The sequence below is a fragment of the Acrocarpospora sp. B8E8 genome (assembly GCF_039871605.1).
GTDB classification, from domain to species: Bacteria; Actinomycetota; Actinomycetes; order Streptosporangiales; family Streptosporangiaceae; genus Acrocarpospora; species Acrocarpospora macrocephala.
This window is the reverse complement of record NZ_JBDPLV010000026.1, coordinates 1-57,671: the sequence shown is the minus strand read 5'-3', so window position 1 is coordinate 57,671 and position 57,671 is coordinate 1. Positions and strand designations below refer to the sequence as shown.

The following is a 57,671-nucleotide window of genomic DNA, read 5'->3' as shown; positions in this document are numbered from 1 at the left end:
CCGCCTCGACAGCCCCCGCAAAATCACCCACGCCCGCCTCGACATCTACCCCGACGGCGGCCTCTCCCGCCTCCGCCTCCTCGGCACCCTCACCGAAAAAGCCGAACGCGACCTAACCACCCGCTACACCACCCTGACCAGGAACCCCCCGCACGGCCAGGTTGACGGAGTTTCTCGGATGCTGAGACGCACAGGTGCTTGATCGCAAGCATTGAAGACGATCGGACTGGCACTCACCCATGTAGCCCCATAGCAACTCTTTAAGTACCTGGGACTCCATGTCGTTGGTCTTGCGGACCACCAGGGCCTGGCTGATTAGTCTCTGGTGCGGGAGGCGCGGTGGCCGAGTTCATGGGGATGGACCCAGCCGGGGTGCAAGCGTTGATCCGGCGGCTGGAATCGGGGAAGAGCGTTCTGGCGGGGGTGCGGCCGGGGTTGGAGGCCGCGATCGCCGAGGCGGGCGCGGATTGGGCCGGTGCGGGCGGGGTTACGGCGATGCACCGGGCGTGGGCGTTCTTTCATGACTCGCAGGCGGACTTGCGGTGGCGTCTTGAGGTTCTGCAGCAGGTGCTGCCCGAACGGCCGCTCGGGCTGACGACGGTGAGTTTGCCATTCGCGAGCCAGGAGCAGGCAGCTGCGGCGGGGAAGCGCGCGGGTACGGCATTGGCCGACGTGCTGGCCGCCCACCTGAATGAGGACACGCTGCGGTCTTGGGCGAAGGTGGATGCGGAACTGGCAGCCGCCGGTCTCGACGAGACGCGTGATCCCGCCTACGCGGCGGCGTTCCTACACGCGCTGGGCGGGGTCGAGACGGTGCACACGATCTTCGGGAAGTGGATGGATTTCCACGCCGCGGGCCCGCGCCGCGGTCTTCGCGCGGAGGTATGGGACACGGCACAGGAGTCCCTGGGGGCGTTGGCGATCGCCTTCACCACTGCGGAGGCATCCGGCCGTCTTCCGGCGGGCTGGCGGGAAAACGTGCTGGCGCACGCCGATCCAGCCACCTTGTCGGCCATGGTGGCGCTCGCCCGCCCCTCCGGGGCCTTCCTCAACGAGGTCGGCGTTCGCCAGTTCGGCTCGCGTGCCACAGGTTCGGCGCCCCTCATGATGGGCCCGGACTGGAACAGTGTCCTGGTTTTACGCGCCTATACCGTCAACTCCGGGGCTTTGCAGAAGCTCCTGGCCGAGCACGAGGAGATAGCCGGGCAGTTGCTGCGGCCGGAGTTGGTCCGGGGTAGTGGGACCAGCGAATTCTCTGCCCTGCTCGCCACGGCCTTGGATCGCGCGCTGGACCCCGGCATCGGCTCGGCGGCGACGCGGGAGAGGGCCTGGGTCAACCTGATCAATGGGGTCGGCTATGACGGCACGGAGGATCCTGCAGGTCATTTCGCCTCATTCAGGGACTCCTCGCTCAATAAGGTGCTGGCAGAGCGGCTGGCTCCCTATCTGGGCGAACTGGCCCGTGGTCAAGTTCAGGCGACGTCTCCTGAGCTGGGCATTGTCCCGCACGGTGTGTGGAAGGGCCTGCACGAGGACGTGGCGGCTCGTTTTGTTGGCGCGCTCATGCTGGACCCCGCCGCCGCCAAGCGATTGCAGGCCGACTTCCAGGCTTATGTCCAGCGTCTTGAAATCGGCAAGGTGCATCCTTTCAACCCTGACCCGGAGAAGCGTGCCAGATACACTCGCGTGAGCGCTGAGGCAGGTGGTCTCTCCAACCTGCTGCTGGGTGGTTCCACCTACGCGGAGTTCAGCGACGACGAGTTCCTCGACGCGTTCAGCGACGCCGCTCTGCTGCCGGTGACTTTCGGCGTCAACTGGGCCGCCAAGAAGGCCACACCGCTAGATAGCACCGCCATCGATCACGCTACGAGTGGCCCGAAAGGCGCGCTGGCTGATCTCGTCCAGGATTATCTGGGCTCACGAACCTCGGACACGGCTGACGTCGTCGCCGGGAGGATCATCGACCTGGAGATGCAGGAACTGCAGGACTCGCTGGCACGGCATGGACATGATCCACTCACGATTGAAGATTGGGAACTGCTCCGGCAGGCATTCCAAGGACGCCTCTACCCTGCGCTGGTAAAGGCTCTCCAAGCCCGGGGAGGATGAGATCGTGGCGGACAATCCACACCGGATTCTTCAGGAGGCCGCGGAGAAGGAGGCTCTGGCGACGATTTTCGAAAGCCGTGCCGGAGAGCTTGAGCTAGTTTTCAAGGGCATCCCCCTAGCATCAGGGAGCAGCGATGGCTACTGGCTCGGAGTCGCTGCGGACAGATTCGCCAACGTGGCACGTCCTCTCGACGCGGGGATTGCCGAGCTTATCGAGACTTGCCGGGCGACCGCGCGGAATCTTCGGCGGACGGCCGAACACCTTCGCGCGACCGCGATGCTGCCCACGCCCTGACAGCGACTGTCACTCCTCGGGCTTGATGCAATCGGTCTTACCGACGATCAGGATGTGCGGTTCGGTAATCCGTGCTGCGACCATGAATGTCACTGCGGATTCGGGCTTGTGGAAGACGGCCACGGACAGGTCGTTGTCCCAAAAATCAAGATCGTCAACTAGTTTGTCGTAGCTCATCACGCCAAGCTGGGCTTGTACGGCCCCCGCCGCGGCACCAGGATCTGGCCGTTCTGGGTTGAGGAAGTTCGCTTGCGCGCGAAAGAACCGTTGTTTCGACCCAGGGACACAGGCGGTGTCTGAATCCTTCTCGGCTTTTTCGGTTATCCGGAACTGCCCCACGCGTTGGATCAGGTAAGACGCGAGAAGTTCTTCCCCATCGGTCACCAAATTTTGGGTCGCCATCGCGAGTGTTGGCGGTTGCGCTTCGGAGCACCCCGTCAGCATGACCAAACAGACTCCAGCTGCGGCGATTCGGGAAGCCAGCTTCACCATCCGGACATTACCTGAATCGCCGCGTGCGCTGGAGGAGTTAGCCGAACGTGCGCGGCTCCGCGAAGGCAGGCGGGAGCCGTACCGATGAGCGAGAACCAGCCTCGATGACTCAAGCTTTGGTCGGCCTGGCTGAGCGGATTCCGGCCCGCGGGGATTTCTACCTGATCATCGTATTCATGTTTCACAGCGGCATGCTGTCCCTCCCGAAAGCGTTCGGGTGAGCGACGGATTCCGAAGTGGCCCGTCGGTGCCCTCGCTGGCCCCGTAGGTGATCCTGAGTTTCAGGTAGTTAGACTGAACGAGACGGTCATGAGGGTGCGGACGTGGCGGGCGGCGCTGTCCCGTGGTCGCCGCCACCGTACCGACGGCGCGGGCGTCAGCGCGGTGAGCACCTGTTGCCCGGGCGGGTATCCATCGGGGCTGAAACCTGTTTCATGGCAGCGAGAGCGTGGCCTCGGTGTCGTATCGTTGGCGCGCTATCGAAAGGGCCGCACGTGATTGCCTCTGAAGACGGATTCCACCGCAGTCTGTACCAGGTGAAGCATGAGTCCCTGTCTGGGCAGACGGCGCAGACCGAGGGCATGCGGCGACTGGAGGCGGTGTCCGGTCGGACCGTTGGCTCGGAGAACCTGTGGATGGGGCAGACCCACGTCGCACCGGCCACCGCGTCCGCCAACCACCACCACGGCCGCTCCGAGACCGGGATCTACGTGGTCAGCGGCCATCCGCAGTTCGTCTTCCTCGACGAGACCGACGACGGCGAGCCACGCGAGACCACGCTGCGCACCGGTCCCGGTGACTACATCTATGTTCCGCCGTGGGTGCCGCACCGCGAGGAGAACCCCGACTCCGAAGAGGAAGCTGTGGTCGTCATCGCGCGCACCACACAGGAGGCGATCGTCGTCAACCTGCCAGACCTGCGCTGGATCGGCCCTGTCGGGACGACCTCGCTCTGACGTCGGCCAATTATGATCGAGCTCATTCGTCGCATCACAGGCGAACCAAGGACGTCCAGCTACCGCCACGCGAGCCGCTTGTCTCACCTATTCGAGGCGTGATCGCCGCAGTTGTTGATCACCAGCATGGCCGATCTTCAGGCGGGTCTGGTTGCCCACGGAGGCCGTGGGCGGCGAAAGACTAGCGATCGCAAGAAAACCGGGGAGTCCTGGAGATACCGCCGCCGCCTTCCGCGCGGGCGAATGACTCTCGCAGGCGGGGCGGGGCGGGGGGATCGGCGCGGCGTCACCTCCGGCCCGCTTCTGCGCTACATGTGAGTGACCCTCGCAGGCGGGGCGGATCGGGGGCACGCGCCAAGCCATGGTCACTCGGCGGCGCGGCCTGCTATCGCGGCGCCGGGCTGCTGCCGACGGGGACGAATCCGGTGCCGGCCCGGTAGTTGGGGGACTGGTGGCGGAAGTAGGTGTTGTAGACCTGGCAGTAGCGGCCTCCGCTAGCCAGGAGGGTTGCGTGGTCGCCCTCCTCCACGATCTGGCCGTGGTCCAGCACGATGATGCGGTCGACGTGTTCGATCGTGGACAGCCGGTGCGCGATGACGATCGAGGTCCGGCCAGCCAGCACCAGGTCGAGCCCTTCTTGGATCTGAGCTTCGGTCAGTGGGTCGACGCTGGCCGTGGCCTCGTCCAGGACCACGATTGCCGGATCCTGGATGAGCAGGCGGGCCAGGGCGACGAGTTGGCGTTGGCCCATGGACAGGGCGCGGCCGTGCTCGCCGACGTCGGTGCGCAGGTCGTGGGGCAGGGCGTCGAGCCAGTCGCCGCCTCCGACGGCCGCGGCGGCGGTGAGCACCTCCTCGTCGTCGGCCTCGGGTCTCGGGTAGCGGATGTTGTCGGCGACCGTGCCGCTGAACAGGAACGGGACTTGCGGGACCGCGCCGATCTGCCTGCGGTAGCCGGCCAGGTCCAGGGTGCGGACGTCACGATCGTCGATCAGCAGGCGGCCTTCCTGGAACTCGTAGAAGCGGGTGATCAGCTTGCTGAGCGTCGACTTGCCCGCGCCGGTGTGGCCGACGAGCGCCACGGTCTCACCGGCTTCGATGATCAGGTTGAAATCCCGGAGCACGGGATTGGCCGGATCGTAGCCGAAGGTGACGTCCTGGAACTCGATGCGGCCCGCCAGCGTCCCGGCGGGCTCCGCGGCGGTCTGCACCACGCGGGGCGGGGCGTCGATCAACGCGAAGACCCGCTCTGAAGCGGACAGGCCCTGCTGGAACTGGGACCAGAAGGCGGCGATGGACGTCAGCGGGAACCAGAAGAGCGACACCCCTTGAAGGAAGAGATACCAGTCACCGGCGGACAGGCCGCCCGCGAGCACCGCTGTGCCGCCCAGGTGCACGAGCGCGACCGTCGCCAGCCCGGCCACCAGGAAGAGCACCGGGAAGATGGTGGAGAAGACGAATCCCTGCTTGAGCGTCACCTGGTAGCTCTGCCGGTTGATGGGCCGGAACTCGTCGTAGACCTGCTGCTCCTGGCGGAAGTTCTTGGCCACCGCGATGCCGCCCATGGTCTCCTGCAGGTTGGCGTTGACCCGGCTCAGCGAGCGCTGCGCCCTGCGGGTGCTGGCCCTGGCCAGGCGCCGGAAGAGCAGCGCCAGGCCCATCACGACCGGCACCACCAGCAGGGTCAGCAGGGCGAGCTCGACGCTGCGCAGGAACAGCAGGACCGTGACGAAACCCACCATCAGCACCTGGCTGATCAGGTCCATCGTCAGCGTGGACACCGTGGCGAAGTCGTCGGTGTCGGACGTCACCCGGCTGACGATCCGGCCTGACGGCGTCTCGTCGTAGAACGAGAGATCGCGCTCCAGCACCGCGTCGAACGCGTCTTCGCGCAGGCTGAGGACGACGTCGCCGGTGACTCTCGCGCTGTAGGCCTGCCGCACGAAGTTGAACAGCCAGCCGAGCGCGCCCGCGAGCAGGAGCGCCGCCGTGAGCTGCCAGCCCACCTCGGCGATCGTGCCGTCCTCGATCGCGTCCACACCCCAGCTGGCCACCAGCGGCATGGCCGCCTGGCTCGTCGAGGCCAGCACGATCATGACGGCCACCAGGAACATCGCACCAAGCTTCGGCCGGAAGTATGACGCGATCCGGCGGAGCAGGTCACGGTCGCGGTAGCTGCGGTCGTAATCTTCGGCGTCGAGGCCGTCCATGAGGAAGCCCATCAGCGCGCCCCTCCCTGCTCGCTCGCCAGGACCGGCGCCCCGGCCGTGTCCGTGACTTCGTCGTAGTGGGCGAAGATGCGCCGGTAAAGGCGGCTGCGCGTCAGCAGCTCGTCGTGCGTGCCGTAGTCGACCAGTTCGCCGCGCCTGAGCAGCAGCACCTTGTCCGCCCAGCGGATCTGGGAGAGCCGATGGGTGATCATGAGCGTGGTGCGGCCGTCGAGAACGCGGCCGATCGCCTGCTGGATCTTGTCTTCGGTGGCGGAGTCGATGGCGCTGGTCGAGTCGTCGAGCACGAGGATCGCCGGGTCGGTCAGCAGCGCCCGCGCGATGGCCAGGCGCTGGCGCTGGCCTCCCGAAAGAGTGACGCCGCGCTCGCCGATGACCGTGTCGTAGCCGTCGTCGAGTTCGGCGACGAACTCGGCGGCCTGGGCGTCCTCCGCCGCCCTGACCACGGACTCGCGATCGGCCCGCTGGCCTTGACTGAAGGCGATGTTCTCGGCCACCGACCGGGAGAAGAGCACGATGTCCTGCTCGATGGTGGAGATCTGGGAACGCAGCGAGTCGAGATCCCAGTCACGCACGTCGACGCCGTCCACGAGGATCCGGCCCGAGGTGACGTCGTAGATCCGGGGGACCAGCTTCGTCAGCGTGCTCTTGCCCGAACCGGTCTCGCCGACGATCGCCACCGTCTCACCCGGGCGCACGGTGAACGTCACCCCGCGCAGCACCGGTTCCCCCTCCTCGTGGCCGAACGTCACGTCCTCGAAGACGATCTCGCCGCTGATGGGCGCCGCGTGGCCGTCGGCCCGCTGCTCCAGCTCCGTCTCGGAGTTGACGATGCTCAGGATCCTGCGCGCAGACACGATCCCGATCTGCAGCAGCGAGAAAGTGAAGATCGACATCTGCGTAGGGAAGCCCAGCATGCCCATGAGCCCCATGAAGGCGACCACCTCACCGATAGTGATCGCCCCCGAGCCCTGAAGGGAGAGGGCGTGCCACAGTGCCCCTGCCATCGCGAAGGCGAACAGGAGAGTGGGCAGGTAGCGGGCCTGGACGAGACCGTTGCGGACGAAAGAGTCACGATAGAGGCGCGCTTGGGACCGGAACCGCCACCGCTCCTGCCCCTCCTGCGCGGTCACTTTGATGACCTCAATGCCGCGCACCGCCTGGCTCAGCTCCGCGTTCAGGTCGCCGAACTGCTCGCGCATGCGGGTCGCCACCGGGTTGAGCTGCCGCATGTAATGCCAGAGCGAGATGGCGAAGGCGACCGCGAAGACTCCGGGAACCAGCAGGAGGCGCGGGTCGATCAGGCCGATGAAGAAGAAGGGCACCAGGCCGTTGAGGCCGGAGTCGACGATCAGATCGGCGCCCGGCGTGACCATGATGGAGAGCTGCCGGATGTCATTGGCGGCCCGGGCCATGAGATCGCCGACCCGCTGCCGGTTGTGGAAGGTCTGGCTCTTGCCGAGCAGGCTCACATAAAGCTCGTCACGGGCGTCGCGCTCCAGCCGCTTGGCCAGAACCTCACTCGACAACCGCGCGATGAGGTCGAACAGGCCACGGACCGCCACGATCGCCAGGAGTGTGAGCGCGATCAGGCCCAACGCGGACGACGGCTCCCCCCGCTCGCCCAGCACGGCGTCGAAAGCCACCCCGGTGAGCTGCGGAACCGCGGCGTTGAGCACCACCATGACCAGCGACCCGCCAAGGAATCCGACCAGATGCATCGGATGGCGGCGCAGATGGGACCAGAGCCAGCGCACCGGCCCACGCCGGTCATACGCCGGACCCGAAACGGAGAACTCCGAACTGCTGGTCGTCACAGGCACGGCTCTCCCCAGCCCCCAGATCCGCGACAACGTAGGAACTGTTCCGACCTCCGACAGTTTCCGTTCACTGAGTTTCACTGTTTCTCAGCGATCCGTCCATTGCTGGGCGGAGGTCCCCGTCTGATCTGGGCGGTGCCCGGTGCGGGGTAGACGTTTCACGGCCACCGGCCCCGGCAGGCGGGGTCTTATGGTCGGCTCCACGTCCGTTTGGCGTCTCCGGGCCACTCCCGGCGACGGTCTGCTTCACCAGGGAAGCCAGATTGAGCGCGGCGTTGACGTCGCGATCAACGATCAGGCCGCAGCCGGTACAGGTGTAGGTGCGTTCCGACAGGGCGAGTTTGGCTTTCACCGCGCCACATCCGGAACACGTCTTGCTGGAGGCGAACCAGCGGCCGGCCACCACCAACCGGCCGCCGCCCCACGCCGTCTTGTAGGCGAGCTGGCGGCGGATCTCGGCGAACCCGGCGTCGGAGATCGCGCGGGCCAGCCGCCGGTTCTTCACCATCCCGGCGATGTGGAGGTCTTCGACCACCAGCGTGCCGTACTCGCCCGCCAGGCCGGTGGTGAGCTTGTGGATGGCATCGCGGCGCAGCGCGGCCACCCGATAGTGGACCCGGTTGCGGGCGGCATTGGTCTTTCGCCACCGGCCGGACGGTTTCTGTCCGGTACGCCGGTCCGGGCCCTGCTTGCGGGAGACCGCGCGGGACAGGCGGCGCAGTTTGCGTGAGGCGGCGGCAAGGTGCCGGGGGTTGGCGGCGGGTGGGCGGCCGTCGGAGTAGACGGCGAGGGTTCTGATCCCGAGGTCCACTCCGACCACGGCCTCCGGTCGCGCGGGGGTTGCCTCGGGGCGTTCGATCTGGACGGAGAAGGACACCAGCCAGCGCCCGGCTTCCAGCCGGACGGTGGCCGAGCGGATCTTCGCGGTGCCCGCCTCGATCCGGCGGGCCAGCTTACGGGTGGACTCGTGGGTTTTGATCCGCCCCAGCACCGGCAGCACCACATGGGTCCGGCCGTCCAAGCGGATCCCTCCGGTGGTGAACCGCACCGACATGGCCTTCTTACGTTTGGACCGGAACCGGGGAAAGCCCACCTTCGGACCCTTACGGGCGCCTTTCCTGGACTCACTCCAGTTCGTCAACGCGGTGGCCAGCCGGTCCAGGCCGCAGGCGTAAGCCTCTTTGGAGTTCACCGCCCACCACGGCGCGACCTCCTGCTTCGCACCGTTCCACGACTTACGCAGCGAATACATCGACCACAATAACGGCGGGGTCAGCTGAGCGTCAGGGATGCCATAGGAGCGTTCGGCCTCCCGCTGGGCCAGATTGGCCTTGACCCGCGCCAGACCCCAGTTGAAGGCCAGGCGGGCGGCACCGCAATGGGAGCGGAGCACACGTTCCTGGCGCGGCGTCGGGTCGAGCGCATACCGGTAGGCGTGGACGACCTGCATCAACCCTCCCCAGCCATGGCAAACCTATGCAAACCCATGGTGAACAAGTGACTACAGTTTACCAGCGTGATGGTGATTGACAGGCCATCTGAGCAGGGAAGAGAGACGCGTGCGCCCGTCTGGGGATCGCCTGGCGCATCATCAACAACCGGTCCAAACGATCCGAGGTTCCCGCAATCCGTCAGGATGAGCCTCGCCTTTCTCTGGCGCGCCGACCAACTCCACACCTGGCGAACCGGTCACCCCCGCCAGACCCAGGAAACCGAAAACGGATTGATAAACGCTGACGAACCCGCGCAGCTTCATTACCCCCGGCCCGCGCTCCACCAACTCTTGACCGAACACGTTCCGCAGGTGCCTAGGCTGCACGGAGTCTTGCGTGTGGCCGAGGCCGCGGCGATCCTCCGCGAGCTCGGCCATCAGATGCGGCGGGACCCGCTCTAAGTCGGCGCCGCCGTGGCATCCTCGGTCCGGCTCCCGAGCAGGCCGTGCCGCTACGACTGGGCGAGTTGGCCATCCCTCGCCCCCTCTGAGCTGATCGCGCCGGGTAGTCAGGCTGCCTTGATCGCGCCACCGTCGATCAGATAGTCAGCCCCGGCGATGCTGCCGGCGAGCGGCGAGGCCAGGTAGACAACCAGTGCGGCGACCTCGGCGGGCTCGACGAACCGGCCCGTCGTCATACCCGCCTGTCCCGGCAGTGCCCGGAGCAGCTCCTCATGCGGCACCCCCAGCCTCCTGGCCAGCTGCGCGCCGTATCCCTGTGCTCCTTCCCATATCGAGGTCAGCGACGGGCCGGGCGAGACCGTGTTGACTCGTACGCCCTGGGGCCCGAACTCCTCGTTCAGCGCCTTCCCGAACGCCGTCAGCGCCGCCTTCGCGGTCGTGTAGATGATCGGCCCAGCACTCGGCTGCCGGGCGCTGTTGGAGGAGACGTTCACGATCACGCCGCCCCGCTCGACCAGGCTGGGCAGCGCGGCCCGGGTGACACGTACCGCGCTGAGGACGTTCAGCTTGTACGTCTCCAGCCAGTACTCGTCGTCGAAGGAGAGGAACCCGCCGGTCTGCCCTTCCCCCTCGCCGCCGCCCACGTTGTTCACCAATATGTCGACGCCGCCCAGCTCGGCCATCGCCCGCTCGGCCAGCGTGGTGGCGCCGTCGGCGGTGGCCAGGTCGGCGGCCACGACGAGTGCTCCCGTCTCCTTCAGCTCGGCGGTGAGCGTACGCGCTCCGGCGACGACCCGTACTCCCTCGCTCGTCAACGCCCGAACGATCGTCAGGCCGATCCCTCTGCTGGCGCCGGTGACCACTGCGGTCTTGCCGTTCAGTCCCAGATCCATGACAGATCCCTTCCCTCCACTCGCAACATCTCCGATGCGCCGACGCTATAAGATGCAACATTGATGTTGCAAGTTTCTTCCAAACGAGGACGTTGATGTAGCCTGGCGAAGTGAGCAAGATGCGCTCGGACACTGAGCGGACCATGGGGACGATCCTGGAGGCGGCCGAACGCGTCCTCAGCCGGAACCCGGCGGCGAGCATGGAGCAGATCGCCGAGGCCGCCGGGGTCGCCCGCACGACCGTGCACCGCCGCTTCGCCTCACGCGACGCGCTCGTCGACGCGATGACCGCCTGGGCCACCCGGCGGTTCGCCGAGGCCGTCGAGTCGGCCTACACAACCACGGCTCCGGCCCTGGTCACGCTTCACCAGGTGACCGCGAACGTACTCCGCATCAAGATCGACTGGGGGTACGCGATGAGCCGGACCACCTCGGCCGATCCCGAGGTCGCACGTACGCACGCCGAGGTCCGAGACCGGTGCGACGAGATGTTCCGCAGGGCCCGCGACGCGGGCCTGTTCCGCGCTAACGCTGACCTCAACTGGGCGCGCCGCGTCTACTATGCCCTCATTCACGAGGCTGCGACGGCACCGGACGAAGGCCAGGACGCCGACGCCTTGGCCACCCGCCTCGTCGACACCTTGCTGCACGGCTTCGGCTAGAGAGCATGTCAAAAATATTGGAGCAGGTCCCGGCAGGAGCCCCGCAGCGGTTTGGCTTGGAACCCGGCGGCGGCCGAGATCGAGTCGTTGGCGGGCTTCGCCGTTCCCGGATCGTCCAGCAATCCCGCCACGACCAAGGCTGCCGGCGGCGTGACCGACCAGGGCGTGCCTTGATAGATCACCGCGCCCCACAGGTGATCGAGGGCTTCTTCCCTCGCCTCTTCGTCATCACCGGTCAACGCCCGCAAATGCGCCGGGGTGTCCGACGCCACGCCGTACGCATGGAACAGCCGCGACCACGTCGACCTCGGCTACAGCGGGTTGGGGAAGGACTCCACAGTTACCGCTCAGGAGTGCGGAGGCGGTGTCGCGCAGGCCGCACTACGCCAAACCCAGGTTGATACTCGCCTACGATGACATTCGAGCTATTGAGGGCAAGGCGGGAGATGGGCGACCAGCAGGGGCGGCCTGGGCATTGGATTCCTCCGGGGAGGCCCACTGATGTCCCGCTTGGGGTGCAGCCAGAGTCGGGCGGCAAGCTGCTGTGCCTGGAGTGTGGCCTGTGGTTTCGACAGTTGGGTCAGCATGTCGTGGCCAAGCACGATATGTCAGCCGATGACTACCGCCGTGTCTATGAGCTGCCGCGCGGGTTCGGGCTGCACTCCAGCGCCGTCAAACAGGTCCGGGCGGAGAGCCAACGTGAGCGGCTGGCCGCCGATCCGGAGTTCAAGGCCAGGCTGCGGCCCAAACGTTCCCGCGAGGAACTGGCACGACTGTCGAAGATCGCCTGGTACGAGTCGAAGGATCGTGCGGGCGTACGAGCCGCCCGACGCCAAGGCCCACCCGCGCACAACGTCGCCCAGTACGGGCACCTGGGTACCGCGGCGATGCGGGCCAACCGGGCAGCGGAGGTGGCCGAGCTGTGCCGGGCGGCCGGCTTCGCGAGCATCGAAGAGGTCTTCACCGAGAAGGCGGCGCTCAGCAACCGGGAGATCGCCGAGTTGATGGGCATGTCCAAGGGGCGCGTGGACAAGCTGCGCCGTCGCCTCGGCTTCGATGCGCCGGGGCGGTGGGCCAAGGACTACGTGGTCAAACATCCCTCGATGCTGCCGCCGATCCCGGCCAAGGAACTGGCCGCGGTGCCGTACGGCACGCAACCGGTCAAGGACGGCTATCCGCTGTGCCTGGAGTGCGGGCGCTGGTTCAAAAGGCTGGATCAGCACATCGCGGTGATGCACGGGCTGAATGTGGCCGACTACTACGCCCGGCACGGCATCGACCCGCACGAGGCCCGGGCTCGTGAGCTGGGTTACGCTTCCCTGGCCGATCTGCTGGCCGCCACCGCCGACTGGAACGGCACCGACCTGGGCAAGCTGCTGGGCGTCACCACCCGCAAGACACGCGAACTGCGCCACCGCCACGGCCTCACCCCTCCACGTGGCGCCCGCCCGGTCGGCTTCGTGCCCAAGACGCCGCGCCCGCACCCACCCTTGTCGGCGGCGGAGCTGGCGGCCGTGCCGTACGGCGAACAGCCCGACCGCGACGGCCAGCTGCTGTGCCTGGAATGCGGCGAATGGACGCGAGGTGCTGGCGCTCACGTGCGATGGAAGCACGGCATCGGTGCAGCGGAGTACCGCGCCCGCCACGGCCTGCCCGCCGACACCAAACTGCATCGCCGCCTGGGAGCCAGCTCGTGACCCTCATGCCGCTGGACGCGTCGGCCCTCCTGCCCTGCGAGTAGGGCACCACCGTACCCAGCCGGGTGATTTCACCCTGTGGTCACGGCCACCAGATCAGCCGCCAGCCGGCGATTCCGGACACGATCAGGGTCTTAACGGCGGACCTGCCTTATACCACGAGGCCCTCGGCTCCAGCCCACCGGCTCGTTCAAGGTACGCGGCGCGCCCACCGCCCTGAAGGCCATGCCCCAAGGCGTGGCGGCGGTGACCGCGAGCGCGGGCGACCACGGTCTCGCCATGGCCTGCGACGCCAGGCCCGATTCAGCTCCTTCTGTTCGCCAAACGAGTAGGGCTCCGGCATCGGCTTGCCGTCCCCCCCGCGCGTGGAGAAAGTCCGCATGCCTTCCGAGCGTGGGAGATCCGCGTCGTTGACAAGCGGCGACTCGGGGGCGAGCGGTGTACGCCGGGATCGCTTGCGGCGGTCCCGGCAGGAAATGAGGAGATCGAAGATTATAATGCCCTGCGGCTCCAGCGGCTCGTATCTATAGTGGAATACGAGGACTCTATGGTGGGCTCGCGGCCGAGGGGGCAGCGTTGATGCCGACGGGAACCGGGCCACTGTCACCCGATTTCAGCGGGATCGATCCTGATCTGATGGAAGATTTCATCACGGCTCTCGAGCAGGGCAGGGATGTGATCGGTGCGGAGTCCGAGAGGATCCGTCAGCTTCTTGTGTCGGCCGAGTTGCCGACGGCCGGGTTGCAGCCGATCAGGCAGATCGAGGGCTGGATCGGGGAGGAGTTGCCGCGGCTGCGGCGGCGTGTTGAGATCATCCGGGCGGGGGACGCGCTGGCGTGGTTGCCGGGGCAGGGGCTGGTCGCCTACGACGAGGGCAAGGTGCGGCTGCCAGCGGAGTCCAGGAAAGCGGGGACCGCGCTGGGCGCACGTGTCGCGGAACTGGGCCCGCCCGGTTATTGGACGAGCGTGGCGGACCGGGAGCTGGCCGCCGGGTTGATCGCGGAACTGGAGGCCGGTGAAGACGACCCCGACTTCACTGCCGCCTTCTTCGCCGCCCTGGGCGTGGAGAAGGTTCTCAGCCTTCCCTCCGTGCTGCGCCAGAACGAATTCTTGATCGATCCCCCGGCCGTGCTCAGCCCGCTGCGGTCTGATGAGCGGATGCTTCGTATCCTCAGCGTGGCGTTCGGCACGGCGGTGACCGGGGGTGCGAAGGTTCCCGGGTTCGCTGAGATCATGGACAGGGTGCGGCGGGCGGCGCCGCGGGAACGGCAGGGCGCGGGCCTGCTCATCGGCGCGGGAAAGTTTCCCGCCGAATGGCTGGCAGGGCTGGTGACGGCGTGGGGAGGCATGGTCCAGCCGAAGAGGGTGCACGACGGGGTCATTCAGGCGTTGGGCAACAATCCCGAGGCGGCTCGGCTTGCCGTCCGGGAGGCCGTCGGCCCATACACGGAAGATCAGTCGAACCTGACGGAGCTCATCACCGGGCTCAACGAGAGATCCCGGCAGGGGCCTTTCGATGACATCATGCCGGACGCGTTCGGCCGTATGCTCGCCGCTGTCGCGGGGGTGTACGGCCAGCGGGACAGCAGGGAATCGGCCGTGTTCGCCTACACCGTGATGACCACACTTTCGCATGTGCAAATCAGCGATGGAACCCGGGTGCACCTGTCGGAGTTGGCCGGCGCGTACGCCGTCGAGATCACCGAAGGCGCCACCATCAGCGACGCGAACATGACCCACGACAGTTCGCTGGAGCCCACCCGGTCGGCTCTGGGTCTGGGCTCGGCTTTCACCTTGAGCCCAGAGGACACGTACCACTTCCTCAAGACCTTCGCCGACTCGGCCGCGCATCTCGCGCCGTTTGAGGAGGGAATGGGACGGCTTTCCCAGCGTCTGCTTGCCGACGAGCTGGCTGCGGTGACGAAGACCAAGGACGCCAACGGTTTGGAAGGCACGCTCAAAGTCCTGGGCAATGTCAGCGGGTTTTGAACATGCCGCCGCTCATCAGGTCCAGGGTGACCTGGACATGTTCGATGAGCGGAACAAGAAACTGCAAGGATTTGTGTTCAACAGCGTGCTGAGTGCCGGCGGTCTGGTCGTGCCTGGGGCCGTGGCCGGTCAGGTCGTCTGGCTGGCGGTGACCACCGGATTCTCAGCCAAGGACGCCTTCGGGTCCGCCGAGGCGACCCGCGTGGGCAAGCTGAACGCGGACATCGGCAATGCGACACTCGGCCGCCAGCACACGTTCGCCCAGATGCTGATGAGCAATGGTGTCACCCCGAAGGTGACCCCCGCCGACTTTCAGGCCGCTGAGCCGCAGCTTGTCGGCGTCGCCAATGAGAACGGCGACCTGAAACCCTTTTCCGAACTTCTCAAACAGGGCAACCGTGGACTTGAAGCGTTCGAGAAATGGGCTACCGCCAACGGCATGGGCAATGCCGACAGGCTCTCGGTGGGCAACCTGTCCGAGGTCATGGCGGGCTGGTTCGAGGGCAGCCAGACCAGGGGTATGCTGCGGGCGGGTGCTTACGATAGGTGAGTTATCGGGCGGGTAGGCACTCGGTTTCCCCTCTCACCTTGTATTGCCCGTCCCCTGTTGACTCTAGAACGAGGGCTGTTCTGAATTCCTCGCTGGCGAGGCGGATGGGAGCGTTACCTCGATCCTCCACAATCCGATAAGGCGCGACGCGTGAAAGAACGGCCACCAGAACGGTGTTCAGCCCGTCCGCAGTCATGTGGGGCACGGAATCCGCGCCGGTCGCCGCGAAGGATTGTTTCGCCCTGCCCTCGCCACAGGGAAGATCACGTCCGCCTGGATCGGTGATCTGAACGTTCAGGGCATGGACTTCCTTCATCAGCTCGGTGATGTGGAGCTTGAGCGCCTGGCCCGCGTCGGTGGCGGTGGGCTCGGGTTCCGCACACCCGGCCCCCAGGAGAACCAGCGCGCAAATCGTGACGCCAAGCCGTATCAAAAACGCCATGAAGTCTCCCAGAGAGCCGGTCAGCTTACATAATGGCGAACTGAAAGACCTGGCGTGCCCCAATGAGCAGAGGGACGTATGAGTCAGCCCGTGGACCAACTGGTTCCCAATCCGCGGCGCCAGATTTTGGAGCGGACTCTAGCGGAGATGAGAACCCGGGTCGCCGTCCTCGAGACCGCACTCGACCTGCCGCACCGCCGGTTCACCCGCCGTGCCGTATGGGTCGGCCCTACCGCCCGGCGTTTCGCCGAGGATCTCAGCGCACGCCACCTCGGAAGCTGATTGAGGTAGCTGTATGTCAGGTGGGTTCCGGCCATCTTCTGCCGCGCTACAAAATCCAGCACGAACGAGCAGAGGTTCGCGCAGAGACTGATTACCGTCGCAGAATCCGTGAGCATCAGGGGCGACGTGTGCCCGATGGCGGCGCGTGGGAGCACAAAGCTGATCACGGTGCGGGTGTCGGAGCTGCGGCAGATGTCGCGCCAGCCAAGTAGCCAGCCACGGTCCCACTGGCGGACACGGCGGTTACCGCGTGACCCCTCGGCGGGGCGGAGCCGAGCCGACACCTCTTTCTCCGGAATCCAGTACTGCGGGAGAACAGCAAATTGGGGATTCGTCTTCTGCTTGCCTGACGTGCGTGGCAAGACGTAGTCCACTCGATCGTGCGCGCGGTCTCGATAGTCGGCGAATCGATGGTCGAAGTGCCAGAGCATTTTACCTTCGTATAGCGGGAGCAGTCGTTCACCGTCGCGGATGAGGACGTTGCCGTCGAACTCCCAGCCGTCGTCGAGCATGTCCTGCAGAGTTTCGCCGTCGGCTGCGCTGGGCCGAAAGAGTCCTGAGTCGTTGGCCATATGCAGCATAGCGAGGAACGACAGGTCCCAGAGGTTGCGCTCGGGGGACTCCCGCCAGAGGACGGGGACGCGGCGGTATATGCCGAGGGTAATGCGAGCGTCACGTGGGCTCTTGAAGGTGGGGCAGTTGCCGGTGTTGGGATTCACCAGGCTGATATCTGAGGGCGAGAGTGTGTAGACCACCGCGGGATCCTTGATCTCGTTTGGTAGACCGAGATCAAACGCGAACTCGGCTTCAGCCACGCCACCACGTGAGCCAGTGAAGCTGAATAGGCAAAGCGGACGTCTCCGTGCCCGACGCCCTTGAACAGGCCACGGTTGTTACGGAAACCGGAGTCGCGCAGGAGCAGGGTCTGGCCATCGGCCTGTCGCAGCTCACTCGCGAACTCCGCGAACAGGTCCCGGTCCGCTTCCTCCTCGCTGGTCGCCAGAGCCGCGATCGCACGCTTCCGTGCGGCGGCGTTCTTGGCTTTCGCGATGTCCTCGTCGCGGGAGGCGAAGAATTCCTTCTCCTGGATCTTCACCCTTTCCCACGGCGGGTTGCCGATAACGCAGCTGAAGCCGCCGTCCCAGCCGGTCTGCGGGTCTGCTTCGCCGTCCTCGGTCACCCGGAACAGGTGGGGGAACTCCACGTGCCAGTGAAAGAACCGATATTTCTGGGCCAGATCCGCCACACTGTCGGCGATCTTCTGCTTGTGGGTGTCGAAGCCCTCGCCACCGATCCAGTCCAGCGTCGCCTGTGTGATCGCGGACAGTCGCGTCTCAAGTGTGAGCTCCTGCACGAAGGCGGCGCACCAGGCGTCCGCGACCCGCTTGGCGGGCAGGCGCTCGGCATCGATTGAGCGGAGCCTGCGCCGCTGCACGGCCGCTCCGGTCAGATCGTCGGCCAGCGCGGTGACGATCTCCCGCGTGTGCGTGCCGAGACGGGCGTTCGACTGGCCCAGCGCCGTTTCGTCGAACAACGTCTCGGCGAACAGGCCGCTGGCTGAGCGATGCCTTTCGGCCTCGCTCTCCTTGGCGACCGCCGCGGCGACCTTCTTGTCGTCGCCCTCGATGGCCTTGAAGGCGTCCTTCGGAATGCCACGGTCGATCAGCGCCGGGGTCGTGCCCAGCAGGGCGTTGCCGACCCGGATGTTGGTATCGAGGAACGCCAAGGGCTTGCCAGGTTCGACCGACTCGATCCAGAGCGACACCTTGGCCAGCTCCGCGGCCATCTCGTTGAGGTCCACACCGTAGACGCACCGGGAGACGACCTCTCGCATGGCATGCCGTACCAGACGGGGAGAAGGCTCGTCCTCGCCGGAGCGGATCTGGGCGACGCGCCGGGCGATGCGCCTGGCCGCGGCGACGAGGAAGTGGCCGGAGCCGCAAGCCGGGTCGCAGACCGTGACGTTCAGCAGTGCCTCGACCTTGCCTTCGACGGTGTCCGCGCGTCGCGTGGCATCGTCCAACACCGGGTCGAGGGCGGTGTCGAGCAGCGCCTCGGTCAGAGACGACGGGGTGTAGTAGGAGCCGGTGGTCTTGCGGGAGCTGCCCGCCGCTTGGCGCAATGTGAACGTCCTGGCGGCGGTGTCGAGGTCAACGTGGAACTCCAGCAGCCACTCGTACACGCTGCCCAGTTCCTCGGAGCCGAGCTCGCGGAAGTTGACCGGGCGCCGCTGGAATTCGGAGTCGACGATCGCGAGGTGGCGGATGGCCGTCAGCAGGTGAGCGTTGTCGATCCGCATGCCCTCCAGCGGCGCGTCGAGCTCATCAGGACGGCTGGGCGTGACCGGGGTGCCGTCCGGCAGTTCGGTGACTCGCTCGAACAGGCCACCCAGTCCCGGGATGGCCAGCTCAGGGCGTCCCCCTCGCTCACCGAGTCCGCGCATGACCAGCTGCACGGCGTCCCAGAGGTCGTCATGATGGTCGGCGCCGCCACGGATCGCGCGATCCCGCAGACGTTGCGTGGAGAAGTAGCTCCCGTAGCGATCGCGAGCCGCGAGGATTTCCTTCCGCCGCGCCGGATCGTCGGGCAGCGGGATCAGCAGCACGTCACGGTCCTCGGCCACGAACCAGAACAGCAGCCGGTAGACCAGCCTGAGGATCGCCCGGTTGTAGTCCTCCTTGCTCAAACGGTGCCGCGTGCTCAAGGCGTTCGTGTCGGCAGGATTGTCGGAGAACAGGTCGCCGAGGGTACTGCGGCCTTCCAGGTGCTTGCGGAGCCGGTCGTTGGCCGGGTGCCGCAGGAAACCCGTCCCCAATGTGTTGATCGCTTGTTCGACGCCTTTGCGAAGCCGGTTCAGCGCGCGCTCACCGACCTGGGCGGCTTCTGCCCGCCACAGCTCAAGCCAGCAGTCTGCCGGTTTCGACCGGTCCGGAACAGCCAGCCGGGTCGCCTGGATCAGCCGGAACAGCAGCACGAAGTCGGAGAACAGATCCTCCTCGAAGATCAGCTCCAGATCGAACTCGATGAAGGCGGATCCAGCCAGCGACCGGGAGTCCCGCAACAGCCGGAGCTTGCCACCGTTGGACAGGATCGCCCACAGATGGTCGTCACTCCGGTTGAGCAGTTCCTGCACCATCGACTGCGGCGCCTGCGCGGTCACCCCAGGGGTACGGTGATCGAGGTCGACATTCCATCCCACGAAGTGGATCGGCACCTGTTCCCAGCGGTGGCTGACCCGGTAGATGGCGTCGCCGACCGTGATGCCGCCCGACGGCTGCAGGATGCCGTAGTCGAGCTGGCGCATGAGCGGGATCAGCCATCGATCTCGTGCGCGTGGGCTCCGCCCCTCCTGGATGGCTTTCTCCCGCTCCTTGGTGAATGCAGTCCAGGCGCCCTTGAGGTAGTCGAAGGCGCGGGCGGCGGCCTCCCGGACATTCTCATGCGGAAGCAGCCCGTAGGCTTCGGGCTCGCGGCCCGCCAGAGCGGTCTCGCCCGAGCGGGTTTCCAGGATGCGATTGAACAGGTCGGCGGTGAGCAGGCCACCGGCCGTACGAAGAGAAGGGAACGGCAGGCGACTCATCGTGCGGCTCCGGGGGCGGCCGGGAGGTAGACATAGACGCCGAGCAGGTCGGCGGGTTTGTTCGCCGCGACAGCGATCTTGCTGATCCCGCTCTGCCGTGCGGCTTCCCGGACCCGGGTGTGAGATTCGCGAAGCCGCTCGGCCATGGCGTCGGCCTCCGCGTCCAGTGCGGGGCGGAGCCGCGCCATCAACGCGGGCTCGCCGCCGTCATGGGTGGCGAGGAGGCGGGCGAGGTCGTCGCGGGCGAGGTCAGGGGCGAGGTTGCCGCTGGGCTCGGCATGGAGCAGCTCCTCGATCTCTTCGGGCGCGAGCCAGTCCGGGGCGTCTGGTTTGCCGCGGAACGCCAGCACGCGGGCCTCTTCGGCTACCAAGGGGCGTTTGCCGTCCCGCCCAGGGAGTTCCAGGTGCATCCGGAACCGGGCGAGCAGCAGAGTCGTGCGTCGCCGCACCGCGCCCGTCCGCATGACGCCGCATCGCCTTGCGGGACGTGGGCCCGGGGTCTTCGGATCGAGCGCGCTGTCGAGCACATAGCGGGCGATCGCCGCGACGCTCACGTCAGTCCGGTCGAGGTGGGCGTGCCGACGCGGCACCGGCAAATCGCGGTGGAAGGGCAGCGGTCGCGCCTGCCCGGGTGGCAGCGCGTCACGCAGTCCGCTGGGCAGCGTCGCGGTGACCGCGGTGAACCCGTGCTCCTGGTCGGTAAGCGACGAACCAAGGGCATCCAGTGCCTCGCGGACGAACTCCTCGATCTCGCCCGGCGAGCCGAGACTGGCCCGGATCTCCGCGAGTTCGCGTGCCACCTCGTCCGGCTTGATGCCGACCTGGGCGAACTTGGTGCGCGACTGGCGCTCCTTGGCCGCCGAGCTATCCCATTCGGCGTGGAGGTCGGTCGCGGCGAAGCCGTCCAGTGGGAGCTGCTGCCAGGTTTGGGTGCTGGATGTCATCAACTCCTCCATCAACGCTTCGACGAGCTGATTGGAGAAGTTCGGCACCGGGACACTGACACCCAGGCTCTTTCTGATCTCTTCGTGCTTCCGGATCAGCACGCGCATGACGATCTCGTCGATCACGTTGTCCGCGCCGATGACGGTCACCGCGCGCACGATGTCAGCGGGCTGACCGAATCGGTCCACACGTCCTTCACGTTGCTCATGGCGGGTGGGATTCCAGGCGAGGTCATAGTGGACCACGGCCTGGAACGCGTCCTGCAGGTTGACGCCCTCGGACAGGCAGTCGGTGGCGACCAGCACGTGACGGCCCTCGATCGCCCGCAGTTCGTCTATGCGAGCCTCGCGCTCGCTGGGCGGCAGCGTGCCGGTGACGCACCCGACCTCGGCGGCACCGCCGAGTCGTTTGCGCAGATGCTCGGCCACGTATTCGGCGGTGTCGATGAACCGGCAGAAGACGATCGGGTCGAAGCCGTCGGCCAGCAGCCCCTCCACGACGTCGCCGACCTTCTCCAGTTTGGCGTCACCCTCGCCCGTCAGGTCCTGCGCCGCTCTGGCGAACCGCAGCAGCCGAGCCCGTTCCCGCTGGTCGTCCTCGTCCAGGTCGTCGGCACCGGGGATCACGTCAACTGACTCGACGGCTTCGTCGTCGGCCAGGTCCAGCACGGTCGCCCGGCCGATCCGGTCGGCCTCCTCCGGGGTCTCGCTCCCCACCCCGTTGGCGCGTTTACGCAAGGTCGCCGCGGCGGCGGCCGGCGAGGATGCCAGACCTCGCAGCAGCGCCAGCACCGCCCAGTAGCGGACTCGCTGGCGATGTTCGCCCCTGGCGGCGTCACGGACGGTCTCCCGGGCGTAGGTGAGCACTTGGCGGAGCAGCTTGCGGTAGTCGTCGGTCAGGTAGTAACGCTCTTCGTGGGTCTCACGGTCGGACGGGAACTTGGTGTCCTCGTCCAGATACTTCCTGATGTCGCCACGGCGACGCTGAACCATGTGCTTGGCGAGCTGGTCACGGCCCTTGGCGTCATCGAGGTTCAGATCGCGCAGGGCGGGGTCGATTAGACCGATCAAGTTGCGGAAACCCTCGTCCTTGCCGCTGTGCGGGGTCGCGGTGACCAGCAGCAGATGCCGATCCCTCTTGGCCGCCAGTCCCCGGACCAAGTTGTACCTGAGCGTCCGGCCGCCACTGGCGGAACCGTCGGCCACACAGGTGTGCGCCTCATCCACGATCACCAGATCGCGGCAGGACGTGACGAACTCCTTCATGCGGGTCGGCGACTTGATGAAGTCGGTGGACACCACCGTGTACTTGAAGAAGTCGAAGATCGACTGGTCGTCGCCGATCAAGTTCTTCTGCAGGCTCTTGACCGTGCTCGGCAGCACCAGCTCGGCGTCGATCCGGAACTTGGCGGCCAGCTCCTCCTGCCACTGCTCGGCTAGCGCTGGGCTACACAGCACGGTCAGGCCGGTGGCGCTGCCCTGGGCGAGCAACTCCGCCGCGATCAGCCCCGCCTCGATGGTCTTGCCGACACCGACATCGTCGGCGATCAGCAGCCGTACGGTCTCCTGCCGCAGCGCCATCAGCAGCGGCACCAGCTGGTAGGGCCTCGGCTCGACCGCGAGTCCCGCCAGTGAGCGGAACGGCCCGGCGGTCGCGCGGAACCCCACCTGCAGCGCCGTACGCAACAGACCGGCGCTGACGGAGTTACCGGCATCGTCCGCTTGTGGCGGGGCGAAGGTTGCCTGGACGACGTGCTCGATCTCGGTCAGGATGCCCGCGATCTCGTCGTCGCCGCCCCCAAGCGGGCGAGCGATCAGGAACCTCTCGGTGGAGCCGGGGAGCACCACCCAGTCGCGGTTACGCGCGCTGACGAGCGATCCGGGACTGTAGACGGCGGTCAACGCGACTCCCTGCGGCTGATTCCGAAAACACTCGGGTATTTCTTCACAATTTTCGAGTAGTCCCCACCGTAGGGGACACGTACGACAATCCAGCCAAGATCGCGCAGTTCGTCCTCGGCATCCTCGTCTCGGCCGGGGGCGTCCGCGTTGTCGGGGCCGTCCACGAACACGATGACCTGCCCGTTCGGTGTGTTGTAGACCATCTCCGGCCTGGCCCCGCCGAGATCGGGGTTGAGGGCGTCGGGTGCGCGGTACTCCCATTCCTCTAGCCAGCAGACGAACGTGTGCAGGGGGTCTTCGCGTTCAGCCTCGACCCGGATCGGCTCCCAAGCGTGAGGCAGGCCCGCTGCGGGGGGTTCCGGAACCCGTGCATTGGCAAGCGCCATCAGCAGGTCGCGGGCGAGATGGCGGTCGATCTGTTCATGGTATTGCTGATTGCCGAACGACAGGAGGCAGTCGTAGCAGGCCCTGGCGCAACGTTCGCCGTTAATCGCACCCCCCATGTCCTGTCCTGTGCCGGGGTCGAAATGAGCAATCTCCAAAGCTCTTCTGGCCGCCTTGGCGAGGGCGTCGTCCTCCATCACCAGGCGCCGCAGCACACCGGCCCCTCCCTCGGAGCTTTCGATATAGAGCGCTCTGCCTCGGTGTGCCTCGTCGGGGAGCAGTTCGCTGGTGAGCTCGGTGTCCTCCAACTGGAACTCGGCTTCGATGCCGCGCTCCAGCGCGTACATGAAGCTGGTCGCCGCATCCTCGCTCAAGGACACCACCATCCGAGTCACCAAGATGTTGCGGCGGTCTTCGACGTACGGGATGACTTGTTGTTTCGCCGCCACGCGACTCGCGTCGTCGATTGGGTTGGGGTCAGGGGTCAGCGCGTCCTTCTCCGACAGCCACCGGCCGGTCTGCACGTTGATCCAGAAGCCGTCACCAGCGTGTCGTCTGCGCCCCATGTTGGTGACCCGTACCGTGGCGGTGTCGCCGTAGCGCAGCTCAAGGACTGGACCTTGATTGATGGCGGTGGCGTCGAGGCGGCCAGGCCGCACGCCGTGGTCGTTGAAGCGGTAGGAGGTGATCAGGTCGTAGCCGGCGCGACGGCGCTCCTCCTCGTCAGAAGAGATCCGGTCGCGACGAACCGTCTTCACCGTCTGCAGCCGCAACAGCCGGTGCATGCTCTTGCCGAGCCTCCCTTCGCATGACTCGCATACGTCGATGCCGACCACCGAGTCGTGCAGGTAGCCGCAACATTCGCAGCGCCTCGCCGATTTGGTGTCCAGCCCGCCGCCGCCTTGCTCGTTCGGCGCGAGCTGAACTTCCTTGACCTGGTATCGGGAGCCCTCGTGGTAGATGAGCGCGTCGGGGCCGAACTCGCGGATCGCGATGAATCGCGGCCGGTGGATGAACTCGACCTCCGTGTTCTTGCCTTTGCGAGCCGCGATATAGGCGCGCAGCGGAAGCCGAGGGAAGGAGTAGCCGGGCAGGAACCCTTCCGACGCGAGGTACCGGTAGGAGTAGAAGTCGGTCTGGAAGTCCTCGGAATCCTCGTTCCGCAGCAGCTTGAGCTGGTTCTCGGCCTCCCGGCGGCGGGCGGTCGCTATTTCTCGATCCCGCTTGCTCGTGGAGTGGTCGCCGATGATCCGATGCTGTTCCTCCCGCTCGGCCAGGGCCGTGCGGTAGAGCTCGCGCCAGCGGTCGAATGCGGCGTCGAACTCTTTATGCGCGTCCTGGACGGTCCGTTCTGCCCACTCGTCATGCCACCACGAGGTGACCTGCAGCTCACCGGCCAGTTCTGCCAGCACCGCACGGGCTCGATCACCGGCACGGTCGCGCGCCTGCTCACTGGCGACTGCAGCGCCGACCGCGGGGAGAAGCGGGAAGCCAGGACGGTCGATGCCGAGGATGCCGCTGACCGAGGTTTTGAGCGGTAGCCCAGTCTCAGCCAGCCAGAGGGCATGCACGTGTGAACGGATCAGGTCTTCGTTGGTGAGGTCCAGCCTGGGCGCGGTCACTGATCCGGCGACCATCTGATCTCGGTTGCGGAAGTAGTACTGATCATGGGCGTTGCCGGTTGCACAGTAGGTGACCACCAGCGCGGGTTGCCCCGATCGGCCCGCACGGCCCGCACGCTGCGCGTAGTTGGCGGGGGTGGGCGGAACGTTGCGCATCCCCACCGCGTTGAGGCTGGCGATGTCGATGCCCAACTCCATCGTCGGCGAGCAATACAGCACCTGCAGGTCGCCGGCGCGAAACTGATCCTCACGGAAAGCTCGCAGCTCATTCATGACCTGCGCGGTATGCTCCCGCGCCTGAAGTCCCGCCAGGTTGGCCGCCTTCTCCATGTAGAGGCGCTGGAAGAACGGGTTGATCCGAGGGCCCTTGTCGGCGGCTACGTGCTTGCGAATGCGGTCCTCGGATCCCGATCTGCCGTCGCCGAGGCGCCAGATGACCGATGACGCCTTGAGCTGGTAGCCGTCCCGTTCCTTGGTGAGGACGCCGCAACGTTCGGTGATCGCCAGCATGTCCCGGATCATCGCGTGCGCGTCGTCACGGGACAGACCCTCATGCTCGCGCAGCAGGTACTTACCGTAGGCGCCGAAACCCGTGAGATGCAGGTCACGAGTCGACCGCAGCCCACCTTGACGGCCGGCACGCGGATACGCGACTGCGGCGTAGACGACGTTCTCTGTCTGCTCCATCGCCCACGGATCTTTGAGGTAGTGCCGGCTCTCCTCCTTGATCTGCATGAACCCGGGCTCGGTCAGACAGTCCGCGTCGATCGCCAAGACCCTGCGAAGCTCGTCGAGCAGCGTGCGCAGCAGCTCTTCGCGAAGCTCGGGCCGGTCGTCGCGCAGGGCGTAGTGCGCGTTGTCCCACAGATCCTGGGCGGCGGCGATATCCGGCAGGTCGAGGTAGTCGACCTTGAGTAGTCCGGTCTGCTCAAGGTTGGGCATGGTGATGCGCCAGCCACGCTCCAAATCCAGGTACAGCCGATAGTTGATCAACTGCCGGAGCGCCTTCCACGTGTTGCGTTCCGCGGTGAACCGGGCCTCGGGCTTATCCGCGAAGTCACCGAATTCCAGGTTCAGCGCTTCGGTGACCCGCTGAGCGATCACCTCGTAGGTCAAGCCGTCCGGCGCGGTCCTCAATGCCCGGTAGAGGGCGCCACGGAGTTGAACGACCTGCACGAAGTCATTGAAGTGGCCCGCTTGAAGGCTGGCATCCTGCCGGTTGTCGGTGAACGCCAGTAGCTTTCGCTGTTCCTTGTCGAGAACGGGGTCGTGCTCGCGCAGGCCACGGACGATTGTCGAGCTGATCACACTGGTGGCGGAGCTCCGGCCCTCCACGGCGAGGGATCCCAGCTTGGCGAAGTCGCTGCCGCGCACTTGCTCATACGACGTACGGCAGGCCAGGCAGAACGTGAACGGTGCGGCGATGTACGCGGCCGGGACGCCATCGTCGGTGAGATAGCCGTTGGGGGCGACATGTACCACCTCGGGCAGGTACTTGCGCCGCGCCGGGATCACGCTCGGCGAGCCGTCGGTCAGGGTCTCCAACCAGGACTCGGGCACGCGCTGGTCGTTAATGGCGATCTTCGTACTGTCCGGCCAGGGGAAGTCGGCCGAGATGTAGAGGTAGCCGTTCAACTCCTCGCCGCTCAGGTCATTGTCCCTACGCGAGGTGAAGCGGGTGGTCCCATTGTCGTCCAGGCGCCGCACAGTCAGGTATTCCTGGCCGCACTCCCGGCAGAATGACGCCGGCACCAGGATGTGGTCTTCTTTGCCTTGTTCTGGAACGACGGTCTGGTAGCGGCTGGTGATGTAGCGGACATTCTCCGGCTCGATGCTGAGGTAGACGTCGTCGCCTTTGGAGAGAAACTGATGCAGCCGGAACGCGAATACTGGCCGCCGCGTGCGGGGGTTCTTGATGGCCGCTCCGCGCTTGAGCGTTTCCTGGATCGCGACGGCGCATTCCTCCGACGCGTGCCCGATCAAGCTGGCGAGATCGTCGGCCGCTTCCCGGACGGTTCTGGGCCGGGGCGGCCTGATGAGCTTGCCAGTGGTGGGATCGGTGACCACGCCGAACTGTGACTCCACCCACGCGGGCAGCGGGTCGGCGACGAAACTCGCGTAGTCCGCATCGGGAACCTTGAGCGCCGTCACCCTGTCTGGATCCGCCGTGGTGGCACGCTCCAAAGTCTCCCCGATGACATGCGCCCGCGCGACCGGTACCCCGAACAGACGGCCCGCGGTCTCGGCGACCTTCGTGCGACGATGTCGCTCATCGCCCTCCGTCGTCATCGTGGCTGACGTGCCAACGCACTGGATGTCGGTCGCGTCGCAGGCATCCCGGACGCGGCGGACCAGCATGGCGACATCCGCACCCTGGCGGCCGCGGTAGGTGTGCAATTCGTCGAGGACGAGCCAGCGGAGACCACGCGCGGCGGTGATGAGGTTGTCGCGTTCACCGGGCCGAGTGAGAACCAGGTCAAGCATCACGTAGTTGGTGAGCAAGATGTCCGGTGGATTGGCGAGGATCTGCTGGCGCTCGTGCCCTTTTTCCTGGCCGGTGTAGCGGCGGAACGTGACCGGTTCCCGGCCCGGGCCGTAGCCGAGCCTCAGGAACTTGTCCAGCTCATGCACCTGACTGTTGGCCAAGGCGTTCATCGGGTACACGATGATCGCTTTCACGCCTGGCTGGTACGTGCCGGCCCGCTTCTCGCGGAGCACCCAGTCCACGATCGGCACGATATAGCTGAGGCTCTTACCGGATCCGGTGCCCGTGGTGAGCACGTAACTTGCGCCAGTCAAGGCGATCTCCACGGCTTCGCGCTGGTGTTGATGCAGGTTGAGGACCTGGCCATCAGATTGCTCGTCTTTACCGACACGGAAGATACGCTCGCACTCGTCGACGAGCAGGTCGAGCTTGACGAGCTCACTGATCGAGCCGCCCGGTGCGAAGTTCGGGTTGAGCGACAGGTACGGGTCCGGCCACTGCTCTCCCTCGGACAGCCGCTTCCGGACATGTTCCTTGATCCGCTCGTCCTCGATCTCCGTGAAGCCCGACGTGAACGCCGCATAGTCAGCGATCAGCTGCTCATGAACCTTGAAGACGTCCATCCCGCCCGTATTCTGCCGCCATCTCGGATTCCTGTGGAGGAGCACGTTATCGGCTGCGTCACCATGTGGTAAGCCCCAGCCAATGGCATGCCCTTGCTATCATCCTCCCATCACTTTCCGTCACATCCCCACGTCATCTGTTCGTTAAGCCGCTCCCAGAGAACTCGCTGTCGTATGCGCCGCAGTGAACTCGGCAATCGCGGAAGAATGAGCGATTGGGAACTCGCGAAGCAGAGAGCTGGAGATGATCGAGAACAATCTCCGCGCCAGCACCGTGGTGATCAGCCACGAGACTGTCAGGTCACGCTCACCGCGAAGAGGGTTGGCTGGTCGTCGTACGGCGGGACTCGCGGACATGGCTGGCCGGTGCCGGGGCCAGGGCCATCGAGGTGCCTTTGGGTGGCCATAAATGGCGGGGTGACGCCAGCGTGCCCACGTACGGGATCTCGTAGGCCCAGCCCTTGGCGGTGAGGCGGGTGAGAATGCCCCAGGCGGTCGCTTTGGAGATGCCGTGTTCGGTCATCAGACGGCGCTGGGTGGTGACCCGCTCGTGGGCGGCGATTTTCCCGGTACGGATCATCTCGGCCAACTCCGTCGCGATCTGGGTGATCTGATCCTGCACCGGCACACGCGGCGGCAGAACCGGCGCCGCGGGAACACCGACAACGAACCCGACACCAGGCACATTGCGTATCATTCGCCGATTCCGGAGCTCGCGCTGGATCCGTACGGCGGTGCTCCGGGGAATGGCATAGGCGATCATCAACTGCTGAACGCTGGGCATGCGCGCGCCCTCGCGTAGTTCGCCGCTGGCGATCCGCGTCGCCAGGATGTCGATGATCTCCCGTCGGCGCATGGCGAGGAGGGCTCCGCTGGGGCCGCCGGTCTTGCCGGACGGGACGACCCGCAACGCACGGGAATCCGGCGCTTCGGCCGCGCGCGCGTCGGGCGAAATCATCTGCGCCGCACGACGTCGCTCGAATTCGGTCCGCGTATCCGTCATCTCTCTTTCCCTTCTTGAGCGAGTACGACTTTCAGCAACACGTTTCCGCGAGCTGAAACCACACGACCTGGCCCGTCGCCCCCTCATGCCAGCCCCACATTGAGGCGATTCGACTCACCAGCGCGCAACCCTCCCCATCGGGATCGACCACGACCTCGGGCTTACTGCTGGACGACCCCTGATCGATCACCTCCACCCGGACGACCCCCGCCTCCCGGCAGACCACCACGGACACCGAGTCGCCCGGTTCACGCCCCGAATCCGAATGCCGGATCGCGTTCCCCAGTAATTCCGATGTCAGCAGCAACGCGTCATCGATCCGGGTGCACCCCGCGCTCACCAGCACGTCCCGGACGTATCGCCGGGCCAGCGGAACCGACTCCGCCACGCCAGGCAGATCCGCGTACCACAGCACGCTCCGCGACAAAGCGACTGACACGCCCATGGTCCTCTCTCCGAACTCCGGGCCGCATGTGACGTCACGTCATGTCCGACCCGATCATCTGGTGCATTTGTCGGATTGCTGTCATATCCGCATTGGCAAAATAATTCCGAGGGGTTCCAGATTGGCCAAAGACGCGCTTTATTAGTAGGCGAACACCTCACACAAAGGTGTCACGAATAAGCCCAGTCGAATGGGGCTGGGTGTCAATAACCGTCAGAATTTGTCAGTACGCGGTGAGCGTGAAAGCAGGGGCGTACATGGAAAATGATCTCGGTCCGCGTCTTACGCCGGCTCAGCGATTCGGCAGGGAACTCTCGCGCGTCCGCAGAGAAGCGGGCCTGACCCAGGCACGCCTCGGCAAGCGCCTGGAATGCTCGTCCTCACTGGTGGCGCACATCGAGATCGGCGACCGGAATCCCAAACCCGACTTCGCCGCCCGATGCGATCAGATATTCGGCACGGGCAATCTCTTCAGCCAGCTGTGCCGGAACATCACGTCCCCCACGGGACCGGAATGGTACGTCCGCTGGGCGGAACAGATCGAGCCTGGCGCGCGAGTCCTGCGCAGCTGGAATCCGCTGCTGGTTCCCGGCCTGTTCCAGACCGAGGCGTACGCGCGGGCGGTCTTCCAAGGCGCCCTGGCCACATCGGAACAAGAGGTCGAAGACGGCGTCAGCGCCCGCCTGCGCCGCCAGCTGATCCTGGAAAGGGAGAAACCCCCCTCGGTGTGGGCACTCATGGACGAGGGCGTGCTGCGCCGCCTCATCGGAAGCCCCGAGGTCATGTACGAACAACTCGACCGCCTGACGTCTCTGGCCACCCGCCAGAACATCCTGATCCAGATCCTGGCCCCCGAAGCCCCCTGTACGGCGGGCTGGGCATCGGCCTTCAGCATCGCCGAATCGGTGAACACTCCGACCGTTGCATCGGTCGAATCGGCAGGTCGTGGCGAGGTGTCAGCGGAGCACGAGTTCGTCTCCATGATGTGGAATCGATATGACAGGATACGAGCAGACGTGTGCCCGTCCACGCAGTCGCTCGGCATGATCAAGGAAGCACGGGATCAATGGAAACAAAGGATGTGATCAGCGTGGATCTCTCCAAGGCCGTGTGGAAGAAGAGTTCCCGCAGCGCCGACAACGGCGGAGAGTGCGTCGAGGTCGCCGTCAACATCCCGGGAATCGTCGCCGTTCGCGACAGCAAGAACCCCCACGGCCCCGCTCTCACCTTCACCCCCGCCGAATGGCACGCATTCCTCGGTGGCGTAAAGCACGGCGAATTCGACGCAAGGGTTTCACCGGGGCAATGACACCCGCTCGGCGGCCGCGAACGGGCTGACGTCCAGCCCCCGCGATAGTGCCCGGGAGCCACCGGTCAGGCTCAGCGTTTTGCCGCGCAGCGCTGCCACTCATGTCGCCCAGCCAGATGCGGGTGAGGGTCGTTACCTCGGTTTCCAGCCACGCTGATCGTGCGCGCCCGCCTCCAGCAGGCGGCCCACGCCGGACGGTAGGGCGACGTGCGCGGCGGGGATCGCGTGCCGGCAACACAGCGAGCTGGTCGTGCGCGCCCGCACGATCAACCCAATGCCACGGAATAGCGAGCATGTAGGCGCATGGGATCGCAGATATTCATGATGCGTTTGATGTCTGGTTCTGCGTTGGCGGGCTGCGGGGACTTCGCTCAGTCGGAGCGGTTGCTTCACCCGCACTGACAAATTTCGGAGGTACTTGTGCTCAGCACAAGATGGCCCGCACCGGCCCTCGCGGCCGCGGCGGTCATCGTCATGCTCGGCGTGACCGTCCCCGCAGCCGGCGCGACGACATCACACGATTCCAAACCCGATCTCGGCGCCCCCTGCTCGGCCGACGTGGCCCTGCGCGGCTTCACCGACAGCCTGGACAAGACCACGTTCGAGGGAACCCCCGTCGGGGGCTTGTCCGCTTTCGCGCTGCTCCGCGATGACCGCGCCCTGGCCCTCGTGGACAACACCGGCACCGTCCCCGCCCGCCTGTACGAGATCGCCCTCACCCCCGGGAAGAAGCCCCTCTCGGCCGAGGTCCGCGACATGACGACGCTGCGGCGGCCGGACGGCGTTCCGTACACCGGCGCCGACTTCGACGGCGAGGGACTCATCGTCGAGCCCTACGGCAAGACCGTCCTGGCCAGCTCCGAGACCGAGCCGTCGATCCGGCGGTTCCGGCTCTCCGACGGCCGGCAGGTCGCCTCCTTCGACGTGCCGGCCAGGTTCCGGGTCACCCCAGCAGGCGAGGCGCAGGTCAACCAGACCTTCGAATCGCTCACCGCCACGTCTGACGGCAGCGTGCTGTACGCCGGCATGGAAGGGCCGCTGTCCGCGGACGGCCGCGACGCGGCGGGCTCAGGCCGGCAGCGGATCCTGCGGTATGAGGGCCACTCCGGTGGCACCTACACCCCGGCCGCCCAGTACGCCTACCGCACCGACCCCGGCCTCGGGCTGGTCGAACTGGTGGCGCTCGGCGGCGACCAGCTGCTGGCGCTGGAGCGCGGCTTCACCGCGGGCGTGGGCAACACCGTGCGGATTTACCGGGTCTCCGCCACCGGCGTGCCGGACGTCTCCGGCGTCGCCTCGCTGGCCACCCTGACCGACCCGCGCGCCTGGCTCGGCAAGCGCCTGCTGGCCGACCTCGTCGACTGCCCGCCGTCCGGGGCGACCGCCAAGCAGCCCCAGCCGAACCCGTTGCTGGACAACATCGAGGGCATGGCGCTCGGCGACCGGCTGGAGGACGACACCCGCATCCTCTACCTGATCTCCGACGACAACAACAGCGCGACGCAGATCACCCGGGTATACGAGCTGAGCGTCCGGATCCCGGATGAGGCGCGGTTGCGGGACCGGGCGTTGCTGTCCGCGACCGACTACCAGCCCGGCCCCGTGTCCGGAACGCAGCTGGCGCCGACCCCCGTCAACGGGATCACCCCGCCGTTCCCTGGCCAGCCGATCCCGGGCTTCTCCGCAGTGATCCCGGCCAACCGGGGCTCCAAGTCCGCCAACCGGCTGCTCGCCATGCCGGACAACGGGTTCGGGGCGAAGAACAACTCGGCCGACTTCCTGCTGCGGGCGTACGTCATCGAGCCGGACTACCGGACCGGCGAGATCGATGTGCGCAGCCACATCAGCTTCCGCGACCCGGACCGCAAGGTGCCGTTCCCGATCGTGAACCAGGACACCCCTGACCGGCTGCTGACCGGGGCCGACTTCGACATCGAGTCGCTGGCCTGGGACGCGAACGGCACCCTGTGGATCGGTGAGGAGTTCGGGCCGTACCTGGTCAACACCGACCGGACCGGCAAGGTGCTGCGGGCGCCGATCCCGCTGCCGGACGGCACGAAGTCGCCTCAGTCGCCCGATCTGGCCCCGGGCGAAAACCCCACCCTGCCGGCCAGCCGAGGGTTCGAGGCCATGGCCGCCAGCGAGGACGGCTGGACGCTGTACCCGATCCTGGAGGGCGCCAAGACCAACGAGCCCGACCAGCGCCGGCGCGTGGTCTACGAGTTCGACGTCCGGGCCGGTGCGTACACCGGTCGCACCTGGTCCTTCCGGGTCGACGACCCGGGGCTCTTCGTCGGCGACGCGTCGGTGCTCGACGGCCGGCGGCTGCTGCTGATCGAGCGGGACAACAACATGGGCCCGAGCTCGCAGATCAAGCGTCTGGTCGTGACCGACCTCGACGCCGCGGGGCCGGACGGCGTGCTGCCCCGCCGCACCGCCGTGGACCTGCTGCGGATCGCCGACCCGAAGGGCGTGTCCACGCCGGCCCGGCCGGGCGAGTACGGGGTCGGGGACCTGTTCTCCTTCCCGCTGCAGTCGGTCGAATCGGTGCTGCCGCTGTCGGGCGATCGGGTCGTGGTGGCCAACGACAACAACTTCCCCGGAAACGACGGGCGCATCCCGGGCCGCGCCGACGACACCGAGGTGATCGTCATCGACGTGCCAGGCCTGCGCGACTGACGAAACCCTGAAGCGCCACCCCCGTCGGACCGGGCGATCCACCGACGGGGGTGAGCGCCCCGCCCCTCAGTGCCAGAGAGTGATCCTCGTCCCCTGCGGGACCTGGCCCACGGGGTTCTGGGAGATCACTCTGCGACCGCCGACGACCTTGCGGACGCGGACGTCGAAGCCCGCGGCCTGGAGTTCCCTACGGGCGTCGTTGACGTCCTTGAAGCGAACATCCGGGACGGTGACGAAGTCGGGGGCGGCGATGGACGGATCGCGTTCCCAGGGCCAGAACGGGGTGTCGGGGCCCTTGGAGACGGTCATGCAGATCTTGGTGGTGGCTTCCATCTCGGCGCCGCCGGCAGGGTCCTGGGCGATCACGGTGCCGGGCGCGGCGTCGTCGGTGACCTCGTTGACGCAGTCGGTGGGGTAGCCCTTGCTGGCCAGGAACTGCTGGGCCTGGTCGCGCATCATGCCGGTCACGTCGGGCGCGAGGAGCCCGGCGCTGACGACCAGGATGACCGAGGAACCCTTGCGAACGCGCTTGCCGACGACCGGGTCCGAGCGGACCACCAGGCCACGGGCGATCTTGTCGCTGGCGGTCTTGCGGACGCGCGAGACCGTCAGACCGGCTTCGGAGATCCTCAGCCGGGCGTCGGCCTCGCTGAGGTTCTCGGTCTTCGGCACCGGGACGGTCTCCGGACCGGCCGACGCGATGATGGTCAGCACCGTGCCCTTGTCGACCTCCTGGCCGCCGGCCGGCTCGGTCTCCAGGACGATGTCCTTGGCCACCTTGCCGTCGAACCGGGCTTCGCCGATCTTGACCTGGAAGCCGAGGCCGCGGGCCTGCTGCTCGGCCAGCTTCACGTTCTGGCTGACCAGGTTGGGGACCTTCAGGGTCCGCTCCTGCGAGAAATACCACCCGCTGAAGGCGATCCCGACCAGCATCACCACGGCGAGCCCGGCGATGAACCAGATCGGCCGCGAGTTCTTCTTGGCGCGCGGCGCGGCGGCGGGCAGGTCGAAGCTGGGCTGGACGGTCGTGTGCTGCACCGGGGCCTGGCCGACGGGGGCCGTGTGCTGGCCGCTGGTGCGGGCCAGGCCGCGATGCGCCTCGACGGCCGCGACCAGCATGGCCGCCGCGTCGGCGGGCCGCCGGTCGGGCTCCTTGGCGGTGGCGGACAGCACCAGCTCGTCCAGCGCGGGAGGCGTCTCCGGCGCCAGCTGCGAGGGGGCGCGCACAGTGTCGTGCACGTGCCGGTAGGCGACCGACATGGGCGACTCGCCCTCGTACGGCTGGTGCCCGGTCAGCAGCTCGTACAGCATGATGCCCGCCGCGTACACGTCGGCGCGCACGTCCGCGACGCCCGCCATGACCTGCTCGGGCGACATGTACGCGATGGTGCCGATCATGATGCCGGACTTGGTCTGGTTGCTGGCCTCGATCGCGCGGGCCAGGCCGAAGTCGACGACCTTGACCCGGCCGTCCTCGGTCAGCAGCACGTTCTCCGGCTTGACGTCGCGGTGGATCAGCCCGGCCTGGTGGGCCGCGCCGAGGGCGGCCAGCACCGGGATCATGATCTCCAGGGCCTCCCGGGCGGGGATCCGCCCGCGCTCCCGCAGGATGTCGCGCAGCGTCTTGCCCGGGAAGTACTCCATCGACAGGTACACGTGGTCCCCGTCGGTGCCCTGGTCGAAGACGTGCACCACGTTCGGGTGTGACAGTGAGGCGACGGATTTCGCCTCGCCGATGAACCGACGCACGAACTGCGGGTCCTCGGCCAGCGAGCGGTGCATCACCTTGACGGCGACCATGCGGTCGAGCCGGATGTCCAGAGCCAGGTAAACGGAGGCCATACCCCCCCGGGCGATCCGGGACTCGACGCGATAACGCCCGTCGAGCGTGTGCCCTACGAGTGGGTCGGTTAGCGTCGTGTCCACGGCCCAGAGTTTACGGGTGATTTGCCACCCCCAGAGCGTGGGAATCCCAAACCGAGACCCATAAAAAGCTTTACTGGCTTTTTGGATCGCTCCGGTCGCGCGCGGGCGACGACGCTTCAGCGTAGTGGCGGCGGGGGATGCGGCCCGCCAGGCGCGCGCGCCGGCCGGCGCTGACCGCGTCGCGCATGGCGGCGGCCATCAGCTCGGGACGCCTGGCCCGGGTCACGGCGGTGGCCAGCAGGACGGCGTCGCAGCCGAGTTCCATCGCCAGCGCGGCGTCGCTGGCGGTGCCGATCCCGGCGTCCAGGATCACCGGCACCTGGGCCGACTCCACGATCAGCTCGATGTTGTGCGGGTTGCGCACGCCGAGCCCGGACCCGATCGGCGCGCCCAGCGGCATCACCGCCGCGCACCCGGCCTGCTCGAGCCGCCGCGCCAGAATCGGGTCGTCCCCGATGTACGGCAGCACCGTGAACCCGTCCGCGACCAGCCGTTCCGCGGCGTCGAAGGTCTCGATGGGGTCCGGCAGCAGGGTCCGCTCGTCGGCGACGACCTCGAGCTTGACCCAGTCGGTCCCGAGCGCCTCCCGGGCCAGCCGGGCGGTCAGCACCGCCTCCCCGGCCGTGAAACACCCGGCCGTGTTCGGCAGCACCCGGATGTCCCTGGCCCGCAGCACGTCCAGCACCGACCCCTGGGCGGCCGGGTCGAGCCGCCGCATGGCCACCGTGGTCAGCTCGGTCCCGGACGCCACCAGCGCCCGGTCCAGCACCTCCAGCGACGGCGCGCCTCCGGTGCCCATGATCAGCCGGGACCCGAACTTCTCGCCGCCCAGCACCAGCACATCGTCATCCACGCTCGTCATCCTCCCTGCACCGCCGTCAGCACTTCGATCCGGTCCCCCTCGGCGAGCGCCGTGGAGTCCCAGGCCCCCCGCCGCACCACCTCGTCGTTGACGGCCACCGCCACGCCCCGCGTCTGCCCTGTCAGCGCCAGTACGGCATGCGCCACCGAAGCCCCCTCGGGCAGCTCGTGACCGCTGCCGTTGATCGTCACTCGCATCTGTTTCCTCGATCGAATCGGGCCGGGTCGCAGGCGGCCAGGCTCGGCGGCGGGGGAGCGCCGGTGAGCAGGGCGGCGACCGCGTCGGCCGTGATGGGCGAGAGCAGCACGCCCGCCCGGTGGTGCCCCGTCGCCACGTACACGCCGGGCAGGCCGGTGGCGCCGATCAGCGGCAGGTTGTCGGGGGTGCCGGGCCGGAATCCCGTCCTGGTCTCGGCGAGCTCCAGCTCGGCGATGCCGGGCACCAGGTCGCGGGCGTCCCTGAGCAGCTGGTAGACCCCGCCCGCGGTGACCCTCGGGTCGAAGCCCTGCTCCTCCATGGTCGCGCCGAGCGTGATCTCGCCGTTCTCGCGCGGCACCAGGTAGACCGGCACGCCGTGCACCCAGCCCCGCACGCATCCGGACAGGAAGCCGCGGGGGCCGTGCAGGCGCAGGATCTGGCCCTTGATGGGGCGGACCGGGAGGCCGGGCAGCAACGCCGCGGACCGGGCTCCGGCGGCGACCACGATCTGCTCGGCCCGGACGGCGCCCTCGGCCAGCCGTACCAGACCGGACTGGACTTTCACCGCCGGTTCCGGGACGAACGTGGCGCGCGCCCGGGCCAGCGCCGCGCACAGGGCGGGGGCGAGCAGGCGCGGGTCCACCCAGGCGTCGTCGCGGGCCAGCAGGCCGCCGCGCACCGACGGCGCCAGCATGGGTTCGCGGTTGCGGCATTCGCGGCCGGTCAGGCGCTCGACCCGCAGGCCCAGCGTCTCCTCGAAGCCGGCCAGGTCGTCCAGCTGGGCCAGGTCGTCGGAGTCGTAGGCGATCTCCAGCGTGCCGTCCGTGCGGTAGTCGACGGTCCGGCCGCTGGCCTCCTCCAGTTCGGTACGGAACGACGGCCACCGGGCCAGCGACTCCAGACCGAGCCGTAACAGCGGCTCCTCGGTGAAGGTGACCTCGCTGACCGGCGCCAGCATGCCCGCCGAGGCGTAGGTCGCGCCACGCCCGGGATCCGGGTCCACGACCACCACCCGCAGCCCCCGCAAGGCGGCCCGCCAGGCGATGGCGAGGCCGACCACACCGGCCCCGATGACGGCCACGTCGAAATCGGTATTCTTACCACTTTCCGAAACTGCGGATTCAGGCACCGCGCTCCCTTCGCCGGCATTATCCGGATCAGGTGTCATAGCGGTCGAGAACCTGGAGAGTTCTCCTCTCAGCCCGGTCAGCCGGACTCCCGCGCGTCTTACCGCATCAGCCTACTCGGGTCCGCACCCGCAACGCACAACACGCCATTCACATACTGTGCGCGGTACTTACCCAATTTGTTACCCAATCTCCATTGGCGAGTGCCCCCGTAGGCAATCTATGGTCAGGGCGTGGATCACGTCGTGGTGGTGGGAGCCGGCCTGGCCGGTATTCGGAGCATCGAGGCCCTGCGGGCCCACGGGTTCGCCGGCCGCATCACGCTCGTCGGGGAGGAGGCCCATCGCCCCTACGACCGCCCGCCGCTGTCCAAGGCCGTGCTGCTCGGCGCCGCCGACTCCTCGGTGGTCGACTCCGACCTGGACGCGCTGGATGTGACGCTGCGGCTCGGCACGGCCGCCAAGGGCCTGCGCGACGGCGTCGTGGAGACGACCGACGGCGAGCTCCAGTTCGACGGCCTGGTGGTCGCCACCGGGGCCACCCCGATCCTGCTCCGCGGGGAGGGTCGCCAGCACGTCCTGCGGACCATCGACGACGCCCTGGCGCTGCGCGCCAAGCTGCTCCCCGAGACCCGGGTGGCGATCATCGGCGCGGGCTGGATCGGCGCCGAGGTGGCCACCGCCGCCGCCCGCGCGGGCTGCCAGGTGACCGTGGTCGAGGCCGACGACGCGCCGCTGGCCGGTGCCCTCCCGGTGGGCGCCTACACCATCCCCTGGTACGCGGAGGCGGGCGTCGAACTCCTCCTCGGCACCAAGGTCGGCACCGTCGACCCGGACGGCCTGACGCTGCTCACCGGCGACCGGATCGACGCCGACGTCGTCGTCACCGGCGTGGGGGTGCGGCCCGCCGTGTCCTGGCTGGAGGGCTCCGACGTGGAGCTCGACAACGGCGTCCTGGTGGACGAGCACCTGCGCACGTTCGCCCCCAACGTGGTCGCCGTCGGCGACTGCGCCAACTGGTGGTCGCGCCGTTTCGGCCGCCGGATGCGGATCGAGCACTGGGACAACGCCCTCAACGGCCCCGACGTGGCCGCCGCCACCCTGATGGGGGAGTCCGCCGTCTTCGATCCGGTGCCCTACTTCTGGTCCGAGCAGTTCAACCACATGGTCCAGTACGCGGGCCACCACGCCGGAGCCCGCATGATCCTGCGCGGCGACCCGGAGCGCGACGCCGGCTGGTCGGTCTGCTGGCTGACCGACGACCACCGCCTCACGGCCATCCTGACCGTCGACCGCCCGCGCGATTTGCTCCAGGGCCGCAGGCTCGTCGAAAGCCGCCAGAGAGTCGACGTGGTACGGCTCGCCGACCCCGGCGTGACCCTGCGTGATTGCACTGTGGCTTGACATCCTCCCCGGCGTGACGCCAGGGACTCCCCACGTCGCCGTGGGGTCCTTACTGCTTCCTCTACGCCGCGTGAGCAGCGTAGGTCGCGGGCGATGCCAGGGTCGGAATTGCCTCACCTGGTCTTACCCGCCCTCCACAGTCGTTTCGGGTGTCCGCCAGCCCGGCGGCCACCGTTCGAACACACTAACGCATGGCCGACGGTAGCCGCAGCCGAATACCTTCTGCGGCTTCTCGGTAATCGGAGTGTTTCATTGCGCGCGCCATGTGGTAATGGTGGTGGCGTGACGCTTACTGTTGCACAGATCGACCGAGAGACCGACCAACTGGTGGGGGACTGGCTTCCGCTCTCAACGGTCGCGAAGAAGCTGGGCCTGAGCATCGGCCGGGCCAAGCAGCTCATCAAGGACAAGAAGCTCGTCGGAGTCCGCCGAGGCGGAGGCGAGCCGCAGATCCCGGCGGTTTTCCTGGCCGGAGACGATGTCATCAAGGGCCTGCCCGGCACCCTGACCGTGCTGGCGGACGCCGGATACGGCGAGGTGGAGTGCATTCGCTGGCTGTTCACCAGCGATGACTCGCTCCCCGGCGCGCCCATCGACGCGATCGTGGCGGGCCGCCACACGGAGGTCAAGAGGCGGGCGCAGGCGCTGGGCTTCTAACGCCCGGGCTCCTGACGCCCGGGCTTCTCAGCGCATGACATCGTGGTCGGGTGACCGAAGACTCTCACGAAGACTTCCGCAGCGCCCGGCAGCGTCTTTCGCGCGCCCTCCTCTACCTGTGCACCGACGGCAGACGTGACCGCGGCGACCTGGACGAGTTCCTGGACGCCGCGCTCGCGGGCGGGGTGGACATCCTCCAGCTGCGCGAGAAGGGGCTGGAGGCGCGGGAGGAGCTCGCGCTGCTCGAACGGTTCCGCGCGGCCTGCGACCGGCACGGCGCGCTGCTGGCGGTCAACGACCGGGCCGACGTCGCGTACGCGGCGGGGCTGGCCGGGTTCGCGCCCGACGTGCTGCACCTGGGCCAGGACGACCTGCCGGTCCCGGCCGCCCGGGCGATCCTGGGCCCCGGCGTGCTCATCGGCAGGTCCACCCACGCCGAGGCCGAGGCGTCGGCCGCCGCCGTCGAGCCCGGGGTCGACTACTTCTGCTGCGGCCCGATCTGGCCCACCCCCACCAAACAGGGCCGCCCGGCCGCCGGACCCGCTCTGCTCCGCCACGCCGCGGGCTTCACCCGCCCGTGGTTCGGCATCGGCGGCATCACCCTCGCCAACCTCGACGAGGTCCTGTCGTACGGCGTACGCCGGGTGGTCGTGGTCCGGGCCATCACCGAGGCCGACGACCCGAAGGCCGCCGCCGCCGAGTTCAAACGCCGTCTCAGCCGGGTTTAGCCGGGTTCAGGTCCGGCGCGCGGTGGCCGCCACGGCGAGCGCCGCCAGGGCCTCGCGGGCGTCGGCGGTGATGCCGGCCGTCTGGAGAGAGTCCAGCGCGTCGCGGAGGTAGCGCCCGATCATGTCCTCGCAGTAGGCCAGCGCGCCGGTGTCCTCGATCACCTCGCGCAGCCGGGCCACCCCCTCGGCGTCCAGTTTCGGGTCGCCGAGCAGGTTCCGCACGTCGTGCGCCTGCGCTTTGGACGCGGCGGCGAGCGTGCGCGCGATCAGCATGGTGCGCTTGCCCTCGCGCAGGTCGTCCCCGGCGGGTTTGCCGGTTTCGACCGGGTCGCCGAACACGCCCAGCACGTCGTCGCGGAGCTGGAAGGCGATGCCCACCTTCTGGCCGTACTCGGCGCAGAACCGGTCGATCCACGGCTCGCGCGAGCGGGCGGCCAGCACCATGCCGAGGCGGAGGGGTTGCTCGACGGAGTATTTGCCGCTCTTGTAGAGCGCCACCCGCAGCGCGCTGTCGAAGGTGTTCTCGCCGTGCGCCTGTTCGAGCAGGTCCAGGTACTGCCCGCTCATGAGTTCGGTGAGCATGTGGTCGAAGACCGGCTGGGCGGCGGCCAGGGAGGTGGCGGGCAGGCCGCTGGTGCGCCACATCTCGCCGGACCAGATCAGCATCAGATTGCCGAGCAGGATGGCGGCGCCCTCGCCGAACTGGAGGGCCGAGCCGCTCCACTCCGCGTCCAGGTGCAGCTTCTCGAACCGGCGGTGGGCCGACGGCATGCCGCGGCGCAGGTCGCTGGAGTCCATGACGTCGTCGTGCACGAGCGCGCTGGCCTGCAGCAGCTCCAGGGAGGCCGCCGCCGTGAACACTCCCGGGTCCGCGCCGCCGCCCGCGGCCCGCCAGCCCCAGTAGCAGAAGGCAGGACGCAGCCGTTTGCCGCCCGCCAGGAAGTCCTCCGCCGCCGACATCACCGCGATCAGGTCGGGATCGTCGAACGCGGGGCGCTGCCGGTCGAGAAACCGCTGCAGCGCGCGGTCCACGTCCGGGCGGATGAGCTCCAGCGGACCCGTGACTTTTGTCATGTATGAGAGGGTATCTTCCATTGATCCTTCTCCCCTTCTCGCCGGGGCGGATGGGCCGCAAAGGAACTAAGGATCATGAATGAGACATAGTGGATCTCTGTTTCCCGGGACAGACCTGTAACCTGTGGGGTATGTCTCTAGGTCTTCCGTCGCGATTGCCTGACCGTGTTCCGACGGTCAAGGACCTGCTCGCCGCCGGCGAGCGGTCGTTCTCGTTCGAGTTCTTCCCGCCGAAGACCGACGAGGGGGAGCGGCAGCTGTGGCGGGCGATCCGGGAGCTTGAGGCCCTGCGCCCGACCTTCGTCTCGGTGACGTACGGCGCGGGTGGCGGGAACCGGGATCACACGGTGTCCATCGTCGAGCGGCTCGCGCACAGCACGACGCTCACGCCTGTGGCGCATTTCACCGCCGTCAATCATTCCATTCGGGAATTGCGGCATTTGGTGGGGCGATTCGCGGACGCCGGAGTGCGGAACATCCTGGCCGTGCGGGGGGACCCGCCGGGGGATCCGATGGGGACCTGGGTGCGGCATCCGGAAGGGGTGGAGTATGCGGAGGATCTTGTCCGGCTGATCCGGCAGTCGGGGGATTTCTGCGTTGGTGTGGCGGCTTTTCCATACAAACACCCGCGGTCGGCGACGATCGAGTCGGACACCGAGCAGTTCGTCCGTAAATGCCGTGCCGGCGCTGATTACGCCATCACCCAGATGTTCTTCAAAGCCGACGACTACCTCCGGCTGCGGGACCGGGTCGCGGCCAAGGGCTGCTATACGCCGATCATTCCCGGCATCATGCCGGTGACCCAGATGAGCACGATCGCCCGCTCGGAACAGCTGTCAGGCGCGCCCTTCCCACCCGAGGTCGCCGCCCGGTTCGAGGCCGTCGCCCACGATCCTGAGTCGGTGCGCCGCCTGGGCATCGAACACGCCGCGGAACTCTGCCAGACCCTGCTGGACGAGGGCGCTCCCGGCATTCACTTCATCACCTTCAACCGCTCCAGCGCGACCCGCGAGGTCTTCCAGGCGCTGGTGCCCGCAATCGTGTAGGCATCCTCTATCGCGGTGTCTGCAAACCTTCGCCGGGTCGCGGTGCCTCACCGACTTCGGCGATCGCGCCGCTCCGAGCCGGTGAGCGTTGCTGGACACCGCACGAGGCGAGGGTCTAGGGGAGGGGGAGTCGTGTCCCGGCGATCGCGTACGTCTCGTACCCGCCGGGAAAGACGAACTCGGTCATCAGGTCGAGGAAGCCGACGCTCCGGTAGAGATGCCGGGCCGCCGTGGGCGCGTCATGCGTGGACAGCACGGCGGTCCGCTCGGTCCGGTCCGCGCAGATGGCCTTGATCATCGCGCGCCCGATGCCCTTGCCCTGGAAGTCCGGCCGGACGTGGATCTCGGCCAGCTCCAGCGCGTTCCCGAACCAGTCGTCCGCGATCACCGGCCCGGCCCGCTCGAACAGCGCCCGCCGCACCACGTCGTGCCACCACTGGCCCTGCGCCCCCCGGAATCCGTAGGCGAAGCCCACGATCTCCGGCGCCCCCGCGAACACACACACGAAATCCGGATAAGTCGCGTGATTGCGCATGATGGCCATGCGCCCGGAGAGCTGATCGGGCGGCGGCCGCATCGCCGCCGTGTAGATGTCGATCACGGCATCCAGCGCCGCGACGAACGCATCCGCTCCATTTCGCCGCAATTCGATCACAGCTAGCCACCCTAGCAGTGCCGCGCGCTGTGGCCGATCCGGCCGTTCCTAGTAAAGCAAGCAATTGCTTGACATCTCGCCGCACTGCCTTCTAAGGTCGAGATGTCCGTAGGGACGGTGTTTCCGCCCTAACCAGGACGCCTCGATCTGCTGGTGCAATGAAATCGATCACCGATTTGGAAGTGCTCGGGATGGTTGCTGTGACGCATGAGCATGTGTCTGGTGAGTTGTTCCGTTCGGTGTTCCGCCACCACCCGGCGGGGGTCACCGTGGTGACGTTCGAGTCGCCGGGCGGGCCGGTGGGCTTCACCGCGACCTCGGTCGTCTCGGTGTCGCTCGTCCCGCCGCTGCTGTCGTTCGCGATCGCCCACACCTCCTCCAGCCTGGAAGCGCTCTCCCAGGCCGGCACCGCGCTCGTGCACTGGCTGGAGGCCGGGCAGTCGCACCTGGCCAACCGGTTCGCGCGCAGCGCGGACGAGCGCTTCAGCGACCCGGAGTCGTGGACCCCGCTCCCGTCCGGCGAGCCGTTGTTACGCGGGGTGGGAACCTGGGCGAGGTGCCGCCTGGCCGAGCGCTTCCAGGCGGGCGACCACACGATCGTCATCGGCCTGGTCGTGGAGGCCCAGGTGGATGGGGCGGGCGACAACGCTCCGCTGGTCTACGTGGACGGCCGCTACCACGAGATCGCCCCGATCACCCCACGCCTCAGCCCGCGCTGACCAGCTCAGTTGAACTCAGCCAAGCTCGGCTAAGGTCGCGGCGCGGGTACCGCTCGAACCGCTCCGGCAGCGGGAACGCCGGGTGGGTCGCGGCCCCGGCCACCCGCACCTGGCGGGTGTCCAGCAGCCAGCCCGCTAGCCCGCGCTGACCAGCTCAGCCGAGGTCACGGCGCGGGTACCGCTCGAACCGCTCCGGCAGCGGGAACGCCGGGTGGGTCGCGGCCCCGGCCACCCGCACCTGGCGGGTGTCCAGCAGCCAGCCCGCTCCCGATCGGGCCAGCGTGTCGACGTACCGCCCCCAGATGTGCAGCTGCTCGCCGTCGGCCGCGCTCTCGTGCCAGGCGTACACGTAGCTGACGGCCGACGCGGCGTCGCCGGACAGCTCCACCCGGATGTTGGACAGGTGGTGGTTGGTGGCGCGATAGCGCCCCAGCCGGTCGGCGAAGAGGGCGCGCAGCGACTCCCTGCCGGTGAACACCGCGCCGTTGCCGTAGTCGAAGGAGGCGCCCTCGGTGAAGATGCCGGCCAGCTCGTCCACCTCGGCCCGGTCCACCAGATCGCAGTAGGCCAGCAGCACCTCGGTGACAGCCTGCCTGTCGGCCGCCTCCCGCCAATCGTTCATCGGGCCACCTCTCGCTTTCCCTCGTCCGCGAAGCCGCGGAGGATGTCGCTCAGCCGGTCGTCCTCGACCGGCCACGGGTAGTAGGACGAGATCCGGTCCAGCCGCCCGCCGAACCGCTCGGCGCAGAGCTTCGGCATCTCCTCGGGCCGCCCCAGCACCGCGATGTGCCCCAGCAGCGTGTCGTCGATCAGGTCGCCCATCCTGGTCCACTCGCCCGCGCGGGACAGCTCGCGCAGCTCGGGCTGCAGCTCCTCGTATCCCACGCTGGCCAGCACGCGCCGGTAGGCGGGGGTGGAGGCGTAGAACGCGATCTGCTCCCTGGTCTTGCGCTTCATCGCCTCGAACTGCTCCTCGGTGTCGCCCATCACCATGAAGACGGGGCAATAGAGCGACACCCGCGACCGATCGCGCGAGGCCGCGGCCAGGCCGCGCTCCAGCGCGGGCAGGGTGACCTCGTCCAGGTAGGCCGCGGTGGTCACGCCGTGCAGGATCAGGCCGTCGCACAGCTCCCCGCCCAGCTCGGTCATGCGATCCCCGACGGCGGCGATCATCACGGGGATGGGCAGCTCGTGCCGGTCCGGCGTGAACACCGGCGACATCAGGGTGTGCCGGTAGTAGGGCCCCTCGTAGTTCAGCTTCGTCCCGGTGCGCCACGCGCTCCAGATCGCGTCCAGCGCGGTCAGGAAGTCGCGCATGCGCGCCACCGGGCTGCCCCACGGCATGGAGAAGCGCCGTTCGACGTGCGCCTGGATCTGGGTGCCCAGGCCCATCACGAAGCGCCCGCCGGACAGCGCGGCCAGATCCCACCCCAGGTACGCGGTGGACATCGGGTTGCGCGCGAAGGCCACCGCGATGGCCGTGCCGACCGTCGTCCCGCTGGTGGCCATGAGGGCCGCCTGCGACTGCAGGAAGGCGTCGGTCACGCTCTCGCTCGCCCACACGCCGTCGAAACCGGCCCGCTCGGCCCACGCCGCGGCCGGGCCGCAGACGGCGGCGGAGGAGCCGATCAAACCAAGGTCGATCTTCATCGGGCGTCCTTCGGTAGTCCCAGCACGCGCTCGCCCACGGCGTTGCGCATGATCTCGTCGGTGCCGCCGCCGACCCGCAGGCCGGGCAGCCCGAGGATCAGCTCCGACCAGGCGTAGGTGCCCCACTCGCCGGTGTCGGCGACCAGGGCGGCGCCGAGCGCGTCCGCGGCGATGTCCCCGGCCCGGCGCAGCAGGTCGGTGAGGATCAGCTTGGTGACGGCCAGTTCGGGGCCAGGGACCCCGCCGCCGCCGAGCATCCGGGCCGTGGTCTCGCGCGCCGCCCAGCTCCTGATGTGCAGGTCGGCCAGGGCGTCGCGGATCCGCGCGTCCCCGGCCGCGCCGGTGTGCCTGGCCAGGTCCACCAGGCGGGCCAGGAGTTCCTCGTCCAGACCGCTCTCCAGGCCGATCGCGCCGCGCTCGTTGAGCAGCACGTCCACCACCACTCGCCAGCCCTGGTCCACCTCGCCGAGACGGTGGTCGTCGGGCACGTACACGTCGGTGAGGAACACCTCGTCGAACGAGGCGCCACCGGTCAGCTGCCGGATCGGGCGGATCTCGACGCCGGGCGCCCGCATGTCGACCAGGAAGGTGGACAGCCCGGCGTGTTTGGGCGCGTCGCGGTTGGTCCGGGCGATGCACAGCCCCAGGTCGCTGTAGTGGGCGCCGGAGCTCCACACCTTCTGCCCGTTGAGGACCCACCCGTCGCCGCGCCGCTCCGCCCGGGTGGTCAGACCGGCCAGGTCGGAGCCGGCGCCCGGCTCGGAGAAGAGCTGGCAGGCGAGGAGGCCGGCGGTTCTGAGGCGGCGCAGGTAGGTGGTCTTGAGGAAGTCCGAGCCGTGCGTGAGCAGCGCGGGGCAGAACGTCGAGACGCTGAACCGGGTGTAGCCGTCGTCGGGGAGGTCGTACTGCGATTCCAGCTCGCGGAACGCGGTCGCGTACGGGGTGGGCAGCTCGCGCCCGCCGTAGGCGGCCGGGCCGTTGATCCAGGCCAGCCCGGCCCGGTCGAGGGCGGCGCGGTAGTCCTTGAGGCGGGCGATCTCCTCCTGCTCGCCCTCGGCCCGCTCGGCGACCACCGAGACGCGGTCGTCGCCCTGGCCCCAGACCGGGCGGCCGGTCCCGCCGGAGCGGCGGGTGGTGTAGGAGTCGAGGAATTCGGCCGCCTCGCGGTGGAACTCCTCCTCCGATAGCCGGTTCATGGTCCTCCAGGTCGGTCGGGCGGCTGTTTGCTCTCGCCGTCCGGGTCTGGCTATGCTAGCAAAGCAATCGCTTGATTTACACGCTCACGGGACGCGTACCAGGACCAAGAGGAGCCTTGATGAGCGGAATCACCTCTTACGGTGTGTACGTCCCGGCGTACCGGCTGGACCGGGGGGAGATCGGCGCCTCCCTCGGGTTGCCGGGGCTGAGCGGTGCGCGCGCGGTGGCCGGGCACGACGAGGACAGCACCACGCTCGCGGTGGAGGCGGCGCGGCGCGCCCTGCGGCGCGCGCCCGGATTCCCGGCCGCCGAGCTGTGGTTCGCCACCACCCGCCCCGCCTACCTGGAGCGCGGCAACGCCGCCGCGATCGCCATGGCGCTCGGCCTGCCCGAGGAGCTGGCGGCCTTCGACGCGGGCGGCGCCATCAGGTCCGGCGCGGGCGCCCTCCGGGCGGGTCTGCGCGGCGATGGAGCCGTCGTCGCGCTGGCCGACCTGAGATACGGGCTGCCCGGCTCGGAGGACGAGCTGCTCGGCGGCGACGCGGCCGCCGCCTTCACCACGGGGGACGATCCCGTCGCCGAGCTGCTGGGCGGCGCGTCCCGCACCATGGAGCTGCTGGACCGCTGGCGGGCTCCCGGCGCGATCCGCACCAGGACCTGGGAGGAACGTTTCGGCGTCGAGGACTACCTGGAGGCCGTCGAGGCGGTGACCGCGGCGGCGGCCAAGGAAGCGGGGCTGGAACAGGACGAGATCGACCATGTCGTGATCAGCGGTCCGCACGCGCGGGCCGTGCGGGAGGCGCGCCGCCGCTTCGAGCCGGCCCGGCTCGCGGCCGGGCTCACCGCCGACGCCGGCTACGCGGGCGCGGCGGACTTCGGCGTCCGGCTCTGCGCCGCGCTGGACCGGGCCGAGCCGGGGCAGACGATCCTGGCCGTGCTGGCCGCCGACGGGGCCGACGCGTTCGTGTTCCGCGCCACGCCGAAGCTGGCCGCCTACCGGGCGGCCGTCCCGCCGGAGCCCCGCGCGGTGCTCCCGCTCCGCTACGCCGACTACCTCACCTGGCGGGGCCTGCTCGACCGGGAGCCGCCGCGGCGTCCGGAGGCCAAGGCCCCCGCCCCGCCCGCCTCCTGGCGGAACATGCGCTGGAAGTTCTCCTTCACCGCGGCCCAGTGCGCCGCCTGCGGCACCAGGAACCTGCCGCCACGCCGGGTCTGCCTCGGCTGCGGGGCCGCCGACCGGGGCGAGCCGGTGTCCCTGCGCGACCTGCTCGGCACCGTGGCGACCTTTACCGACGACTGGCTCTCGGAGTCGGTCCAGCTCCCGGCCAAGGCGGTGGCCGTGGACTTCGACGGCGGCGGCCGGTTCGAGTTCGAGATGACCGACGCCCCCGGGCGCGAGGTGGCCATCGGGGACCGGGTGGAGCCCGTCTTCCGGCTGGCCGGCGTGGCCGCCAACGAGATCCGCAACTACATCTGGAAGGTTCGCCCCCACGAGGAGGAGTCCTGATGCCCGCCCACGCCCTGAAGAACCCGGTGGCCGTCGTCGGCATGAGCTGCACCCGATTCGGCGAGCTCTGGGACAAAGACGTCGACGACCTCCTGGTCGAGGCGACCCTCGGGGCCGTGGGGAGCGTGCCCGGCCTGGAACTCGGCGACGTGGACGCCTTCTGGCTCGGCACGATGACCTCCGGCGTCTCCGGCCTCACCCTGACCCGGCCGATGAACATCGCCGACCGCCCGGTCACCCGGGTGGAGAACATGTGCGCCACCGGCTCCGAGGCGTTCAGGAACGCGTGTTACGCCGTGTCCTCAGGGGCGTACGACACGGTCATGGCGGTGGGCGGCGAGAAGCTGAAGGACTTCGGCTTCTCCGGCCTGGAGATGCCCAGCGTGCCCGGCGACGGCACGGCCGCCAACCTCAGCGCGCCCGCCATGTACTCGATGATCGTGCCGTCCTACGCGCGCCGCTACGGGATCTCCGAGGAGCAGGTCAAGGAGGCGATGACCCACATCGCCTGGCGGAACCACGCCAACGGCGCGCTGAACCCGCGCGCGCAGTTCCGCAAGGGCGTGCCGAAACAGGTCATCGCCCGCGCCCCGGCCATCGCCGGGCGGCTGAGCGTCTTCGACAGCTCCGGGGTCGCCGACGGCGCCGCGGCGGCGGTCATCGTCCGGGCCGAGGACGCCCGCAAGTACACCGACCGCCCGCTGTACGTGCACGCGCTCGCGCTCAGCGCCGGCGCCGCGACCGGGCGCAACGACGACCGGTACGACTACTCCGACCTGCCCGAGGTGGTGAACTCCAGCCGGGTGGCGTACGAGCAGGCCGGGATCACCGACCCGGCCACCCAGATCTCGCTGGCCGAGGTGCACGACTGCTTTACGCCGACCGAGCTGGTGCTGATGGAGGAACTCGGTTTCTCGGCTCGCGGCCACGCCTGGGAGGATGTGCTGGCCGGGCGCTACGACCTGGGCGGCGCGCTGCCGGTCAATCCCGACGGGGGCCTGAAGAGTTTCGGCCACCCCGTCGGCGCGAGCGGGCTGCGCATGCTGTTCGAGATGTGGCTGCAGTTCCGGGGCGAGGCCGGGGAACGTCAAGTAGCCGATCCCGGGTTCGGCCTGGTGCAGAATCAAGGAGGCAGTCCCGGCGCGCTCGTGAGCGCCGTCTCGATCGTGTCGGATCGAGCGCCCTGAGCCACCGGGGCGAACATTTTCCCTGACCGTTGTTCAGTTGACCTAGGACACTCGATGACCCCTCCAGGAAAGACCACCAAGAGCGCTACCGGGAACCGGCGCAAGTCGACCGGATCGCCCATCGGGCAGGCGCGCAAGGAGAGCGTCCTGCTCGCCGCGGCCAAGGTCTTCGCCGAGAAGGGCTTCTCCAGCGCGACGGTGCGCGACGTGGCGGACGAGGCGGGCATGCTCTCCGGCAGCCTCTACTACTACTTCGACTCCAAGGAGGCGATCGTCGAGCAGGTGCTCCTGGACTACCTGGACACGGTGATCAGGGAGTATCGCGCCGCGGTCGCGGACGCGGCGGGTCCCGCCGAGGCGCTGCGGGAGCTGATGGCGCGGGCGCTGCTGAGCGTGGCCCGCAACCGCTACCAGGTCCTGATCCTGCAGAACGACTGGCACTACGTGCAGGACTTCCCAAGCATCTCCCGCGGCCAGAACGAGATCGCCCAGATCTGGATGGACGTCATCGACGCCGGCATGGCCGGGGGCGTCTTCCGGAAGGAGTTCAGCGCGCGCATGGTGTACCGGACCGTGATGGGCGCCGTGCAGGCCATCATCCGCTGGTTCGACCCCGACGGGCCCATCACCATCGACGAGATCATCCACATCGAGACCGAGCTGCTCCTGAACGGGGTGAACGTCCCGGCCCGTTGAGCCGGGGCCGCCCCCGGCCGGGGCAGCGGCCTGGTCCAAGATTGAAGCAATTGCTTGCTCGACAGCAGGAAAGGACCCGCATGAGGGAGGACGCGGCGCTCCGCGCCGAGTTCGGGGCGACCGTCGGCCGGTTCCTCGACGCCCGCAGCCCGGTCGCGGTCAGCCGGGACTCCCTCGGCGGGCCCGGCGAGCCGCTGTGGCGGGCGCTCGCCGAGGAGCTGGGCCTGCCCGGCCTGCTGCTGGACGAGCGGGCGGGCGGCCAGGGCGGATCCATCGCCGACCTGGGGGTCGCCCTGATCGAGGCCGGCCGGGTCGGGCTGCCCGCCTCGCTCCTGGTCACGGCCGGGCTGGCCGTGCCGCTGCTGGCCAGGTCCGGCGCCGAACCGGGCCGCGGCCTGCTGGCCGAGATCGTGGCCGGGCGCGCGGTGGTGGCCCTGGCCCTGCACGAGGACAGCACCGGGGTGGCGCTGGACGCGCCGGGGACCGAGGCGGAGCCGGGGGAGGGCGAGTGCCGGATCTCCGGGCGCAAGCGGTTCGTCGCGGCCGGCGAGGCGGCGACCCACTTCATCGTGCTGGCCCGCACCGCACTGGTCCTGGTCGAGCGCGGCGCGGACGGCCTGCTGGTCGAGCCGATGCGGGCCCTGGACCACGGCCGGGGCCTGGCGATCCTGACCATGGACCAGACCCCCGGGCAGGTGCTGGCGGAGGGCGCGCGGGCGCGGGAGCTGGCCGAGCGGGCGTTCACCGAAGGCGCGCTGCTGACCGCGGCGGACGCCCTCGGCATCGGCGAACGATGCCTGTGGCTGGCCGTCGACTACGCCAGGACCCGCACCCAGTTCGGCCGCGCCATCGGCTCCTTCCAGGCGATCAAGCACAAGCTGGCCGACATGTACGCGGAGACGGCCACCGCCAGGTCGGCGGTGGAGCGCGCGCTCGACCAGGCCGCCGCCGGGGAAGCGGGCTGGGAGCTCACCGCCTCCATGGCGAAGGCGCGGGCCGGTGACGCCGTGCTGCACGTGGTCAGGGAGGCCATCCACGTGCACGGCGGGATCGGGTTCACCTGGGAGCACGAGCTCTCCCACCACTTCCGGCGCGCGCTGACCGGCTTCGCCCTCTTCGGCACGCCCGCACACCATCGCGACATCGTCGCCCGCGCCCTGGGAGTGTAGCCATGTCCGACATCCCGTCCAGCGTCGTGCTGCGCGAGGTGGGCCCGCGCGACGGGCTGCAGAACGAGGCCCCGGTGCCCGCCGCGCGCAAGGCCGAGCTGATCGCGGCGCTGGGCACGACCGGCCTGTCCCGCATCGAGGCGGTGGCGTTCGTCCATCCCAAGGCTATCCCGCAGATGGCGGACGCGGCCGAGGTGTGGGCCGCGGTGGCGCCTGCCCCAGGCGTCGGGTACTCGGCGCTGGTGCCCAACCTGAACGGCGCGCGCCGCGCGCTGGCCGCCGGTTTCACCGACTTGGAGGTCGTCGTGTCGGCCTCCGAGACGCACAACCTGCGGAACGTGAACCGCACCCCGGAGCAGTCGCTCGACGGGATCGCCGAGGTGATCGACTTCGCCCACGGCAGCGGCGCGACCTGCCAGGTGATCGTCGCGACCGCGTTCGGCTGCCCGTACGAGGGCGAGGTGCCCGCCGAGCGCGTCGCCGCGTTCGCCCTGCGCGCCGTCGCCGACGGGGCCGACTCGGTGTGCTTCGGCGACACCACGGGGATGGGCTCGCCACCCCGGGTCCGGCGGCTGACCGGCCTCTTCCGCGACCAGGCCCCCGATACCCGCCTCGCCCTGCACCTGCACGACACCCGGGGCACCGGCCTGGCCAACCTGGTCGCGGGCCTGGAACTGGGCGTGGCCGAGTTCGACGCCAGCGTGGGCGGCCTCGGCGGCTGCCCGTACGCGCCGGGGGCCACCGGCAACATCGCCAGCGAGGAGGCGGTCTACCTGCTCCAGGAGATGTCCGTGCACACGGGCGTGGACCTGGAGGCGCTGCTGGAGGTCGCCGCCCTGGCGCAGGAGATCGTCGGCCGCGAGCTGCCGTCCCGGCTGCTCAAGGCGGGCCCGCGAACGCGGTTGAGTGTGTGAACGGAGATACGGCATGCCCCTGGACCCCGGCTACATCGGCAGCACGGTAGGCCCTTTCACGACCGAGTGGACCGCCCGCGAGACGCTGCTCTACGCGCTCGCCGTGGGTGCGGGCGCCCAGGATCCCGGCGCGGAACTCCAGTTCACCACCGAGCACAGCGCCGGGATCGCGCAGCAGGTCATCCCGAGCTTCGCCGTGCTCCTCGGCTACCACGGCGGGCTGCCCGAGATCGGCACGTACGACCCGGGCAAGGCCGTACACGCCGAGCAGCACTTCCAGCTGGAACGCCCGCTTGCTCCGGAGGGCCGGGCGGTGTCCACGGTCACCGTCACCGACATGTGGGACAAGGGCAGGGACGCGCTGGTCTGGACCGAGACCCGGACGGCCGACGCGGTGACCGGGGACCCGCTCGCGGTCGCCCGCTCCTGCGCCTACCTGGGCGGGGCGGGCGGCTTCGGCGGGGAGCGCGGGCCCCGCACGGAGTGGTCGCCGCCGGACCGCGAGCCGGACGCCGTGATCCGCCTGGCGACCCGGCCCGACCAGGCGCTCCTCTACCGGCTTACGGGCGACCGTAACCCGCTCCACTCCGACCCGGCCTTCGCCGCCAGGTACGGCTTCGCCCGGCCGATCCTGCACGGCCTGTGCACCTACGGCTGCACCGCCCGCGCCATCGTGAACGGGCTCTGCGACGGGGACGCCACCCGGCTACGCGGGATGTCGGGGCGCTTCTCGCGGCCGGTGCTGCCGGGGGAGACCCTCACGGTGACGCTCTGGCGGGACGGCGCCGAGGTGCGCTTCCTGACCTCGGCCGACGCCGGCACGGTCATCGACCGGGGCGGCGCCGTCCTGGCCGGACCGTGACCGAAAAGCAGCCGCCGACCCCTTGCCTGTCCGTTCTCACCTCACACATAATCAAGCAGTTGCTTTAAAAGCAAGCATTTGCTTTACAGCATCGGGGGTCCGGATGTCAGGGGCCTTAACCCAGGAGGGTGCATCGTGTCTCGTCAAACCACCACATGGAGAGGAACACGCCTGGCCGTCGTCAGCGCTGCGCTCTCCGCCGTCATGATCCTCGCCTCGTGCGGCACGTCCGGCGACGACGCCCCGGGCGCGGCGGCCGAGGGCCAGGTCTACAAGGTCGGCTTCCCCGCGCTGCTCACCGGCGCCGCCGCGTTCGCGGGCAAGCCCATCGTGCAGGGCGCGGAAGTCGCCGTGGAGGAGATCAACCAGACCGCGTTCCTCGGCCAGGGCGCGACCGTCGACCTGAAGGTGGAGGACATCAAGTCCGACCCGGCCAAGGCGATCGCCCTGTACCGCCAGTACGCCACCGAGGGCGCGGCCGGAGTGCTCTGCTGCGGCCTCTCCAACGAAGCCGGCGCGCTGGCCCCGGTCATCCGGCAGAGCAAGGTGCCCGCCATCGTCACCTCGGCGATCCTGGACGGGCTCGCCTCCCCGCCGCACCTGTTCCGCCCCGTCGTCCTGCCCTCCTCCCCGGGCGGCGTGTACGACAAGTTCGTGGACAGCATGGCGAAGGCGGAGGCGTACAAGACGGCCGTCGTGGTCGTCAACGGCGACGTGGACGCCATGGTCGCCGACGGCAAGGTGTGGCAGGCGGCGCTGGAGCGCAACGGCGTCAAGGTGCTGGAGACCATCGCGGTCGGCTCCGCCGACCGGGACTTCACCGCCACCGCCACCCAGATCGAGGCCCAGGCCCCGGACGTGGTGGTCGCCAGCACCCTGGGCACGCCCACCGCGCTGCTGGCCCGCTCGCTCCGCGACCGCGGCTACGACAAGCGCATCCTGTCCAGCTACGGCGCCTCCGGGCCCGCCCTGTTCGACGCCGGCGGGGCCGGGCTCGCGGGGCTGGCCTTCGCGACCCCCTTCGCCGCCGACCACCCCGTCAACGACACGGCCAGGAAGTTCACCGAGCGCTACCGGGCCAAGTTCAACACGGCCCCCGACATGTTCGCCGCCCAGGGTTACACCGCGATGTGGCTGCTGGCCATGGGCCTGAAGAACGCGGGCCCGGGCGCGGCCCCCGAAGCGGTCGGGCAAGGGCTGGCGAAGGTCACCACGCAGGAGTCCGTCTACGGCGGCCTCCGGTACGAGGGCGGCCAGGCGATCCTCGAATCGCCCGGCGTCTACCTGGAGTGGACCGCGGACGGCAAGTTCAGCGCGCTCAGCAACGGCTGAACGGCGGAAGGACATCCTGGTGGAGTTCGGCATAGCGTGCGACATCACCGCCGCGGGACCGGGCCTGCTCGGCGAGATCGAGGCGGCCGCCGAGGCCGCCGAGCGGTCGGGGTTCGCCTCCTGGTGGGCGAGCGGCGACCGGGAGCAGGCCGGGTCCGGCGGGCACGACGCGGTCCTCGGGCTGCAGTGCGTGGCGCGGGCGACCAGCGGGCTCGGGATCCGGCTCAGCGGGGACGTGCTCTCCGCCCGGAGCCCGGCCGTGCGCGCCAAGCAGGTCGCGACGCTGGACTGGTTCAGCGGCGGCCGGCTGGAGTACGGGCTCGATCTCGGTGCCGTGCTCGGCCAGGGCTCCGGCGATTCCGGCGACCAGGAAGCGAATCTGCGGACGGCGGCGGAGCACCTGGCCGCCATGCGGGCCCTGTGGTCGCAGCCGCGGGCGGCGTTCGAGGGCGAGCGGGTCGCGTTCCGCGGCGCGATCGCCCTCCCCCGCCCGGCGGGTGGCGGCCTGAAGGTCCACGTCCGCCACGGCGACCCGGCCGTCCTGCGGATGCTCGCCCGGCACGCGGACGGCTGGCTCGGCTGGCTGGTCCCGGCGGACGAGCTGCCCGCCGCGCTCGCCGGGCTCGCGGCGGCGCTCGGCGAGGCCGGGCGGCCCGCGGTGGATGTCAGGCGCACCTGGCTGGTTCCCGGTGACGAGTTCGCCCAGGCCAGGGACATATTGTCCGCGGATCCCGCGCTGGGCGTGGACGAGCTGGTCGCGGTGTTCGGCACGCTGCCCGCGCCCGAGCGGGTGCGGGCCCTGATATGAGCGATCGGAAAGGAGCGGCGATGCGAGTCGGCCTGGTTGACCTGTTCGACGGATCGGCGCAGCGGGACCTGGCCTACCTGCGCGCCTTCGCGCGGACGGCCGAGGAGGCCGGTTTCTCCTCGCTGTGGCTGCCCGAGCACCTGGTCTTCTTCGAGGAGTATGACTCCGCCTACCCCTACCCGGCCGCGCCGAACCCGGCCAACCCCGAAGTGGCCGAGGTGCACACCTACGGCGCGGGGGCCGCGCCCCGGGTGGAGGCGGCCCAGGAGCAGGGCCTGCTCGACGTGCTCCAGACGGCCGCCGAGCTGTGCCGCCACACCACGCGGCTGCGCGTCGGCTCCTCGGTGCTGCTGCTGCCGCTGCGCGACCCGCGCCTGCTCGTCCGCGAGCTGGCCACGCTCGACCTGCTCACCGGCGGGCGCTTCGACCTGGGCGTCGGGGTCGGCTGGTCGGCGGAGGAGTACGCCGCAGCCGGGGTGCCCTTCGCCGAGCGCGGCGCGCGCTTCGAGCGCAACCTGGCCGCCATCTCCGGACTGTGGGGCGGCGAGGGCCTGCCCGGCACCGGCCGCCCGCTGCCCCGCGTGCTGGTGGGCGGCCAGTCCCGGCCCGCCATCCGCCGCGCCGCCAGGTACGCCACCGGCTGGTACCCGTGGAACCTCACCACCGGCGACTTCGCCCGCCACCTGGCCGAGATCGAGGCCGGCCTGCGCGAGCACGGCCGATCCCGCGCCGACTTCCACGTCATCGCCGGGCTCCGCTTCCACGGCGCCGTCGCCGACCTGCGCCCCGCCGTGGAGCGCTACCTGGAACTCGGCGCCGACAGCGTGAACCTCTCGCTGCGCATGACACCCGAGACCTACCCCGCCACCATGCGCGAGGTCTCCCGGGCGCTCGGGCTGGCCGCATGAACGTCGAGGAGTTCCGCGCCCAGGCTCGGGACTGGCTGACCGAGCACGTCCCGCGCGAGCCGCTCGGCTCCTGGACCAGCCCCGAGGGGTTCGCGCGGCACCGCGCCTGGGAGCGCGTCCTGTTCGAGGGCGGTTACGCGGCGGTCGACTGGCCCGAGGAGTACGGCGGGCGCGGCGCCGGCCTCTTCCACACCATCGCCTTCGCCGAGGAGTACTACCGCGCGAAGGCGCCCGCCCGGGTCAACATGGGCGGCCTCTACCTGCTCGGCCCGATCCTCATGCGGTACGGCACGGCGGAGCAGCGCGGCCGCTGGATCCCCCGCCTGCTGTCCTGCGAGGACATCTGGTGCCAGGGCTTCAGCGAGCCCGACTCCGGCTCCGACCTGGCCTCGCTCCGCACCCAGGCGGTCCGCGAGGGCGCGGAGTTCGTCGTCAACGGCCAGAAGACCTGGACCTCGTTCGGCGGCTTCGCCGACTGGATCTTCGCGCTGGTGCGCACCGACCCGGAGGCGGGCCGGGAGAACAAGCACCGGGGCATCACCTTCCTCTGCGTGGACCTGCGCTCGCCCGGCGTCGAGGTGCGCCCGCTGGCCATGGTGGACGGCACCAAAGGCTTCGCCGAGGTGTTCTTCACCGACGTCCGGGTGCCCGTCGCGAACGCGGTGGGGGAGCTCGGCGAGGGCTGGCGGGTGGCCATGTCCACGCTCGGCTTCGAGCGGGGCGCGGTCTTCGGCGACCACGCCAAGTACTCCGCCGACGTCGAGTCCTTCGCGGAGCTGGTCCGGGCCCGCGGCCTGGCGGGCGACGCGCTGGCCCTGGACGAGCTGGGGCGGCTCTTCGTGGCGACCGAGGTGTACCGGGCCAACGTGTACCGGCTCGCCGAGCTGGCCGAGGGCGGCGCCGACCTGGACCTGCGGGCCAGCGTCAACAAGCTCTACTGGACCGAGACCCAGCACCACATCTTCGCGGCGGGTCTGGACCTGTTGGGCGTGCTGGCCACCCTCGGCGGCGGCTCGCCCGTGCTGCGCGAGTCGCTCACCCCGCGCGCCGCCGGGATCTGGACCGACTGGCACCACCGGTACTGGTACGCCAGGGCTGCCATGATCTTCGGCGGCACCTCCGAGATCCAGCGGAACATCATCAGCGAGCGCCTGCTCGGCCTGCCCAGGGAGCCCCGGCGATGAACCTGTTTTCCCTGAACGTCCCCCTCGACGAGGAACAACGCGACCTGCTCAAGCTCACCCGCCGCCTGCTGGAGGAACACGCGGGCGAGGATCACCTGCGCCGCCGCATGAACCTGGACGCCGCCCACGATCCGGACCTGTGGCGGCGGCTGGCCGACCTCGGCCTGATCTCCCTGGTGCTGGCCGAACGCTGGGGCGGCGCCGGCCTGGGCGACCACGTCCTGGCCCCCGTCCTGCACCTGCTGGGCGAGTTCGCCGTCCCCGAGCCCTTCCTGGAAACCGTGGTGGCCGCCCTCCTCATCCAGGAGGCCTGCCCCGAGGATTTCGCCGCGACCTGGCTCCCCCGCATCGCCTCCGGCAACGCCGTAGTGGCCCTGTCCTTCGGGCCCCGTACCCCGGTCGTACCTTATGCGGCTTCGGCGGATCTCCTCCTGGTCTGCGCCGGCGGCGTGACCGCCATCGAGACAGTACCCAACGTCCCCGAAGCCAAGGCGGCGCCCCACGTCCCCGGAGTCGAGGCGGTGCCCAACGGCCCAGGCGGAGCCGGGTCCGGACCCGAAGGGTCAGAAGGGTGGGTG

General features: G+C 68.7%; 49 protein-coding genes and 1 riboswitch (1 of these 50 running past the window's edge). Of the genes, 27 read left to right on the top strand and 22 right to left on the bottom strand.

All coding sequences use genetic code 11. The features are described 5' to 3' along the window. The 3 genes from alc to ABGB08_RS24510 form a co-directional block, all read left to right on the top strand. On the top strand, positions 1–202 hold the 3' portion of the coding sequence (alc, locus tag ABGB08_RS24520) for an allantoicase (protein ID WP_347594079.1). 866 nt of this gene lie to the left of the window's left edge; the window shows 202 of its 1,068 coding nt (coding positions 867–1,068); its start codon lies off the left edge, out of view; its stop codon occupies positions 200–202. A gap of 137 nt (positions 203–339) precedes the next feature. Then, a complete protein-coding gene (locus ABGB08_RS24515) occupies positions 340–2,109 on the top strand; it encodes a hypothetical protein (protein ID WP_347594077.1) in 1,770 nt (589 codons plus the stop codon). A gap of 4 nt (positions 2,110–2,113) precedes the next feature. Continuing rightward, a complete protein-coding gene (locus ABGB08_RS24510; RefSeq protein ID WP_347594075.1) occupies positions 2,114–2,404 on the top strand; it encodes a hypothetical protein in 291 nt (96 codons plus the stop codon). Between the two features lie 9 nt (positions 2,405–2,413). Here ABGB08_RS24510 and ABGB08_RS24505 read toward each other — a convergent pair whose 3' ends face one another. Continuing rightward, a complete protein-coding gene (locus ABGB08_RS24505; protein ID WP_347594073.1) occupies positions 2,414–2,896 on the bottom strand; it encodes a hypothetical protein in 483 nt (160 codons plus the stop codon). A 536-nt stretch (positions 2,897–3,432) separates the two neighbouring features. Here ABGB08_RS24505 and ABGB08_RS24500 point away from each other — a divergent pair. Further along, positions 3,433–3,852 (top strand): cupin domain-containing protein, encoded by a 420-nt coding sequence (locus tag ABGB08_RS24500; RefSeq protein ID WP_347594071.1) that lies wholly within the window; start codon positions 3,433–3,435, stop codon positions 3,850–3,852. Positions 3,853–4,237: 385 nt separating this feature from the next. On the opposite strand, the gene ABGB08_RS24495 is transcribed toward ABGB08_RS24500, so the two are convergent. The 4 genes from ABGB08_RS24495 to ABGB08_RS24480 all read right to left on the bottom strand — a co-directional run bounded on the left by ABGB08_RS24495 (position 4,238) and on the right by ABGB08_RS24480 (position 10,686). Beyond that, positions 4,238–6,073, bottom strand: a complete 1,836-nt coding sequence (locus ABGB08_RS24495) for an ABC transporter ATP-binding protein (RefSeq protein WP_347594069.1) — start codon at positions 6,071–6,073, stop codon at positions 4,238–4,240. Next, on the bottom strand, positions 6,073–7,902 hold the full coding sequence (locus ABGB08_RS24490) for an ABC transporter ATP-binding protein (protein WP_347594067.1): 1,830 nt from the start codon (positions 7,900–7,902) through the stop codon (positions 6,073–6,075). The genes ABGB08_RS24495 and ABGB08_RS24490 overlap by 1 nt, the downstream gene beginning before the upstream one ends. A 64-nt stretch (positions 7,903–7,966) precedes the next feature. Next, positions 7,967–9,349 (bottom strand): IS607 family element RNA-guided endonuclease TnpB, encoded by a 1,383-nt coding sequence (gene tnpB / locus ABGB08_RS24485; RefSeq protein WP_347594065.1) that lies wholly within the window; start codon positions 9,347–9,349, stop codon positions 7,967–7,969. A 551-nt stretch (positions 9,350–9,900) separates the two neighbouring features. Then, positions 9,901–10,686 (bottom strand): SDR family NAD(P)-dependent oxidoreductase, encoded by a 786-nt coding sequence (locus ABGB08_RS24480; protein ID WP_347594063.1) that lies wholly within the window; start codon positions 10,684–10,686, stop codon positions 9,901–9,903. 119 nt (positions 10,687–10,805) lie between these two features. Between ABGB08_RS24480 and ABGB08_RS24475 the strand changes: the two genes are divergently transcribed. Continuing rightward, the gene (locus tag ABGB08_RS24475; RefSeq protein ID WP_347594222.1) at positions 10,806–11,348 is read left to right on the top strand and encodes a helix-turn-helix domain-containing protein; all 543 of its coding nucleotides are present in this window, start codon (positions 10,806–10,808) and stop codon (positions 11,346–11,348) included. 8 nt (positions 11,349–11,356) lie between these two features. Here the strand turns inward: ABGB08_RS24475 and ABGB08_RS24470 are convergent, their stop codons facing one another. Then, complete coding sequence (locus ABGB08_RS24470) at positions 11,357–11,620, bottom strand: hypothetical protein (RefSeq protein WP_347594061.1); 264 nt, start codon at positions 11,618–11,620, stop codon at positions 11,357–11,359. A 141-nt stretch (positions 11,621–11,761) separates the two neighbouring features. Between ABGB08_RS24470 and ABGB08_RS24465 the strand changes: the two genes are divergently transcribed. From ABGB08_RS24465 to ABGB08_RS24455, 3 genes are all read left to right on the top strand, one after another. Continuing rightward, complete coding sequence (locus ABGB08_RS24465) at positions 11,762–13,045, top strand: MucR family transcriptional regulator (RefSeq protein WP_347594059.1); 1,284 nt, start codon at positions 11,762–11,764, stop codon at positions 13,043–13,045. A 636-nt stretch (positions 13,046–13,681) separates the two neighbouring features. Continuing rightward, positions 13,682–15,034: a hypothetical protein gene (locus ABGB08_RS24460; RefSeq protein ID WP_347594057.1), complete on the top strand. Its 1,353-nt coding sequence runs from the start codon at positions 13,682–13,684 to the stop codon at positions 15,032–15,034. Positions 15,035–15,071: 37 nt separating this feature from the next. Continuing rightward, positions 15,072–15,584, top strand: a complete 513-nt coding sequence (locus ABGB08_RS24455) for a hypothetical protein (protein WP_347594055.1) — start codon at positions 15,072–15,074, stop codon at positions 15,582–15,584. Position 15,585: 1 nt separating this feature from the next. Here the strand turns inward: ABGB08_RS24455 and ABGB08_RS24450 are convergent, their stop codons facing one another. The 7 genes from ABGB08_RS24450 to ABGB08_RS24420 form a co-directional block, all read right to left on the bottom strand. Beyond that, entirely contained in the window at positions 15,586–16,026 is a 441-nt protein-coding gene (locus tag ABGB08_RS24450; RefSeq protein ID WP_347594053.1) for a hypothetical protein, read from the bottom strand. Between the two features lie 83 nt (positions 16,027–16,109). Further along, positions 16,110–17,123, bottom strand: coding sequence for a hypothetical protein (locus ABGB08_RS24445; protein WP_347594050.1), 1,014 nt, complete (start codon positions 17,121–17,123; stop codon positions 16,110–16,112). After that, on the bottom strand, positions 17,024–19,888 hold the full coding sequence (locus ABGB08_RS24440; RefSeq protein WP_347594048.1) for a DNA methyltransferase: 2,865 nt from the start codon (positions 19,886–19,888) through the stop codon (positions 17,024–17,026). Before ABGB08_RS24440 ends, ABGB08_RS24445 begins: the two co-directional genes overlap by 100 nt. After that, positions 19,885–22,734, bottom strand: a complete 2,850-nt coding sequence (locus ABGB08_RS24435; protein WP_347594046.1) for a helicase-related protein — start codon at positions 22,732–22,734, stop codon at positions 19,885–19,887. Before ABGB08_RS24435 ends, ABGB08_RS24440 begins: the two co-directional genes overlap by 4 nt. Further along, a complete protein-coding gene (locus ABGB08_RS24430) occupies positions 22,731–27,848 on the bottom strand; it encodes a DEAD/DEAH box helicase (protein WP_347594044.1) in 5,118 nt (1,705 codons plus the stop codon). Before ABGB08_RS24430 ends, ABGB08_RS24435 begins: the two co-directional genes overlap by 4 nt. Positions 27,849–28,155: 307 nt before the next feature. Further along, positions 28,156–28,851, bottom strand: coding sequence for a GntR family transcriptional regulator (locus tag ABGB08_RS24425; RefSeq protein ID WP_347594042.1), 696 nt, complete (start codon positions 28,849–28,851; stop codon positions 28,156–28,158). Positions 28,852–28,882: 31 nt separating this feature from the next. Continuing rightward, positions 28,883–29,290, bottom strand: coding sequence for an ATP-binding protein (locus ABGB08_RS24420; RefSeq protein ID WP_347594040.1), 408 nt, complete (start codon positions 29,288–29,290; stop codon positions 28,883–28,885). 263 nt (positions 29,291–29,553) lie between these two features. Here ABGB08_RS24420 and ABGB08_RS24415 point away from each other — a divergent pair, with 263 nt between their 5' ends. The 3 genes from ABGB08_RS24415 (at position 29,554) to ABGB08_RS24405 (ending at position 33,284) form a co-directional block, all read left to right on the top strand. Then, the gene (locus ABGB08_RS24415) at positions 29,554–30,381 is read left to right on the top strand and encodes a helix-turn-helix transcriptional regulator (RefSeq protein WP_347594038.1); all 828 of its coding nucleotides are present in this window, start codon (positions 29,554–29,556) and stop codon (positions 30,379–30,381) included. 5 nt (positions 30,382–30,386) lie between these two features. Then, complete coding sequence (locus ABGB08_RS24410) at positions 30,387–30,605, top strand: DUF397 domain-containing protein (RefSeq protein ID WP_347594036.1); 219 nt, start codon at positions 30,387–30,389, stop codon at positions 30,603–30,605. Positions 30,606–31,025: 420 nt separating this feature from the next. Beyond that, positions 31,026–33,284 carry an esterase-like activity of phytase family protein gene (locus tag ABGB08_RS24405; RefSeq protein WP_347594034.1) on the top strand — a complete coding sequence of 753 codons (2,259 nt, stop codon included), beginning with the start codon at positions 31,026–31,028 and terminating at the stop codon, positions 33,282–33,284. A 66-nt stretch (positions 33,285–33,350) separates the two neighbouring features. Here the strand turns inward: ABGB08_RS24405 and pknB are convergent, their stop codons facing one another. The 4 genes from pknB to thiO all read right to left on the bottom strand — a co-directional run bounded on the left by pknB (position 33,351) and on the right by thiO (position 37,351). Beyond that, a complete protein-coding gene (gene pknB / locus ABGB08_RS24400) occupies positions 33,351–35,210 on the bottom strand; it encodes a Stk1 family PASTA domain-containing Ser/Thr kinase (protein ID WP_347594032.1) in 1,860 nt (619 codons plus the stop codon). Between the two features lie 70 nt (positions 35,211–35,280). Beyond that, positions 35,281–36,072 carry a thiazole synthase gene (locus ABGB08_RS24395; RefSeq protein ID WP_347594030.1) on the bottom strand — a complete coding sequence of 264 codons (792 nt, stop codon included), beginning with the start codon at positions 36,070–36,072 and terminating at the stop codon, positions 35,281–35,283. Then, entirely contained in the window at positions 36,069–36,269 is a 201-nt protein-coding gene (gene thiS, locus ABGB08_RS24390; protein WP_347594028.1) for a sulfur carrier protein ThiS, read from the bottom strand. Before thiS ends, ABGB08_RS24395 begins: the two co-directional genes overlap by 4 nt. Next, positions 36,260–37,351, bottom strand: a complete 1,092-nt coding sequence (gene thiO / locus ABGB08_RS24385; RefSeq protein WP_347594026.1) for a glycine oxidase ThiO — start codon at positions 37,349–37,351, stop codon at positions 36,260–36,262. Before thiO ends, thiS begins: the two co-directional genes overlap by 10 nt. Before the next feature lie 36 nt (positions 37,352–37,387). After that, a riboswitch (TPP riboswitch) is annotated at positions 37,388–37,502 on the bottom strand. A gap of 128 nt (positions 37,503–37,630) precedes the next feature. On the opposite strand from thiO, the gene ABGB08_RS24380 reads away from it, so the two are divergent. From ABGB08_RS24380 to thiE, 3 genes are all read left to right on the top strand, one after another. Beyond that, positions 37,631–38,800, top strand: coding sequence for an FAD-dependent oxidoreductase (locus ABGB08_RS24380; RefSeq protein ID WP_347594024.1), 1,170 nt, complete (start codon positions 37,631–37,633; stop codon positions 38,798–38,800). Positions 38,801–39,082: 282 nt separating this feature from the next. Beyond that, positions 39,083–39,457: an Rv2175c family DNA-binding protein gene (locus tag ABGB08_RS24375; protein ID WP_347594022.1), complete on the top strand. Its 375-nt coding sequence runs from the start codon at positions 39,083–39,085 to the stop codon at positions 39,455–39,457. Positions 39,458–39,507: 50 nt separating this feature from the next. Next, positions 39,508–40,185, top strand: a complete 678-nt coding sequence (thiE, locus tag ABGB08_RS24370; RefSeq protein WP_347594020.1) for a thiamine phosphate synthase — start codon at positions 39,508–39,510, stop codon at positions 40,183–40,185. Positions 40,186–40,191: 6 nt separating this feature from the next. Here thiE and ABGB08_RS24365 read toward each other — a convergent pair whose 3' ends face one another. Beyond that, on the bottom strand, positions 40,192–41,259 hold the full coding sequence (locus tag ABGB08_RS24365) for a polyprenyl synthetase family protein (RefSeq protein WP_347594018.1): 1,068 nt from the start codon (positions 41,257–41,259) through the stop codon (positions 40,192–40,194). Positions 41,260–41,390: 131 nt separating this feature from the next. Between ABGB08_RS24365 and metF the strand changes: the two genes are divergently transcribed. Next, the gene (gene metF, locus ABGB08_RS24360; protein ID WP_347594016.1) at positions 41,391–42,305 is read left to right on the top strand and encodes a methylenetetrahydrofolate reductase [NAD(P)H]; all 915 of its coding nucleotides are present in this window, start codon (positions 41,391–41,393) and stop codon (positions 42,303–42,305) included. Between the two features lie 115 nt (positions 42,306–42,420). Here the strand turns inward: metF and ABGB08_RS24355 are convergent, their stop codons facing one another. Further along, on the bottom strand, positions 42,421–42,960 hold the full coding sequence (locus ABGB08_RS24355; protein WP_347594014.1) for a GNAT family N-acetyltransferase: 540 nt from the start codon (positions 42,958–42,960) through the stop codon (positions 42,421–42,423). A 200-nt stretch (positions 42,961–43,160) separates the two neighbouring features. On the opposite strand from ABGB08_RS24355, the gene ABGB08_RS24350 reads away from it, so the two are divergent. Beyond that, the gene (locus tag ABGB08_RS24350) at positions 43,161–43,679 is read left to right on the top strand and encodes a flavin reductase family protein (RefSeq protein ID WP_347594011.1); all 519 of its coding nucleotides are present in this window, start codon (positions 43,161–43,163) and stop codon (positions 43,677–43,679) included. A 154-nt stretch (positions 43,680–43,833) separates the two neighbouring features. Here the strand turns inward: ABGB08_RS24350 and ABGB08_RS24345 are convergent, their stop codons facing one another. Genes ABGB08_RS24345 through ABGB08_RS24335 form a run of 3 tightly spaced genes read right to left on the bottom strand, consistent with a single transcriptional unit; the run spans position 43,834 to position 46,525 of the window. Beyond that, positions 43,834–44,301, bottom strand: coding sequence for a nuclear transport factor 2 family protein (locus ABGB08_RS24345; RefSeq protein ID WP_347594009.1), 468 nt, complete (start codon positions 44,299–44,301; stop codon positions 43,834–43,836). Next, positions 44,298–45,329, bottom strand: a complete 1,032-nt coding sequence (locus ABGB08_RS24340; protein ID WP_347594007.1) for a TIGR03617 family F420-dependent LLM class oxidoreductase — start codon at positions 45,327–45,329, stop codon at positions 44,298–44,300. Before ABGB08_RS24340 ends, ABGB08_RS24345 begins: the two co-directional genes overlap by 4 nt. Continuing rightward, positions 45,326–46,525 carry an acyl-CoA dehydrogenase family protein gene (locus ABGB08_RS24335; RefSeq protein WP_347594005.1) on the bottom strand — a complete coding sequence of 400 codons (1,200 nt, stop codon included), beginning with the start codon at positions 46,523–46,525 and terminating at the stop codon, positions 45,326–45,328. The genes ABGB08_RS24340 and ABGB08_RS24335 overlap by 4 nt, the downstream gene beginning before the upstream one ends. Before the next feature lie 119 nt (positions 46,526–46,644). Between ABGB08_RS24335 and ABGB08_RS24330 the strand changes: the two genes are divergently transcribed. From ABGB08_RS24330 to ABGB08_RS24280, 11 genes are all read left to right on the top strand, one after another. Continuing rightward, entirely contained in the window at positions 46,645–48,033 is a 1,389-nt protein-coding gene (locus ABGB08_RS24330) for a zinc ribbon domain-containing protein (RefSeq protein ID WP_347594003.1), read from the top strand. Continuing rightward, positions 48,033–49,220 (top strand): acetyl-CoA acetyltransferase, encoded by a 1,188-nt coding sequence (locus ABGB08_RS24325; RefSeq protein WP_347594000.1) that lies wholly within the window; start codon positions 48,033–48,035, stop codon positions 49,218–49,220. Before ABGB08_RS24330 ends, ABGB08_RS24325 begins: the two co-directional genes overlap by 1 nt. Positions 49,221–49,274: 54 nt before the next feature. After that, complete coding sequence (locus ABGB08_RS24320; protein WP_347593997.1) at positions 49,275–49,916, top strand: TetR/AcrR family transcriptional regulator; 642 nt, start codon at positions 49,275–49,277, stop codon at positions 49,914–49,916. Between the two features lie 80 nt (positions 49,917–49,996). Further along, on the top strand, positions 49,997–51,085 hold the full coding sequence (locus tag ABGB08_RS24315; protein ID WP_347593995.1) for an acyl-CoA dehydrogenase: 1,089 nt from the start codon (positions 49,997–49,999) through the stop codon (positions 51,083–51,085). A 2-nt stretch (positions 51,086–51,087) separates the two neighbouring features. Continuing rightward, complete coding sequence (locus ABGB08_RS24310) at positions 51,088–51,999, top strand: hydroxymethylglutaryl-CoA lyase (protein WP_347593993.1); 912 nt, start codon at positions 51,088–51,090, stop codon at positions 51,997–51,999. A gap of 13 nt (positions 52,000–52,012) precedes the next feature. Further along, a complete protein-coding gene (locus tag ABGB08_RS24305; protein WP_347593991.1) occupies positions 52,013–52,861 on the top strand; it encodes a MaoC/PaaZ C-terminal domain-containing protein in 849 nt (282 codons plus the stop codon). A gap of 135 nt (positions 52,862–52,996) precedes the next feature. Next, positions 52,997–54,193, top strand: a complete 1,197-nt coding sequence (locus ABGB08_RS24300) for an ABC transporter substrate-binding protein (RefSeq protein WP_347593989.1) — start codon at positions 52,997–52,999, stop codon at positions 54,191–54,193. A gap of 19 nt (positions 54,194–54,212) precedes the next feature. Next, complete coding sequence (locus tag ABGB08_RS24295) at positions 54,213–55,001, top strand: LLM class flavin-dependent oxidoreductase (protein WP_347593987.1); 789 nt, start codon at positions 54,213–54,215, stop codon at positions 54,999–55,001. A gap of 20 nt (positions 55,002–55,021) precedes the next feature. Continuing rightward, on the top strand, positions 55,022–55,909 hold the full coding sequence (locus ABGB08_RS24290) for an LLM class flavin-dependent oxidoreductase (protein WP_347593985.1): 888 nt from the start codon (positions 55,022–55,024) through the stop codon (positions 55,907–55,909). Next, on the top strand, positions 55,906–57,093 hold the full coding sequence (locus ABGB08_RS24285) for an acyl-CoA dehydrogenase family protein (RefSeq protein ID WP_347593983.1): 1,188 nt from the start codon (positions 55,906–55,908) through the stop codon (positions 57,091–57,093). The genes ABGB08_RS24290 and ABGB08_RS24285 overlap by 4 nt, the downstream gene beginning before the upstream one ends. Next, positions 57,090–57,671: acyl-CoA dehydrogenase family protein (locus ABGB08_RS24280; protein WP_347593981.1), on the top strand; the 582-nt coding region annotated here is incomplete at its 3' end. The genes ABGB08_RS24285 and ABGB08_RS24280, both read left to right, overlap by 4 nt.

Coding starts and splice junctions, on each gene's coding strand:
- ABGB08_RS24505 (WP_347594073.1), bottom strand. CDS start 2,896: ATGGTGAAGCTGGCTTCCCGAATCGCCGCAGCTGGAGTCTGTTTGGTC.
- ABGB08_RS24495 (WP_347594069.1), bottom strand. CDS start 6,073: ATGGGCTTCCTCATGGACGGCCTCGACGCCGAAGATTACGACCGCAGC.
- tnpB (WP_347594065.1), bottom strand. CDS start 9,349: ATGCAGGTCGTCCACGCCTACCGGTATGCGCTCGACCCGACGCCGCGC.
- ABGB08_RS24480 (WP_347594063.1), bottom strand. CDS start 10,686: ATGGATCTGGGACTGAACGGCAAGACCGCAGTGGTCACCGGCGCCAGC.
- ABGB08_RS24475 (WP_347594222.1), top strand. CDS start 10,806: ATGCGCTCGGACACTGAGCGGACCATGGGGACGATCCTGGAGGCGGCC.
- ABGB08_RS24465 (WP_347594059.1), top strand. CDS start 11,762: ATGACATTCGAGCTATTGAGGGCAAGGCGGGAGATGGGCGACCAGCAG.
- ABGB08_RS24460 (WP_347594057.1), top strand. CDS start 13,682: ATGGAAGATTTCATCACGGCTCTCGAGCAGGGCAGGGATGTGATCGGT.
- ABGB08_RS24455 (WP_347594055.1), top strand. CDS start 15,072: ATGTTCGATGAGCGGAACAAGAAACTGCAAGGATTTGTGTTCAACAGC.
- ABGB08_RS24450 (WP_347594053.1), bottom strand. CDS start 16,026: ATGGCGTTTTTGATACGGCTTGGCGTCACGATTTGCGCGCTGGTTCTC.
- ABGB08_RS24440 (WP_347594048.1), bottom strand. CDS start 19,888: ATGAGTCGCCTGCCGTTCCCTTCTCTTCGTACGGCCGGTGGCCTGCTC.
- ABGB08_RS24430 (WP_347594044.1), bottom strand. CDS start 27,848: ATGGACGTCTTCAAGGTTCATGAGCAGCTGATCGCTGACTATGCGGCG.
- ABGB08_RS24425 (WP_347594042.1), bottom strand. CDS start 28,851: ATGACGGATACGCGGACCGAATTCGAGCGACGTCGTGCGGCGCAGATG.
- ABGB08_RS24415 (WP_347594038.1), top strand. CDS start 29,554: ATGGAAAATGATCTCGGTCCGCGTCTTACGCCGGCTCAGCGATTCGGC.
- ABGB08_RS24395 (WP_347594030.1), bottom strand. CDS start 36,072: ATGACGAGCGTGGATGACGATGTGCTGGTGCTGGGCGGCGAGAAGTTC.
- thiS (WP_347594028.1), bottom strand. CDS start 36,269: ATGCGAGTGACGATCAACGGCAGCGGTCACGAGCTGCCCGAGGGGGCT.
- ABGB08_RS24365 (WP_347594018.1), bottom strand. CDS start 41,259: ATGACAAAAGTCACGGGTCCGCTGGAGCTCATCCGCCCGGACGTGGAC.
- metF (WP_347594016.1), top strand. CDS start 41,391: ATGTCTCTAGGTCTTCCGTCGCGATTGCCTGACCGTGTTCCGACGGTC.
- ABGB08_RS24345 (WP_347594009.1), bottom strand. CDS start 44,301: ATGAACGATTGGCGGGAGGCGGCCGACAGGCAGGCTGTCACCGAGGTG.
- ABGB08_RS24340 (WP_347594007.1), bottom strand. CDS start 45,329: ATGAAGATCGACCTTGGTTTGATCGGCTCCTCCGCCGCCGTCTGCGGC.
- ABGB08_RS24335 (WP_347594005.1), bottom strand. CDS start 46,525: ATGAACCGGCTATCGGAGGAGGAGTTCCACCGCGAGGCGGCCGAATTC.
- ABGB08_RS24330 (WP_347594003.1), top strand. CDS start 46,645: ATGAGCGGAATCACCTCTTACGGTGTGTACGTCCCGGCGTACCGGCTG.
- ABGB08_RS24325 (WP_347594000.1), top strand. CDS start 48,033: ATGCCCGCCCACGCCCTGAAGAACCCGGTGGCCGTCGTCGGCATGAGC.
- ABGB08_RS24320 (WP_347593997.1), top strand. CDS start 49,275: ATGACCCCTCCAGGAAAGACCACCAAGAGCGCTACCGGGAACCGGCGC.
- ABGB08_RS24315 (WP_347593995.1), top strand. CDS start 49,997: ATGAGGGAGGACGCGGCGCTCCGCGCCGAGTTCGGGGCGACCGTCGGC.
- ABGB08_RS24310 (WP_347593993.1), top strand. CDS start 51,088: ATGTCCGACATCCCGTCCAGCGTCGTGCTGCGCGAGGTGGGCCCGCGC.
- ABGB08_RS24305 (WP_347593991.1), top strand. CDS start 52,013: ATGCCCCTGGACCCCGGCTACATCGGCAGCACGGTAGGCCCTTTCACG.
- ABGB08_RS24290 (WP_347593985.1), top strand. CDS start 55,022: ATGCGAGTCGGCCTGGTTGACCTGTTCGACGGATCGGCGCAGCGGGAC.
- ABGB08_RS24285 (WP_347593983.1), top strand. CDS start 55,906: ATGAACGTCGAGGAGTTCCGCGCCCAGGCTCGGGACTGGCTGACCGAG.